The 57285-nt window shown below is 59.2% G+C and carries 52 protein-coding genes, 5 tRNA genes and 1 riboswitch (1 of these 58 running past the window's edge); of the genes, 25 read left to right on the top strand and 32 right to left on the bottom strand.

Translation table 11 applies throughout. From position 1 onward, the window contains the following. The first annotated feature begins 34 nt into the window (after positions 1 to 34). Together EA797_RS09650 and EA797_RS09655 are read left to right on the top strand one after the other, a co-directional pair. Complete coding sequence (locus EA797_RS09650) at positions 35 to 895, top strand: sulfurtransferase (RefSeq protein ID WP_122164996.1); 861 nt, start codon at positions 35 to 37, stop codon at positions 893 to 895. A 155-nt stretch (positions 896 to 1050) separates the two neighbouring features. Beyond that, the gene (locus tag EA797_RS09655; RefSeq protein WP_122164997.1) at positions 1051 to 2316 is read left to right on the top strand and encodes an OmpP1/FadL family transporter; all 1266 of its coding nucleotides are present in this window, start codon (positions 1051 to 1053) and stop codon (positions 2314 to 2316) included. A 42-nt stretch (positions 2317 to 2358) separates the two neighbouring features. Here EA797_RS09655 and EA797_RS09660 read toward each other — a convergent pair whose 3' ends face one another. Further along, positions 2359 to 2907, bottom strand: coding sequence for a glutathione peroxidase (locus EA797_RS09660; RefSeq protein WP_122164998.1), 549 nt, complete (start codon positions 2905 to 2907; stop codon positions 2359 to 2361). 151 nt (positions 2908 to 3058) lie between these two features. On the opposite strand from EA797_RS09660, the gene EA797_RS09665 reads away from it, so the two are divergent. Genes EA797_RS09665 through modC form a run of 4 tightly spaced genes read left to right on the top strand, consistent with a single transcriptional unit; the run spans position 3059 to position 6413 of the window. Next, on the top strand, positions 3059 to 3871 hold the full coding sequence (locus EA797_RS09665; protein ID WP_122164999.1) for a TOBE domain-containing protein: 813 nt from the start codon (positions 3059 to 3061) through the stop codon (positions 3869 to 3871). Between the two features lie 9 nt (positions 3872 to 3880). Then, positions 3881 to 4645, top strand: coding sequence for a molybdate ABC transporter substrate-binding protein (gene modA, locus EA797_RS09670; RefSeq protein WP_122165000.1), 765 nt, complete (start codon positions 3881 to 3883; stop codon positions 4643 to 4645). Then, entirely contained in the window at positions 4645 to 5325 is a 681-nt protein-coding gene (modB, locus tag EA797_RS09675) for a molybdate ABC transporter permease subunit (RefSeq protein WP_122165001.1), read from the top strand. Before modA ends, modB begins: the two co-directional genes overlap by 1 nt. Next, complete coding sequence (modC, locus tag EA797_RS09680) at positions 5322 to 6413, top strand: molybdenum ABC transporter ATP-binding protein (protein WP_122165002.1); 1092 nt, start codon at positions 5322 to 5324, stop codon at positions 6411 to 6413. The genes modB and modC overlap by 4 nt, the downstream gene beginning before the upstream one ends. Before the next feature lie 9 nt (positions 6414 to 6422). Here modC and EA797_RS09685 read toward each other — a convergent pair whose 3' ends face one another. From EA797_RS09685 to cobO, 10 genes are all read right to left on the bottom strand, one after another. Beyond that, positions 6423 to 7151: an adenosylcobinamide-GDP ribazoletransferase gene (locus EA797_RS09685; protein WP_122165003.1), complete on the bottom strand. Its 729-nt coding sequence runs from the start codon at positions 7149 to 7151 to the stop codon at positions 6423 to 6425. Then, the gene (gene cobC / locus EA797_RS09690; RefSeq protein ID WP_122165004.1) at positions 7136 to 7729 is read right to left on the bottom strand and encodes an alpha-ribazole phosphatase family protein; all 594 of its coding nucleotides are present in this window, start codon (positions 7727 to 7729) and stop codon (positions 7136 to 7138) included. Before cobC ends, EA797_RS09685 begins: the two co-directional genes overlap by 16 nt. Continuing rightward, positions 7726 to 8778: a nicotinate-nucleotide--dimethylbenzimidazole phosphoribosyltransferase gene (gene cobT, locus EA797_RS09695; protein ID WP_122165005.1), complete on the bottom strand. Its 1053-nt coding sequence runs from the start codon at positions 8776 to 8778 to the stop codon at positions 7726 to 7728. The genes cobC and cobT overlap by 4 nt, the downstream gene beginning before the upstream one ends. Then, on the bottom strand, positions 8775 to 9296 hold the full coding sequence (gene cobU, locus EA797_RS09700; protein WP_122165006.1) for a bifunctional adenosylcobinamide kinase/adenosylcobinamide-phosphate guanylyltransferase: 522 nt from the start codon (positions 9294 to 9296) through the stop codon (positions 8775 to 8777). The genes cobT and cobU overlap by 4 nt, the downstream gene beginning before the upstream one ends. Then, entirely contained in the window at positions 9293 to 10762 is a 1470-nt protein-coding gene (locus EA797_RS09705) for a cobyric acid synthase (protein ID WP_122165007.1), read from the bottom strand. The genes cobU and EA797_RS09705 overlap by 4 nt, the downstream gene beginning before the upstream one ends. Then, complete coding sequence (gene cobD, locus EA797_RS09710; RefSeq protein WP_122165008.1) at positions 10759 to 11751, bottom strand: threonine-phosphate decarboxylase CobD; 993 nt, start codon at positions 11749 to 11751, stop codon at positions 10759 to 10761. The genes EA797_RS09705 and cobD overlap by 4 nt, the downstream gene beginning before the upstream one ends. Further along, entirely contained in the window at positions 11744 to 12655 is a 912-nt protein-coding gene (gene cbiB, locus EA797_RS09715; protein WP_122165009.1) for an adenosylcobinamide-phosphate synthase CbiB, read from the bottom strand. Before cbiB ends, cobD begins: the two co-directional genes overlap by 8 nt. Then, complete coding sequence (gene bluB, locus EA797_RS09720) at positions 12652 to 13302, bottom strand: 5,6-dimethylbenzimidazole synthase (RefSeq protein WP_122165010.1); 651 nt, start codon at positions 13300 to 13302, stop codon at positions 12652 to 12654. The genes cbiB and bluB overlap by 4 nt, the downstream gene beginning before the upstream one ends. Beyond that, the gene (locus EA797_RS09725; protein ID WP_122165011.1) at positions 13299 to 14594 is read right to left on the bottom strand and encodes a cobyrinic acid a,c-diamide synthase CobB; all 1296 of its coding nucleotides are present in this window, start codon (positions 14592 to 14594) and stop codon (positions 13299 to 13301) included. The genes bluB and EA797_RS09725 overlap by 4 nt, the downstream gene beginning before the upstream one ends. 145 nt (positions 14595 to 14739) lie before the next feature. Next, entirely contained in the window at positions 14740 to 15351 is a 612-nt protein-coding gene (gene cobO, locus EA797_RS09730) for a cob(I)yrinic acid a,c-diamide adenosyltransferase (RefSeq protein ID WP_122165012.1), read from the bottom strand. 452 nt (positions 15352 to 15803) lie between these two features. After that, positions 15804 to 16023, bottom strand: a riboswitch (cobalamin riboswitch). A 165-nt stretch (positions 16024 to 16188) separates the two neighbouring features. Between cobO and EA797_RS09735 the strand changes: the two genes are divergently transcribed. After that, positions 16189 to 16992: a metallophosphoesterase family protein gene (locus tag EA797_RS09735; RefSeq protein WP_122165013.1), complete on the top strand. Its 804-nt coding sequence runs from the start codon at positions 16189 to 16191 to the stop codon at positions 16990 to 16992. Between the two features lie 43 nt (positions 16993 to 17035). On the opposite strand, the gene nhaD is transcribed toward EA797_RS09735, so the two are convergent. From nhaD to ttcA, 8 genes are all read right to left on the bottom strand, one after another. Next, the gene (gene nhaD, locus EA797_RS09740) at positions 17036 to 18301 is read right to left on the bottom strand and encodes a sodium:proton antiporter NhaD (protein WP_122165014.1); all 1266 of its coding nucleotides are present in this window, start codon (positions 18299 to 18301) and stop codon (positions 17036 to 17038) included. 162 nt (positions 18302 to 18463) lie between these two features. Further along, positions 18464 to 18784: a hypothetical protein gene (locus EA797_RS09745; protein ID WP_122165015.1), complete on the bottom strand. Its 321-nt coding sequence runs from the start codon at positions 18782 to 18784 to the stop codon at positions 18464 to 18466. A gap of 102 nt (positions 18785 to 18886) precedes the next feature. Next, positions 18887 to 19417, bottom strand: a complete 531-nt coding sequence (locus tag EA797_RS09750) for a C40 family peptidase (RefSeq protein WP_122165016.1) — start codon at positions 19415 to 19417, stop codon at positions 18887 to 18889. Positions 19418 to 19500: 83 nt separating this feature from the next. After that, positions 19501 to 20148 carry a C40 family peptidase gene (locus tag EA797_RS09755; RefSeq protein ID WP_122165017.1) on the bottom strand — a complete coding sequence of 216 codons (648 nt, stop codon included), beginning with the start codon at positions 20146 to 20148 and terminating at the stop codon, positions 19501 to 19503. A gap of 64 nt (positions 20149 to 20212) precedes the next feature. Then, a complete protein-coding gene (locus EA797_RS09760) occupies positions 20213 to 20980 on the bottom strand; it encodes an SIR2 family NAD-dependent protein deacylase (RefSeq protein ID WP_122165018.1) in 768 nt (255 codons plus the stop codon). Between the two features lie 64 nt (positions 20981 to 21044). After that, positions 21045 to 21716, bottom strand: a complete 672-nt coding sequence (locus EA797_RS09765; protein WP_122165019.1) for a DNA-3-methyladenine glycosylase I — start codon at positions 21714 to 21716, stop codon at positions 21045 to 21047. Between the two features lie 94 nt (positions 21717 to 21810). Continuing rightward, complete coding sequence (locus EA797_RS09770) at positions 21811 to 22887, bottom strand: 3-deoxy-7-phosphoheptulonate synthase (RefSeq protein WP_122165020.1); 1077 nt, start codon at positions 22885 to 22887, stop codon at positions 21811 to 21813. Between the two features lie 548 nt (positions 22888 to 23435). Then, complete coding sequence (gene ttcA / locus EA797_RS09780; RefSeq protein WP_122165022.1) at positions 23436 to 24260, bottom strand: tRNA 2-thiocytidine(32) synthetase TtcA; 825 nt, start codon at positions 24258 to 24260, stop codon at positions 23436 to 23438. A 112-nt stretch (positions 24261 to 24372) separates the two neighbouring features. Here ttcA and EA797_RS09785 point away from each other — a divergent pair, with 112 nt between their 5' ends. From EA797_RS09785 to EA797_RS09800, 4 genes are all read left to right on the top strand, one after another. Beyond that, positions 24373 to 25026, top strand: a complete 654-nt coding sequence (locus EA797_RS09785; protein ID WP_122165023.1) for a DNA-J related domain-containing protein — start codon at positions 24373 to 24375, stop codon at positions 25024 to 25026. Positions 25027 to 25164: 138 nt separating this feature from the next. After that, entirely contained in the window at positions 25165 to 25764 is a 600-nt protein-coding gene (locus EA797_RS09790) for a Yip1 family protein (RefSeq protein WP_122165024.1), read from the top strand. A 123-nt stretch (positions 25765 to 25887) separates the two neighbouring features. Continuing rightward, positions 25888 to 26550, top strand: a complete 663-nt coding sequence (locus EA797_RS09795) for a Yip1 family protein (protein ID WP_122165025.1) — start codon at positions 25888 to 25890, stop codon at positions 26548 to 26550. A gap of 55 nt (positions 26551 to 26605) precedes the next feature. Continuing rightward, positions 26606 to 27100: a SprT family zinc-dependent metalloprotease gene (locus EA797_RS09800; RefSeq protein ID WP_122165026.1), complete on the top strand. Its 495-nt coding sequence runs from the start codon at positions 26606 to 26608 to the stop codon at positions 27098 to 27100. Between the two features lie 17 nt (positions 27101 to 27117). Here EA797_RS09800 and EA797_RS09805 read toward each other — a convergent pair whose 3' ends face one another. Continuing rightward, positions 27118 to 28302, bottom strand: a complete 1185-nt coding sequence (locus tag EA797_RS09805; RefSeq protein ID WP_122165027.1) for an MFS transporter — start codon at positions 28300 to 28302, stop codon at positions 27118 to 27120. Positions 28303 to 28589: 287 nt separating this feature from the next. Between EA797_RS09805 and EA797_RS09810 the strand changes: the two genes are divergently transcribed. From EA797_RS09810 to EA797_RS09845, 8 genes are all read left to right on the top strand, one after another. Further along, a complete protein-coding gene (locus EA797_RS09810) occupies positions 28590 to 28760 on the top strand; it encodes a periplasmic nitrate reductase, NapE protein (RefSeq protein ID WP_244214113.1) in 171 nt (56 codons plus the stop codon). Between the two features lie 69 nt (positions 28761 to 28829). After that, positions 28830 to 29090: a chaperone NapD gene (locus EA797_RS09815; protein WP_122165029.1), complete on the top strand. Its 261-nt coding sequence runs from the start codon at positions 28830 to 28832 to the stop codon at positions 29088 to 29090. Next, a complete protein-coding gene (gene napA, locus EA797_RS09820) occupies positions 29087 to 31591 on the top strand; it encodes a nitrate reductase catalytic subunit NapA (RefSeq protein WP_122165030.1) in 2505 nt (834 codons plus the stop codon). The genes EA797_RS09815 and napA overlap by 4 nt, the downstream gene beginning before the upstream one ends. Positions 31592 to 31602: 11 nt before the next feature. After that, a complete protein-coding gene (locus EA797_RS09825) occupies positions 31603 to 32085 on the top strand; it encodes a nitrate reductase cytochrome c-type subunit (protein ID WP_122165031.1) in 483 nt (160 codons plus the stop codon). A gap of 10 nt (positions 32086 to 32095) precedes the next feature. Beyond that, on the top strand, positions 32096 to 32692 hold the full coding sequence (locus EA797_RS09830) for a cytochrome c3 family protein (RefSeq protein WP_122165032.1): 597 nt from the start codon (positions 32096 to 32098) through the stop codon (positions 32690 to 32692). Positions 32693 to 32916: 224 nt separating this feature from the next. Further along, a complete protein-coding gene (locus EA797_RS09835) occupies positions 32917 to 33702 on the top strand; it encodes a dienelactone hydrolase family protein (RefSeq protein ID WP_122165033.1) in 786 nt (261 codons plus the stop codon). Between the two features lie 256 nt (positions 33703 to 33958). Further along, complete coding sequence (locus tag EA797_RS09840) at positions 33959 to 34396, top strand: hypothetical protein (protein ID WP_122165034.1); 438 nt, start codon at positions 33959 to 33961, stop codon at positions 34394 to 34396. Next, complete coding sequence (locus EA797_RS09845; protein ID WP_122165035.1) at positions 34393 to 34794, top strand: META domain-containing protein; 402 nt, start codon at positions 34393 to 34395, stop codon at positions 34792 to 34794. Before EA797_RS09840 ends, EA797_RS09845 begins: the two co-directional genes overlap by 4 nt. Before the next feature lie 406 nt (positions 34795 to 35200). Here EA797_RS09845 and dinB read toward each other — a convergent pair whose 3' ends face one another. Continuing rightward, positions 35201 to 36241 carry a DNA polymerase IV gene (gene dinB / locus EA797_RS09850; protein ID WP_122165036.1) on the bottom strand — a complete coding sequence of 347 codons (1041 nt, stop codon included), beginning with the start codon at positions 36239 to 36241 and terminating at the stop codon, positions 35201 to 35203. 220 nt (positions 36242 to 36461) lie between these two features. On the opposite strand from dinB, the gene EA797_RS09855 reads away from it, so the two are divergent. Then, entirely contained in the window at positions 36462 to 36728 is a 267-nt protein-coding gene (locus EA797_RS09855; protein ID WP_122165037.1) for a hypothetical protein, read from the top strand. A 14-nt stretch (positions 36729 to 36742) separates the two neighbouring features. On the opposite strand, the gene EA797_RS09860 is transcribed toward EA797_RS09855, so the two are convergent. The 7 genes from EA797_RS09860 to uvrB all read right to left on the bottom strand — a co-directional run bounded on the left by EA797_RS09860 (position 36743) and on the right by uvrB (position 41759). Continuing rightward, positions 36743 to 37192 (bottom strand): acyl-CoA thioesterase, encoded by a 450-nt coding sequence (locus EA797_RS09860; protein WP_122165038.1) that lies wholly within the window; start codon positions 37190 to 37192, stop codon positions 36743 to 36745. Between the two features lie 234 nt (positions 37193 to 37426). Further along, a tRNA-Glu gene (locus EA797_RS09865) sits at positions 37427 to 37502 on the bottom strand. Positions 37503 to 37550: 48 nt separating this feature from the next. Beyond that, positions 37551 to 37626 (bottom strand) — tRNA-Ala (locus EA797_RS09870). Between the two features lie 50 nt (positions 37627 to 37676). Further along, positions 37677 to 37752: transfer RNA gene (locus tag EA797_RS09875), tRNA-Glu, on the bottom strand. 51 nt (positions 37753 to 37803) lie between these two features. Continuing rightward, positions 37804 to 37879, bottom strand: a tRNA-Ala gene (locus tag EA797_RS09880). A gap of 165 nt (positions 37880 to 38044) precedes the next feature. Next, the gene (gene gltX / locus EA797_RS09885; protein WP_122165039.1) at positions 38045 to 39526 is read right to left on the bottom strand and encodes a glutamate--tRNA ligase; all 1482 of its coding nucleotides are present in this window, start codon (positions 39524 to 39526) and stop codon (positions 38045 to 38047) included. A 217-nt stretch (positions 39527 to 39743) separates the two neighbouring features. After that, complete coding sequence (gene uvrB / locus EA797_RS09890) at positions 39744 to 41759, bottom strand: excinuclease ABC subunit UvrB (RefSeq protein WP_122165040.1); 2016 nt, start codon at positions 41757 to 41759, stop codon at positions 39744 to 39746. Between the two features lie 341 nt (positions 41760 to 42100). On the opposite strand from uvrB, the gene EA797_RS09895 reads away from it, so the two are divergent. Both EA797_RS09895 and EA797_RS09900 read left to right on the top strand, forming a co-directional pair. Continuing rightward, positions 42101 to 43297, top strand: a complete 1197-nt coding sequence (locus EA797_RS09895; protein ID WP_122165041.1) for an amino acid aminotransferase — start codon at positions 42101 to 42103, stop codon at positions 43295 to 43297. Between the two features lie 52 nt (positions 43298 to 43349). After that, a tRNA-Asn gene (locus EA797_RS09900) sits at positions 43350 to 43425 on the top strand. Between the two features lie 511 nt (positions 43426 to 43936). Here EA797_RS09900 and bamJ read toward each other — a convergent pair. Beyond that, positions 43937 to 44692 carry a BamJ family beta-barrel-assembly machinery protein gene (gene bamJ, locus EA797_RS09905; RefSeq protein ID WP_167468796.1) on the bottom strand — a complete coding sequence of 252 codons (756 nt, stop codon included), beginning with the start codon at positions 44690 to 44692 and terminating at the stop codon, positions 43937 to 43939. Between the two features lie 418 nt (positions 44693 to 45110). Between bamJ and EA797_RS09910 the strand changes: the two genes are divergently transcribed. Continuing rightward, complete coding sequence (locus EA797_RS09910; protein WP_122165042.1) at positions 45111 to 48404, top strand: hypothetical protein; 3294 nt, start codon at positions 45111 to 45113, stop codon at positions 48402 to 48404. A gap of 410 nt (positions 48405 to 48814) precedes the next feature. On the opposite strand, the gene EA797_RS09915 is transcribed toward EA797_RS09910, so the two are convergent. The 3 genes from EA797_RS09915 to EA797_RS22115 all read right to left on the bottom strand — a co-directional run bounded on the left by EA797_RS09915 (position 48815) and on the right by EA797_RS22115 (position 54455). Next, the gene (locus tag EA797_RS09915) at positions 48815 to 49729 is read right to left on the bottom strand and encodes a glycoside hydrolase 64/thaumatin family protein (RefSeq protein ID WP_122165043.1); all 915 of its coding nucleotides are present in this window, start codon (positions 49727 to 49729) and stop codon (positions 48815 to 48817) included. A 323-nt stretch (positions 49730 to 50052) separates the two neighbouring features. Further along, the gene (locus tag EA797_RS09920) at positions 50053 to 54270 is read right to left on the bottom strand and encodes a hypothetical protein (protein ID WP_122165044.1); all 4218 of its coding nucleotides are present in this window, start codon (positions 54268 to 54270) and stop codon (positions 50053 to 50055) included. 53 nt (positions 54271 to 54323) lie between these two features. Then, the gene (locus EA797_RS22115; RefSeq protein ID WP_255829746.1) at positions 54324 to 54455 is read right to left on the bottom strand and encodes a hypothetical protein; all 132 of its coding nucleotides are present in this window, start codon (positions 54453 to 54455) and stop codon (positions 54324 to 54326) included. Between the two features lie 367 nt (positions 54456 to 54822). Between EA797_RS22115 and EA797_RS09925 the strand changes: the two genes are divergently transcribed. Together EA797_RS09925 and EA797_RS09930 are read left to right on the top strand one after the other, a co-directional pair. Then, entirely contained in the window at positions 54823 to 56484 is a 1662-nt protein-coding gene (locus EA797_RS09925) for a winged helix-turn-helix domain-containing protein (RefSeq protein ID WP_167468797.1), read from the top strand. Positions 56485 to 56965: 481 nt separating this feature from the next. Further along, on the top strand, positions 56966 to 57285 hold the 5' end (the start) of the coding sequence (locus EA797_RS09930) for an ATP-binding protein (protein ID WP_167468798.1). Its footprint extends 1369 nt past the window's final position; 320 of the gene's 1689 nt are visible here — the first part of the coding sequence; it begins with the start codon at positions 56966 to 56968; its stop codon lies beyond the right edge, outside the window.

Genomic DNA, 57285 nt, shown 5'->3' on the forward strand with positions numbered 1-57285 from the left:
ACGTTCCCCCGACAATTCAGACGGAGTCCAAACCATGCCGCTTGCTCAACTGATCGACGCTACCGAACTGGCTGAGCGCCTGTCACAACCAGACTTGAGGATCCTGGACTGCCGGTTCTCGCTTGATGACGCGAGCTACGGGCAGCGCAGCTACGCGCAAGCTCATATCCCCCGCGCGATGTTTCTTGATCTGGAGAAAGACCTGTCCGGGCCGGTGACTCCTGAGCGGACTGGCAGACATCCTCTACCCGACCCGGTACGACTGGTCGAACGCCTCCGCGCGGCCGGACTGAACGACGACAGCCAGGTAGTGCTCTACGACGACGGCAACGGTGCCTTTGCCGCGAGAGCCTGGTGGCTACTGGCATGGCTGGGCAAGCGTGACAGCGTGTACTTGCTGAACGGTGGACTGAAGGCATGGCGAGACGCCAATGGCGCAATGACTGACAGCGCTACTGCGCTGGCATCCGGTGATTTCAGTGGCGAGCCGGATGACGGCCTTGTGGTTGATGCATTCCAGGTTCTGGAGCAGATGAATCGGTCCGCCCTGACCCTGTTGGACGCACGCGCACTGCCGCGCTTTCTGGGAAGGGAAGAACCTATCGATCCGGTCGCAGGCCATATCCCGGGCGCGCTTTGCTTCCCGTTCACCGAGAACATGGACGCCAGCGGGCGTTTCCTGAGCGGAGACGAGCTGCGCGAGCGCTTCCGCTCGACCCTCGCAGGACGCCCCGAGGGCACGACAGTGGCTTACTGCGGATCTGGCGTGACGGCCTGCCACAATCTGTTCGCCATGTGTCTCGCCGGATATCCGTTGGCCAAACTCTATCCGGGTTCTTGGAGCGAATGGATCACCAACCCTGTTCGTCCGATCAGCACAAGCGCAACCGATTGACCAGATGGTCTAGTTTTGTCTTCTCGGTTTTATTGCTCATTCGTGTAGGTATCGCCGCCGATCGTCGTCATTTACGAAAAATTGCACTCTTTCGTTTGCGACAGCTCTGCGAAGCTTGATAGGGTCCGAGCCGCTTTTTCCCCTGGAGTACAACAATGAAAACAACATGGTTGAAGACCGCGATTGCAGTTGCCGCAGGCGCCCTTTCTACCCAGGCCCTGGCTGCCGGTTTCGCCCTCAATGAGCAAAGCATCAGCGGCATGGGCACCTCGTTTGCCGGTCGCTCTTCTTCCGCCGACGACGCCACCACGCTGTTTGGCAACCCTGCCGGCATGTCGCGCCTCAAGCGTGAAGAAGTCAGCTTCGGCATGGCCGCCATTCATGCCAATACGGACATCAAGAACACCAGCAGCTTCCCGGCTAGCGGCAGCAATGACGGCGACATGGTGCCGTTCACAGCCGTTCCGATGGGCTACTACGTCAAGCCGCTGGATGATAAGTGGGCAGTGGGCGTAGGCCTCTATGTGCCGTTTGGCCTGATCAGCGACTATGAGAGCGGCTTTCAAGGCCGGTACTTTGGCGACTACAGTGAAGTTCGCGTCATCACAGTGCAGCCCACTGTCAGCTATCGGTTCAACGATCAATTGTCGATCGGCTTTGGTCCGACCATCAACCGCATCGATGGTGAACTTCAGAGCGCTGTTCTTAATGCGGCCACCCCAGGAGCTAATGACGGACGGATCAAAGTCACCGGCGACGATACTGCCGTGGGCTTCAACCTCGGCGTTTTATATGAGTTCACGCCACATACCCGGCTTGGTGTTACCTACCGGTCTAAGGTCGACTACAAGTTAGAAGGCAAGACACGAGTTACTGGCGTTGGCTTCGGCCCGTTCGCAGGCTCTTACGACGCTTCGCTTGATCTCGAGACACCAGAGTCGCTCGACGTCTCGATGACCCATGAGCTGGACGATCGTTGGACCCTGTACGGGGGGGCAATGCGGACCCGTTGGAGCAGGCTGGAGGAGATCCGTATTGAAAGCTCGGGCATGCCCGCTCCGATAGTTCCGCGTGTTGGGACTATTGTCGAGGAACAGGACTGGCATGACACCTGGTCCTATGCACTCGGTGCCGCTTACAAACTGAACAAGGAATGGACCCTTCGTACCGGCTTGGCTTTTGATCAAAGCCCAACCAACAACACGCACCGCTCGCCACGCATTCCTACAGGTGACCGGACCGCGGTCAGCTTCGGTTTGGCTTGGAACCCTACAGATGACGTGACAGTGGACCTTGCTTACTCCTACTTGTGGGAAGAACAGGTCAAGACGCGGCAGACAAGCGCAACACGTGGCGTTTATAACTCTACTTACGAGAACAGCGCACACGGTTTTGGCGCTGCGGTGAGCTACCGCTTCTGATGCACCGTCGCCCCGACCGTTCGGTCGGGGCACACATCCTCGTTACTTGCCCAACGCCTTCTCCACAGCAGCTATCAGACTCGGATCATCCGGCTCCACCTTGCTGGAAAAATAATCCACGACCTTTCCGTTGCGATCGACCACGTACTTGTAGAAATTCCAGCGTGGCGCCCCTCCGGCCTCCTTGGCCAATTCCTTGAATAGCGGAATCGCGTCGCTGCCTCGCACCGGTTGCGTCTGCGCCATCGGAAACGTCACGCCGTAATTTACGTAGCAAACCTCAGCCGTTTCGGCCGCATCGTCCGACTCCTGGAAAAAGTCATCGGACGGCACACCGAGCACCACGAGGCCATCGTCCTTGTACCGCTGGTAGAGCCCTTCGAGGCCTTTGAACTGGGGGGCGAAGCCACAGAAGCTGGCCGTATTGACCACCACTAGCGCCTTGCCCTGAAACTGGTCGCACAGATTGATGGTTTCCTTCGATCGAAGCTTCGGCAACTCATGCTCAAGTAATGCCGCACATTGTTCCGCAGCCACAGGGCCGGCCAGCAAGGCCAGAGCAAGCGAAGCGGCAAGCAGTTTTATTTTCATGACCAGGCTCCAGACGTAATCGACACCACGCTACTCCCGAGCAGGTCCCGAAACAACGGCCGCCTCATTCTTCGACTGCACGGGAAAGAGTTCGCTATATACAGGTCTATATAACGGTTGCCAGAATACTCACTCCTGCCAGGAGCCCCCCATGAGCGACCCCCAACAATTCGAACCGTTACGCATCGATGGTCAGCTCTGGTTCAACCGCGGCGAAAAAGGCTATCTCGGCGGAAAACGCATCGAGCTGCTGGTTCAGATCGAGGAAACCGGGTCGATCACTCGCGCGGCGAAGGCGGTCAAGCTCAGCTACAAGGCTGCCTGGGATGCCGTCGATACTATGAACAATCTTTCCGAACGGCCGCTGGTGGTGCGTGCTGCCGGCGGCGCCAAAGGTGGCGGCACGCAGCTCACCGAGTTCGGGCGAGAAATGCTGCACGTCTGGCAGCGCATGCAGCATGAATATGAAAGGTTTCTCTCGCATGTGGCGCGAGGGATCGATGGGTTCGAAGACATCGACAGGCTACTCAGGGCAATCGCCATGAAAACCAGTGCTCGCAATCAGTTTCGCGGCCGCATCACGTACCTTGAGAAAGGCGCGGTGAACGGCAGCGTCAGCCTCGATATCGGACATGGTCAGACGATCAGTGCCACCCTGACGAATGACAGCATCGACGAGCTTCAATTGGCACCCGGAAAGATGGCAATGGCGCTGATAAAGGCCAGTTTCGTTCTGTTGTCGCCTGATCCGGAGGTCAAGATCAGTGCGCGCAACCGTCTAACAGGCACGATCAGCGGGCTGACGGCTGGCACCGTCAGCTGCGAAGTCAGGCTCAAGCTTGAGGGTGATCGCACGCTGGGTGCCGTGATAACCAATGAAAGTGCCGAAACGCTTGGCCTGGCCATCGGCCAACCCTGCACCGCCCTGATCAAGGCATCCCACGTAATCATAGCCATCGATTGAGGAGCCCTTATGCGCCCCCTTCGCCTGCTGATCATCTCTTTGTTGATCAGCCTGCCCATCGCCAGCCATGCCGAGACCCTGCGAGTCGCGGTAGCAGCCAACTTCGCCGCACCGATGCAAGAAATCGCCTCGCGCTTCGAGCAGAACAGCGGCCATCGCCTGCTGCTCTCTCTGGGCTCGACCGGCAAGCTATATGCCCAGATCCGCAACGGCGCGCCCTTCGATGTACTGCTCGCTGCCGACGACAAGGTTCCGGCGATGCTGGAACAGGACGGCGAAGGTGTCCGGGATACGCGTTTTACCTACGCGATCGGGACGCTGGTGCTCTGGTCGGCGCGAGAAGGCTATGTTGATGATCAGGGCGCCGTGCTTGGTCAGCAATCGTTCAAGCACCTCGCGCTGGCGAATCCAAAGACGGCACCTTACGGAGCTGCTGCACAGGCCACACTGAAGCGACTCGGCCTGGAAGAGACCCTGCGTGAAAAGCTGGTGCAGGGAGAAAACATCGCGCAGACACACCAGTTCGTCGCAAGCGGTAACGCGGAGCTGGGCTTCGTCGCGCTGTCTCAAGTGGTTGATGGTGAAGGGAAGATCGGCGGGGGCTCGGCCTGGGTGGTGCCCGCCGAACTACATTCACCCATCCGCCAGGATGCCGTGCTGCTTTCGCACGCAGAGGACAGCGAGGCCGCACGCGACTTGCTGGCCTATCTCAAGAGCGAAGACGCGCTTTCGATCATCGCAGCGTACGGCTACAACCGGAGCCAAGCCCGCTAATGCTGCTGGACGATGTGGCGATCTCCGCAATCTGGCTCACGCTGAAACTGGCAAGCGTGACCACCCTGATTCTGCTGGTGATCGGGACGCCCATAGCCTGGTGGCTGGCGCGCACCCGCTCACGCTTGAGGGGGCCTATTGGCGCAGTCGTGGCCCTCCCGTTGGTGCTTCCGCCTAGCGTGCTCGGCTTTTACCTGCTGGTAGCCATGGGCCCCAACGGCCCGGTTGGGCAGCTGACTCAGTCGGTTGGCCTGGGTGTTCTGCCCTTCACCTTCGCCGGTCTGGTAGTGGGCTCGGTGTTCTACTCGCTGCCTTTCGTCGTGCAACCTCTGCAAAATGCGTTCGAAGCCATCGGCGAACGCCCCCTTGAAGCGGCGGCCACGCTGCGCGCCGGCCCTCTGGATACATTCTTTACCGTCGTGCTACCCCTAGCCCGCCCCGGGTTCGTCACTGCGACCATCCTGGGCTTTGCACACACCGTGGGTGAGTTCGGCGTGGTGCTGATGATCGGCGGCAACATCCCGGACAAGACCCGGGTACTTTCCGTACAGATATACGACCATGTCGAAGCCATGGAGTATGCCCAGGCGCACTGGCTCGCCGGGGGAATGCTGCTGTTTTCCTTTCTGGTACTGCTGGTGCTGTATGGCAGCCGGCTGCGACAGGGGTGGCGCGGATGAGCAACAGCCTAAGCGGTATACGAGCCAAGCTTCACCTCGACCATCCCGGCTTTGCCCTGGACGTGAATCTGGAAATGCCAGGTCGAGGTATCACTGCACTCTTCGGCCCATCCGGCTCGGGAAAAACCAGTTGTCTGCGTTGCGTCGCCGGTTTGGAGCGCACCGCTACAGGTCAGTTACAGATCAATGGCGAGTGCTGGCAGGATTCTGAACTCGGCCTATTCGTGCCTCCCCACAAGCGCACGATCGGCTACGTCTTTCAGGACGCCAATCTGTTCGCGCACCTGTCAGTGCGAGGCAACCTCGAATTCGGAATGAAGCGCATCAGCCCGCAGCAAAGACGAGTTGCCTGGGACAAGGCTGTCGAGCTGCTGGGCGTCGGGCCGTTACTTGAGCGCATGCCGGAACGGCTCTCAGGCGGAGAAAGACAGAGGGTCGGCATAGCCCGCGCTCTGCTAACGAGCCCTCGATTGCTGCTGATGGACGAGCCACTCGCCGCGCTCGATATGAAGCGCAAGCAGGAGATCCTGCCATATCTGGAGCGGCTGCATGACGAGCTGGACATCCCCGTGCTGTATGTCAGCCACGCACCGGACGAAGTCGCCCGACTCGCCGACTACCTTGTCCTTCTGGACGAAGGCCGGGTGGTTGCTCAGGGTCCACTGCACGAAACCCTGACCCGCCTCGATCTGCCCACCGCGTTCAGTGAGGATGCAGGTGTGGTCATCGAATCCGTAATAGCTGGGCACGACCCGGCTTATCACCTCACTCGCTTGAGCTTCAGCGGCGGTGAGGTGCTGGTCTCATTACGGCACGAGGCACCGGGGCATCGGTTGCGCTTTCGCGTCCACGCTCGGGACGTCAGCCTCACACTGGACCGGGCAGAAGGCACCAGCATCAGCAATCTGCTACCGGTGCGCGTTGAAGAACTCGTGACCGCCGATACGCCCGCCCATGTCCTGGTTCGCCTTAGCGCACAGGAGACTCCGCTATTGGCGCGCATCACTCGCCGTTCGGCCGACCAGCTTGGCGTCGTGGTCGGCAAGCAGCTTTGGGCGCAGATAAAAACGGTGGCACTGCTCGGTTAGGCCAACTGATCAACCCAGTGCCAGCCCCACCAACACTGCACACTCCACCAGTTCCAGCAGCGCACCCGCGGTATCGCCTGTGGTACCGCCCAATCGGTGATTCATGCTCCGGCGGGCCAGCCAGGCGGTGCCGATCGTGAGCAAGAGCGCAACGAAGCCCATTTCGCCTGTCATCAAGCAGCCCACTACGACTGCCATCAGTACAAAGCGGACGCTCGATCGAGGCATATGCGCCGAAAGCGCATCCCCCAGCCCGCCCGGACGCACATAAGCGGTGGTCAGGAACAGCCCCAACAGTGCGCCGCGTCCCAATAGCGGTGCGATCAGCAAGGCCAGCAGGTCTCCATTCTGGAGGAGCGCCAGCAGTGCCACGAACTTCAGCAGCAGAACAAGCATCAGCACCGTAACGGCAATCGGACCGCTGCGAGGGTCTTTCATGATCGCCAAGGTTCGCTCGCGATCCCCGAATCCGCCAAGCCAGGCGTCGGCACTGTCCGCCAGGCCGTCCAGATGCAGGGCACCGGTCAGCCCGACCCATAGGGTCAGGACCAATGCAGCTTGCAGCGGCGGCGCCGCATCTGCAGTCAACAACGCGAGCAGCCAGAGCACGCCGCCAATCAGCAATCCAATCAGCGGGTAATGAAGGAGAGATCTGCCCACTTCCTGAGGCTCCGGCATGCCGCGCAAGCGAACCGGAATACAGGTGAGAAACTGAAGCGCGATCAGAAAGGGCTGCATCGTTCTTCCAGCCAAAGCGTTGCATCGTTGAAGCCGGTCCTCAGCCCGAACAGATCGCCATGACCAACCTCGACCTGCAGCAGCTGCTCGCGCGGCAACCCCCTCGCGTGAGCAAGCAGCAGCCGCATGACACCGCCGTGGGTGATCAGGAGTACACGCTCGTCCGGGCAACTGTCGGTCAACCGCTCAAGTCCCTGAAGTACGCGAGCTTCGAACGCGAGAAGTGGCTCGCCACCCGGCGGCGTGAAGCCGTACGGATCACTCCAGAACCGGCCAAGGGCTTCGCTCTGGTCGACCATCAGGTCGGCAGCACTACACCCTTCCCAATCGCCGAAATCAAGTTCGCGCAGGTCAGGTTCGAGCCGCATGGGCAGTTGCTGCTGGCCCGCTAGCTCTGTTGCAAATGCCGCGCAGCGACGCAACGGCGAGCTGACGACTCTGTCCCATGGACCGCGATCAACGATTGCCGCCCTCATCTGCTGCCAGCCAATCGCGGTCAGCTCATCATCCAGGCGGCCGCGAAAGCCGCCACCGAATTCGGTCTCGCCATGGCGCAGCAGGTCCAGATGCACGCTCATGACTGTTTAGCCGCGACGGCGGCTTCCTCAAAGGTCGCCATCTTGTCGTGCAGCACACAGGCGAGTCGTAGCAGCGGAACCGCCAGCGCAGCGCCGCTGCCCTCACCCAACCGCAAGCCGAGATCGAGCAAGGGCTGCGCGTTCATTTCCGCCAGCACAGCGGCATGTCCGGGTTCGGCGGAACGGTGCGCGAACAGCAACCAGTCTCGCGTGCCGGGGTTCAGCCGTACTGCGCACAGCGCGGCGACGCTGCAGATGAAACCGTCGACCAGCGCTACGATGCCCTGCTGCGCGCAAGCGATATAGGCACCCGTTAGCGCGGCCAGCTCGAAGCCACCCAATCGCTGCATCCATTCAACGGTATCGTGCGAGCCTGCGTGAAACGTTAGTGCTCGCTCAATGACGAGACACTTGTGCGCGACGCCGGCAGCGTCCAGTCCGGTTCCCGGGCCCGCCAGAGCCTGGGGCGCGCAACTCATTAGAGCGCACGCCAGGGCCGCTGCTGTGGTGGTGTTACCGATACCCATCTCACCACCGATGAAGAGCTCGGTCCGCAGCTGCCCTGCCCGCACCACGCTGTCACGTCCAGCCTGCATCGCACGAGCGCAGGTATCGGCGCTCATCGCCGATGCCTGAGTGAAATTACGTGTACCCGGACCCAGCGCAAGGTGCCGCACCTGGGGCATCGGCGGCAGCGGAACCGCGGTTCCGAGGTCGATCACCTCAAGCTCTGCACCGAGCTGGCTTGCAAGCACACTGATGGCTGCACCGCCGTTGACGAAATTGCCAAGCATCTGCCCGGTGACAGACTGCGGATAGGCCGAGATGCCTTCCTCGGCCACACCATGATCCCCTGCGAAAATGGCTATCCATAACTCGTCCAGACGTGGGTGTTCACGGTGCTGCAAGGCTGCCAGCTGCGGAACCAGCGCATCGATGCGGCCCAGCGCACCCGCAGGCTTGGTCAACTGCGCATCCCGCAGACGGGCTGCCTGCCGCGCAGATTCATCCAGCGCCTGACACGCCTCCTGCCACCATTGCTTGCTCAAAGGGTGTCTCCTTTCAGGATCATCGGCAAACCCGCCACGGTGAAGACAACTCGGTCCGCGCGTTCGGCCAGCGCCTGGTGCAGCCAGCCTGCCTCATCGACATAGCGTCGGGTCAGCTCGCCCATCGGCACCACGCCCAACCCGGTTTCGTTGCTCACCAGCAACAGGCGCCCCGGCAATTCCGCGATGCATTCAAGCAGCGCTTTACGTTCTTCATCCAGGCGCATGGGGTCGTCGAGCATCAGCAGATTGGTAAGCCAAAGCGTCAGGCAATCCACCAGAATGCAACGCTCTGCACTTGCGTGTTCACGTAACACTGTCGGCAGATGAATCGGCTCCTCTACCAGGGCCCAGTGGTCCGGGCGACGAGCACGATGATGAGCGATACGCTCACTCATTTCGCCATCCAGCGGCTGGCTCGTCGCGATGTAGGTGACAGCCAGGCCACTGTCCTGGGCGATTTGCTCAGCCAGGCGGCTCTTGCCGGACCGTGCCCCACCGAGAATAAGTTCGATCATTTGCCTGTCTCCGGGGTTAGCCCGCAGAGCGCGCGCAATTGCACCGTGTCCAGATGCGCCTCGACCAGATCGGCCAGGCGCTCGATATCACGTTCACGTAATGCTCGGTAATCGACCTGCTGCGCATTCTCCAATCCTGCCCAGCGCAACAGCTCCATGCTCGCACAAGGGGTTTCGAACAGCCCGTGCAGATAGGTGCCGAGCACCTGGCCGTCCTGGCTGATGACGCCATCGCGGCGTCCATCATCGAGCATCACCGCAGCGCGTTCTAGCGCGGGGCCAGTGCTTACCCCGGCATGGATTTCGTAGCCATTGATCTCAACCTCACCCAGAGCCAAGCGGCCTCTGACATTGCGCAGCTGTTTACTGGCCGCAAGCGTGGTGGAGAACGCCAGCAAGCCAAACCCGTCGCACTCGCCTTGGGGCCCTTCCAGAGCGAGCGGATCGGCGATGCGTTTACCAAGCATCTGCAGCCCGCCGCAGATCCCCAGTAACTTGCCGCCGTAGCGTAAATGCCGCGTGATCGCTTGCTCCCAGCCGTTGGCGCGCAACCATGCGAGATCGGCACGAACGCTTTTCGAACCCGGCAGGATGATCAGGTCGGCAGGCGGAACGGGCTGCCCGGCGCCGACGAAGTGCAAATCGACCTGCGGGTGCAGGCGCAGCGGATCGAAGTCTGTGTGGTTACTGATGCGCGGCAGGACCGGAACTACCACCTTCAGCGTTTCTTTGACCTTGGACGACTGACGCACGTCAACGGCATCCTCCGCCTCGAGATGGAAATCCATGAGGTATGGCAATACGCCGAGTACGGGCTTGCCCGTGCGCTGCTCGAGCCAATCCAACCCGGGTTGCAACAGGGCGATATCGCCACGAAAACGATTGATCACAAAGCCTTTGACGCGAGCCTGTTCGCTTGGGCTGAGCAGTTCCAGGGTGCCGACCAGATGGGCGAAAACGCCGCCTTTATCGATATCGGCGATGAGGATCACCGGGCAATCGACTGCCTCGGCAAACCCCATATTGGCAATGTCATTGGCGCGCAGATTGATTTCCGCCGGCGACCCGGCACCTTCGACCACCACTACCTCATACGCTTCGCCGAGGCGGCCATGTGACTGAAGAACCGCCTCCATCGCCACGCGCTTGAAGTCGTGATACGCCACCGCATCCATGTTCGTCACGGCACGCCCGTGAATGATGACCTGCGCGCCGGTATCACTGTTTGGCTTGAGCAGGATAGGGTTCATATCGGTGTGCGGAGCCAGCCCCGCCGCCTGCGCCTGCACGGCCTGTGCACGGCCGATTTCACCCCCGTCCGCAGTCACCGCACTGTTAAGAGCCATGTTCTGCGGCTTGAACGGCACGACCGATACCCCTTGGCGTGTCAGCCAGCGACACAGTGCCGTCACCAGCGTGCTCTTGCCGGCATCGGACGTGGTGCCCTGCACCATCAGTGTATTCATGCGTCAGTCTCTCGATACGCTGACAGCACGTCAGCCAGCCTCTGCCAATCATGCTCGTTCGCTGGCAACCCGAAGCGCAGGCTCTGCGGATAGCGGTAGCGGCGGGTCAGAATTCCACGGCGCGCCATGAACTCGTAGAGCCGGTCCGACTGTTCGGTGGCAACCCATTGGAACAATCCGCAGCCACCGGTTGGAGGTAGATCGTGCTCCGTCAGAAGCGCACTCAAACGGTGACTGTCAGCAAGCAACCGCTCGCGCTGTTGGTGTTGAGCGTCACGGTCAGCGAGCAACACGCTGCCGATGAAGCGGGACGGGCCAGCGACCGCCCAGGGGCCCAACGCTGCATCGAGCTGGTCAAGCAACTCGGATTGCGCCAGAACGAAGCCAAGCCGTGCGCCGGCCATGGCAAAGAATTTCCCGAACGAACGCAGCACGATCAGGCCGGGAAGATGACTGTGCGGCGCCAGACTCTGCTCAGGGGTCGGGTCCATGAAGGCTTCATCGACGACCAGCCAGCCACCGCGCGAAGCCAAGCGTTCATGCCATTCCAGCAGGCGAGCAAGCGGTACCAACCGTCCCGTTGGATTGTTCGGGTTGACCACCACCAGTACGTCCAGCTGGTCGATGGCACGGGGCACGCTGCCTTCACTGAACTCGAACAGGCGATGACCCTCCCGGCGCCAGGCCTCGGCGTGCTCGCCATAACAGGGCGAGACGACCCCGATCTGGAGGTTGCGACGCAACCGCGGCAGCATCTGGATTGCTGCCTGCGAGCCTGCCACTGGCAACACCGCAGCAGCGTCGTAGTAGTCGCGCGCCGTGCCTGCAAGGTCGTCTTCGGTCTCAGGCAGGCGGGTCCAGGCATCCGCCGGGATGATCGGCACCGCAAAGCCATAGGGCGCAATGCCCGTGGACAGATCCAGCCAGTCCGACAGGGCAATCCCGTATTCACCCGCCGCTGCACGCAAGCGCCCGCCGTGCTCAAGCATGTACCCAGCCTCCCACTAACAGCGCCAGCAACCAGAGGCCCACTCCCCCCCAGACCAGATCCAGCGCGCGCTCGATGTCCTGCGGCGTCGACACCGCACCAATGCCCAACGAAGGACGAGCATGTACTTCACCGTGGTAGATCGCCGGCCCACCAAGCGTGACGCCCAAGGCGCCAGCCCCCGCAGCCATCACCGGCCCCGCATTGGGGCTGTCCCACAGTGGCGCCTGGCGCCGCCAGCAGCGAAGTGAATCCCGTGTCCGTCCCAGCAGGGCGTACGTGAGGGCGACCAGACGGGCCGGAACGTAATTCAGCAGATCATCGATCCGCGCCGCAGCCCAGCCGAAACGCTCGAAGCGCGCATTGCGATAGCCCCACATGGCATCCAGGGTATTGCTTAAACGGTATAGGACGACGCCTGGTGCGCCAGCGACGGCAAACCAGAACAGCGCGGCAAAGACAGCGTCGCTGCCGTTCTCCAGCGCCGATTCTGTCGCCGCACGAGCGACGCCCTGCTCATCCAGATCGCGTGTGTCGCGACTGACGATGAACCCGACGCGCTTGCGGGCTGCCGCAAGATCACCGTTACGCAAGGCATTCGCCACCGGTATCAGGTGCTCCCCAAGGCTGCGAAGCCCAAGCGCGAGATACAACAGCACGACCTCTACCCACCAGCCGACACCGGGCAGGAGGCTGAGCAACCAGGCGATGGCCGTCAGCGGCAGCACCGCCATGCACCAGGCCGTGACGCCATGACTGCGCCAACCGCGTCCGTCAGGCCCATTGAAGTGCTGCTCCAAACGGTCTGCCAGTCGCCCGAAGATCACCAGCGGGTGATTTCGACGAGGCTCACCTAGCAGCATGTCCAGGGCAACGGCTGCCAGACAACCAAGCGCCACACTCACTGGTGCGTCTCCCAGCCGTTTTGGTACAGCAGCTCATCCAGCGGCCGCGGTTGGGTCCAGCCTTCCATTGCCAGCATCGGTTCCGGGTAGAACTCGGCCACCGGCCCCAGGCAAATGATCGCGAGCGGCCGGGCACCAGCCGGCATCTTTAGCAGAGCGGCCAAGGACAGCGGGTCGAACAGCGATACCCAGCCCATCCCCAATCCTTCTGCACGAGCAGCAAGCCATAGGTTCTGGATGGCGCAGGCAGCCGAGGCAAGGTCCATTTCCGGCATGGTTCGACGGCCGAACACATGAGCTTCGCGGCCGTCCATCAGCGCAACCACAAGCAGTTCTGCGCAGTCGCGGATGCCCTCGACTTTCAGCTGCATGAAGGCGCTGCCCCGCTCACCCAGCGCCTGTGCCGTGAGCAGTCGCTCCGCCTCAACCTGCTCGGCGATGGCGTCGCGCAGTTCGCGCTGGGTTATGCGCATGAAACGCCATGGCTGCATCAGGCCGACGCTTGGTGCCTGATGGGCAGCCTCCAGAAGTTTTGCCAGTAATTCTGGCGGCACCTCACCACCGATGAAATGGCGCATATCGCGACGTTCGGCGATCGCCCGGTAGACACCGGCCCGCTGTGCATTGGTAAAAGCATGCCTGGTCATGGTTTGAACATCGCAGCAGCCGCCTCTGGAGCGGACGGCAGGTAGAAATGGATGTAGGACGCCGTCAATCTGCCGTCCCGGTAGACGGCCTCCGCAGTGCGCTTGTAATTGGGGCACACGCCGCGAGCAAGTGGCTGCAACGGCGAATCCAGCGAAGAATGATGATAGGTGTGGCCACGCAGTTTGCCTTCCGGCAGTTCCACTTCCTGCAGCGCTAATGCGGTCAGCCGTTTCTGCATGTGCGCTTCACCGGGCAACAGACCAAGCATGCGTTCACGAACGCCGCTCTGGTCGGTCAGGCCGTCGAGCAAGTAAAGCATGCCGCCACACTCGGCCACTATCGGCTTACCAGCAGCGTGATGCGCACGTATGGCCTCTGCCATCTGCTGGTTGCGGCTCAATGCCGGCATGTGCAGCTCCGGATAGCCGCCGGGCAGATATAGGCTATCTACCGCCGGCAGCCGGTTGAAGCGAAGAGGCGAGAAAAATAGCAGCTCCGCACCCATGGCCCGCAGCAGATCCAGATTGGCCTGATAGACGAAGGCAAACGCTGCGTCGCGGGCGACTCCAATGCGCACGCCTTCCAGCAATTGCGGAAACGCTCGCAGTTCGGGCGGTGGAAAGCTGATCGGCGCAGGCAAATCGTGCTCGGCGCTCGCCTCCAGCGCGTCGGCAGCGGCCTCGAGTCGCGTATCCAGATCCGCCAGCTCCTGGGCCTGCACCAGCCCGAGATGACGGCTCGGCAACTCGACCGCCACAGTACGGGGCAGCGCTCCGAACCAGCCGATCTGCGGCGGCAGGCAATCACGAAGAATGTCGCCATGGCGACTGCTGCCAACCCGATTGGCCAGCACGCCGGCAAATGGAAGATCAGGCTGATAGCTGGACAAACCATGTGCCAGCGCGCCGAAGGTTTGCGCCATGGCCGACCCGTCGATGACTGCCAGAACCGGTATGCCGAATTGTTTCGCAAGGTCCGCAGCCGAGGGGTTGCCGTCGAACAGGCCCATGACTCCTTCGATCAGGATCAGATCAGCGTCAGCCGCCGCCTCCCATAACAGCCGTCGGCTTTCCGCCTTTCCGACCATCGCCAGGTCGAGCTGATAGACGGGATTACCACTGGCGCGGGCCAACACCATCGGATCAAGAAAATCCGGGCCGCACTTGAAGACCCGAACGCGCTTGCCTCGACGGGAGTGCAAGCGCGCCAGTCCGGCAGTAACGGTGGTTTTCCCCTGGCCAGAAGCCGGTGCGGCAATCAGCAGGGCCGGACAATGGTGTGGAGTGCTCATCCTGCAACTCCACTGCCGGTTTCACTTTCAGCTTGTCTGCCGCCCGCAGCGTTGTGCCCACGTGGCCAACCAAGCAAAAACGCCGTAGTCGATATAACGCGCTTCCTATCAAGGCGTCGCATGCCCCTCTTGCTGATTGCTGGCATCAGTACTCCACCCCTTTCTGCGCCTTCACCCCAGCCTTGAACGCATGCTTGATCACATTCATTTCAGTGACGGTATCAGCAGCCTCGATCAGCCCCGGCGGCGCGCCTCTGCCCGTCACCACGACATGCTGCAACAGCGGCCGCGACTCGATATCGGCGAGCACCGGCGCCAGGTCGAGGTAGCCATATTTCAATGCGATATTCAGTTCGTCGAGCACTACCAACCCAATTTCAGGATCGGTCAGTAGCTCCGTGGCCACGCTCCAGGCTTGGCGGGCCTTGGCGATGTCCCGCTGGCGATCCTGAGTCTCCCAGGTAAAACCTTCGCCCATCACGTGATACCGCACCTCATCAGGGAAGCGACGGAAGAAGTTCTCCTCGCCAGTGCTTGCTGCCCCCTTGATGAACTGCACCACGCCAACCTTGATGCCATGCCCCATCGCGCGGGCCACCATGCCGAAGGCCGAGCTGCTCTTGCCCTTGCCGTTACCGCTGTGCACCAGCAGCAGGCCGTACTCGTCCTGGGCCTCGGCGATCTTCTCATCGATCAAGGCTTTCTTGCGCTGCATCCTGGCCTTGTGGCGTTCATCGCGCTCGTTGGATTCACTCATGTTCGTGCTCCTTTATGCTCGGCATGCCTGGCCCGCAACCGAGAGAACATCGTCGCCGCGACGCCGCCATAGTGCGTCATGCTGGTCAACGATGGGGGGATGTAAGTGCCGACGCGCTCAATCGAATGCGCGAGGCTCGATTTCGGGTGGCGACAGAGAAAGACAACAAGCCGCCACCGTAAAACAGGTGACAGACGGATGCGCTGGCTGCGGCGCAACGTTTGAACGTTGCCACGCCACTGACGCTGAGCCGCTCAGGTAACAAGCCCACAGGCCTTTATGAAGAGAGAACAGTGGCCCGCAGCGCAAAGGCTGGAGACCGGAAGACAGGGCTTACTAGTCAAGATGGATCTCCGCCGTGCCCACCGCACGACATGGGTCGATAAAGGCAGTTGAGATCGCAAAAGGAGTGCAGGTGCAGGCAGCCGCACCCCGTTCAGCGCCCGCCGCACTGCCGTGGAATGCGACAGGCCGGTCTCCGGGCTTGCGAGCGGATGCGTTGCAGCATCCCGGAACCCGCGCCTTCCCATGCCGTGAGCACAGTGGCTGTTGCGGTGTCCTGTCTCGCCTACCGTTGCGGGGGCAGCGCCGGAATCTTCGTGGAATGAACCGGCTTCCCTGTTTCACCCATCTGGCGTAAGGCCAGGGGGTACCTGAAGCAGCGCGGAGGGTAGTCCAAGGCCATGCACAGCGCAACCTCGTGCGCCCGAGCCAGGGAATCGGCAACGATCAGACGCATCTCGAAGGCAATCTCCCGGAACCGCCGAGGCTTCAGGCCTTCGAATGCAACAATGCCACTTCGCCTCGCGCCCATTACCTACGAGAAGACACCTGCCCATGACGACCATCGTGCAGATATCAGACACCCACTTCGGCACCGAGCAACCCGCCGTTGTGCAAGCCATGGAAGACCACGTGCGTGAGCACGGTGCCGATCTGCTGATCTTTTCCGGGGATATCACGCAAAGGGCCAAGGCAGAGCAATTTGCCGCTGCACACGCCTTCGTCCAGCGCCTTCTCGAACACGGCGTTGCCCAGACGCTCGTAATCCCGGGCAATCACGACATTCCGCTGTATAACCTGTTCGCGCGGTTCCTCATGCCATATCGGAACTACAGTCGGCACTTCGGTGACGATCTGGAGCCCACGTTCGAGAACGACGAAGCGCTGATCATCGGCCTCAACACAACGCACCCACGCCGGCACAAGGACGGCGTGGTGACCAAGGCCCAAGTTCAGGAGGTAACCCAGCGACTGCGGGAGACTGACCCTAACAAGCTGCGTGTCGTCGTTGCCCATCAACCATTCGGCGCAATGGTGCTGAGCGATCTGAGCAACCTGCAGCACAACGCCGATGATGCGCTGCATCGCTGGGCCGACGAAGGCCTGGATCTCGTGATGGGCGGGCACATCCACCTGCCCTACGTGCTGCCGTTATCCAAGCAGTACCCAGGTCTGTCTCGAGAAATCTGGATGGTTCAGGCCGGCACCACGCTGTCGTCGAGACTGCGCGGCACCTCCCCCAACTCGTTTAACCGCCTGAAGTTGCACGCAGGAACCGAGAAGACCGCCTGTGTCGAGCGCTGGGATTTTCTCGACGACAGCTTCGTGCTGGGGTCGCATTTCAATCTCCACTGGTGATCATCACGGCCGGCATTGCAGACCGGCCGCGACGACCGCTGTCTCAGCCGGCTGCGCCAGCCACCGCGAGACCGGTGATATATACGCCCGCAAATCCCAGATTGAAGGCCATGAACAGATACAAGCTGTATCTGAGGTAGCTGCCAAAGGTGAGCCCAGGCACCTTGCTCATGGCAACGATGCCCGCGGCCGAGCCTATCACCAGCAGCGAGCCACCTACCCCGACCGAGTAAGTCAGCACCATCCACTCTGCGACGCCCATTGTCAGGCCGGACTTTAGCAACGCCGCGGTGAGCGGCACGTTGTCGATCGCCGCAGACAGCACGCCCATCAGGTAATTGGCCATGACCGCCGGAATCTGGTCGTAGATGTGCACCAGCCCGTCGAGCACCTGGATTTCCTTGAGCATGCCGACCAGCAGGAGGATGCCAAGGAAGAACAACAGCGTCTCAAACTCGACCTGGCGCACGTATTCAAGAATCGGATCGGTTTCCATGTCGTCGCTAAAGAACCGCGCCACCAGAAACATGATCGACAACCCGGTGAGGAAGGTCAGCACTGGGGGGATCTGAAAAAAGAAGTTGCCGGCGATGGTGCAGAGGATCGTGCCAAGAAAAATCAGTGCAATTGCAATATCGACCCGACGTACGTCCGTTCTGTGGCTGGTTACCTGCACCTGCCCCGTCATGCCCACTGAGAGCATCGCCGCGAGCAGCATGACCGCGATGAAAGCAGGGATGGCCAGGAGCAGCAATTGCAGGATCTGAACCTTGCCAGCCAGGAAGATCATCAAGGTGGTCACGTCGCCCGTGATCAGCGCAACGCCGCCGGAGTTGACTGAGAACACCACCAGCGCTGCGTACTTGATGGTTTTCTCAGCGCTCAGTTTGAGCGACATGATCAGCGTGATGGATACCAGGGTCGCCGTGATGTTGTCCGCCAGCGACGAGAACACGAAGCAGAACGTCGCGGTCAGGAACAACAGCTGTCGCTCGCTGATCCGCTGCGGGAGCACCAGATAGATGAGATTCTCGATCATGCCCTTTTTGTTCAGATAGGCCACGAAGGTCATTGCCGCCACTAGGAATATCCATAGCCCTGCGATTTCGGCAATGTTCTCGTTGAGGCTTTCGAGCACCCGCTCGCGGCCAGCCCCTTCAGGCGTGAATATGAACAACAACATCCACGCCAGGGTGCCGAAGAACAGCGTCACCTTGGCTTTGTTTACATGGGTTATTTCTTCCAGAACGACGCCGAGCAGAGCGGCCACGGCAAGGCCGATCAGCACGTACTGAAGTACATCAGGCATAGGGCACCTAGGGACAAAGGGAACGGTTTGTGCGCAGGACGCGCACCCGAGAAGTTGGGGCGTCGATCATAGCCAAAGTGCGACAATTCGACACCTGACAAATGTCAAACCACCGTTTATTTCAAGATATTCCGACGTGACGACCCAGTTGCTCGCATACGCTCAATGACGCGGTACGAAGCCGCCTGGTTTGGTGGACAGCCAATCGACGAAAGTGCTCAGGCGCTCATCGGCCAACAGGGCATCACGGCTGTTGAAATCGAGCGCCAGTTCCTTCTCGCTGAACAGGCGGTGGATCTGGTTATGGCAAGGCCTGCAAACCCATAGGGTGGCCGTGATCCGTTCTTCCCTCCCGAAGCGCTTGCGCACATAGGTCTTACCGTGGAGAGATTTGGGAATCAGATGGTGGCGTGTCAGTGGCGTCTGACGCCTGCAAAGCTCGCAGGCTTCGGGCTGGTCTGGGAGCCGCAGAATCGGAGCCATCTAGCGAGCCCGCCGCCATCTCATGGAAGCTAGTGGGTGTTGCGGAAGAAGGTTACGGCCAGTTGCGCCTGTCACATTGGACTCCAGCCAGGCGCAAGCGCGTCAGGGGTTGCGAGCGAGCTGCTCATTGTCGAGGACACGCTTGGCACTGAGGTAGGTTTTCTGCCAGTAGCTGTTGGAGAGGCTATCCAGTCGGACCGTTCCGCCGGTTGAGGGCGCATGAACGAAACGCCCTTCACCGACATAGATTCCAGCGTGGCTGACACGGCGGCCACCACTTGTGGCAAAGAACAGCAGATCTCCGGCTGCAAGCGCCTCACGCTTGACTGTTGTACCGCGCATTGCATTCATCTCGCGCGTGCTTCGTGGCAGTGCGACACCTGCCGCTCCCCGGTAGACGTAGTTGATGAGACCACTGCAATCGAAGCCGCCATCTGGCGTATTACCGCCGTAGCGATACGGGGTACCAACCAGCCCAAGGGCGGTGAACAACACTTCTTCAGCGGTTCCGGGATACTGCTGGGGGATCGGTTGGGGCTTGACCACAATTGGCTCGACGGGCGCTTGGCTTGAGCAGGCAGCAAGCAGTGAAGTGACCAGCACAACAGTCAGGGATCGGGCCAAAGGAGGCATGGCAGAGCAGTCCAGGCAAATGAGCCATCACTCTGCCGGCACGCGCTGGCTGATGCAAGCCCGGCGCACCGGTCTCTCAGCGATCAGTGATGGGTGGCAATGCCGGTCGAATTGTGAGCCAGGGCCAATATACGTTTGGCCTGCATGAAGCTGGGACCCCAGTAGCTGTCGTCAAGGCTGTCGACTCGGACGCCGCCACTGCGGCTGCTTGACGAATGAATGAACTGGTCGCCGCCGATGTAGATCCCGGCATGGCTGACACGACCGCGCCCACGGTTATTGAAGAAGACCACGTCGCCTGGCTTCAATTCGCTGCGTTTGATCTTCGGTGCATCCAGATTGATCATCTCGCGAGTGGAGCGAGGCAGCTCGATGCCCGCCTCCTTGCGAAAAACAAAACCGACGAAGCCGCTGCAGTCGAAGCCGGTCTTGGTCGAGCTGCCACCGTAACGGTATGGCGTGCCGACCAATGTAAAGCCGCGTTCGAGGACGCTGTCTGCCAGCGCGGGGAGCTTGTAGCGCTTACCGCCGGCGAGCTCACGAAGCTGCTGTTCAGTGGGCTCGTCAGAGGACACTTGGGCGTCGCTATCCTGCTCGGAAAGGTCGGCTGGGAAGTCGAACTGGAAGCCCTGCAAGGTCAGCGGGCTTTCGGCCTGCTCCGGCTGAACGGCACAAGCCGTCAGAAGCGAAACCAGAGCGAAGGGCAAGAGGGGTGCAAGGCATTTGCGCATGGCACGAGCTTGTCTGAAGTCGAAAGTGGCGAAACTATGCCTGCTCGATGCCCGATGAGCAAATTCAATCAGGAAATATGTGACGTACTAGCTGCGGCAAAACGTCTGACGCGGCCGCTGCGATATGCTCATCGACCATCCGCGCCAGCTCTCCGCCGGATGGGTCTATCAACGCCGTAAATCCGCCATTTTGACGAGTTCGCAAGATCGGCTCGAGGATATAGGCAAAGCTCGCTGAGGTTCCTACGGCGAGGACAACATCGAAACCCTGGGTCTGTTGAGCCCGCAGCGAGTTAAGCCCAGCCTCCGGTAGCAATTCATCAAACAGCACCACGGGCGGCCGCAGAACACCACCGCAATGATCGCACCGGGGTGGCAATGGTCGTGAGAGATGCCCCGTCAGATCGTCACTTGACCGTCCGCAGCCCGTGCAGAAAAGAGGCCACAACGTACCGTGGATTTCGATGAGTCTTTGCGGCGGGCTGCCGGCTGCAAGATGAAAACCATCGATGTTCTGCGTCAATAGCCAGCAACCCGGCTTGCGCTGTTGCAACTCGGCTATCGCTTTGTGCCCGGCATTGGGAGCCGCCGCGACGCAGGCGCGACCGATCTCGGCAAGGTATTTCCAACACAGCGCAGGATTGAGCTGAAGCATAGGCCCAGACAATGCGGCCTCGATCGGCAGCCCATCTTCGGTGTGCCCGTTATAGAGTCCGCCTACACCCCGGTAGGTTGGCAGCCCGGAGTCAGCAGAAATGCCGGCACCGGTGATGACCAACACCCGTTCAGCCTCCCGTAGCTGGTCAATGACTCGCCCCATCGAATCGTTCATCCACCCTCTCCAGCGCAACCGGGAATTCGGTCGGTCATTCCGAACAGGCCTGGCGATACACCAATCAATGATTGACCGTAAATGCGAGCATCGCTGACAACTGACACATTGGCCGACCGCTTTCGCTGTGCCACTGATTGAAGATCGATTGCACTGCAGCCTGATCTCGTTGGCTGCTGGGCACCTTATCCACGACTTTCTGGGCCTTGAGCGCAGCGACAACATCATTGCTCGGGATAAAGGTGTCTTTTCCGGCCATGCGTAACAAGCGCGGCGCCGACAAGCCGCCGAGCTGGGTCCCATGCTTGGCGAGATAGCGCCACAAGCCGACGACGTCTGTTATCGGCCAGTCGGCAATCAGGTTGCCGAAACTGCCCTTTTCCCTGGCGACATCCAGGATGAACTGCGCGTTGCGCGGCACACTCTTTAGCTTGCCCAGGTGACGAATGATGCGCGCGTCCTGCATCAGGCGCTCGATATGCTCCCCGCCCATCAGCACCAGCTTTTCCGGATCGAAGCGAAAGAACACCTCTTCAAAGGCAGGCCACTTGGCGTCCACCAGGCTGTGTTTGAGACCCGCGCGGAAAATTCGCAGGCTGATCAGAGAGAGGTAGCGATCATCCGAAACTGCGCGCAAATCGTCAGGCTCGCGCGGACGCGGCAACCGACTCTCCAAGGCAGCCGCGGACCTAAAGCGATTGAGGCAATACTCGTGCAGCCATTTATAGTCGTGCATGCAGGCCAGGGACCGTCCATCGAAACGAGCCGCCTAGGGTGCCTCCGCCGTTTCGAGGCCGCAAGCCCGGCCGTCGCGGCCGGGCTCGCACACGTCAAGCGCGCAGCCGCCGCGCAGCCTGACGCAACACTGCTTCGGTGGCATCCCAGCCCAGACAGCCGTCAGTGATGGAAACACCATAACGAAGCTCCGCGGCCAGCGGCTGGCAACCATCGAACAGATGACTCTCCAACATTACGCCACGCAAGCTGGACTCGCCGGCGATACGCTGATCTATCACCGACTCCAGCACCTGCGGCTGGCGTAAGGGGTTCTTGCCGCTGTTGGCATGGCTGCAGTCGACCATGATCCGCGGAGCGATCCCTTGACACTCAAGCGTCGCCCGAGCAGCAGTGACACTTGCCGCATCGTAATTGGGGCCGGCGTGCCCACCTCGCAACACAAGATGAGTGTCGGCGTTTCCGCGCGTCTGTAGCAGAGCCGGATGGCCCAGATCGTCGATACCAAAATGCTGGTGTGGATGCTCCGCCGAACGCATGGCGTCGCAGGCAATGCTCAGGCTTCCGTCAGTGCCATTCTTGAAGCCCACTGGCAGATCCAGACCGCTGACCATCTCGCGATGAATCTGCGATTCGCTGGTGCGAGCACCGATTGCGGCCCAGCCAAGAAGATCGTCGAAGTACCCGGCAGCCAGCGGCTGCAGCAGTTCGGTGGCAATCGGCAGGCCGGTCTCGAGAATTTCCAGCATCAGGCGGCGCGACAGGTGCAGCCCCTCGGCCATGTTGCCGCTGCCGTCCAGATGCGGGTCGTAGACCAGGCCTTTCCAGCCGACGGTGGTGCGCGGCTTTTCCACATAGGCGCGCATCACCATCAGCAGCTGATCGCTGACCTCGGACGCAAGCGCGGCCAGACGCTCGGCGTACTCGAGCGCGGCGATAGGATCGTGCAGGGAACAGGGCCCGACGACCACCAGCAGGCGCGTATCGCGGCCGTCAAGCACGGCGCGGATGGCGTTGCGATCGTTATGGATGCGTGCAGCAAGGGCTTCGCTCAAGGGCAAACGCTGGCGCAATACGACGGGACTGGGCAGCGGCTGCGTGCTGCGGCGAGCAACGGAGGCTTCAACGGTGGTGACGGGTTGTTTGGCAAATACGGTGGCGGAGGCATTCATGATCTGGCGGTTCCTTCTGCCGGCGCGGGTGGTCCGCGGCGGCGCTAGTCGGGTGTTCGTTCGCGTGCTTTGTGTTCGGCGTCGAAACTGCTAAATCGCCAGTCGTAGCGGTAATAACGGTCGGTACGGTAAGTCGTCATGGTGTATTCCTCGGTGCGTTGAGCCATCGAGTGGCCGAAAAAACAAAACCCCCGGTCGGGTGGCCGACCGGGGGTTCGAAAACTGCTCTGGTGGCGACCCTGCTTGCTAGGGCGCCTGTGGGTATCAGGCGCGCCTGTAGCTAAACCAATACCCAAAGTAATAACCAGCAGCCGCGACAATCTGGCCACGCGACAGCGAGGCGCACGTGGCACCTGCGTTGGCAATGGTCAGGATAAGTGAGCTGAGGGACATGCTGATCTCCAGAAGATGACCGAACCATACCCTGCCATACCTTCGGCTTTCAACCTGCATGGCGAAAAAGCTCGTAGGGTGGGCTTTCAGCCCACCGAGGCAAGAAAGAGACGGAGAGCCGACCCACACCCTACAAAACTGGCAAGCGCAGCGATCTACAGGCTCATTACATCGAGGAAGCGTGGAGTGGCATCGTTGTCGATGCGCAGGCTGGTGAAATCGAAAAGATTACGGTCGGCAAGCTGTGACGGCACGACGTTCTGCAATGCCCGGAACATGATCTCGACACGCCCTGGCGATTTGCGCTCCCAGTCCTGCAGCATCTCCTTTACCACCTGACGCTGAAGGTTCTCCTGCGACCCGCAAAGGTTGCACGGAATGATCGGAAATTCCTTCATCTGTGAGTAGGCTTCGATATCCGCTTCGCTGCAATACGCCAACGGGCGGATCACGACATTGCGGCCATCGTCTGACAGCAGCTTGGGCGGCATGGCCTTGAGCGTGCCGCCGTAGAACATATTAAGGAAGAAGGTTTCCAGGATATCGTCGCGGTGATGCCCAAGCGCCATCTTGGTCGCGCCGATTTCGTCGGCAAAGGTGTAAAGCGTGCCGCGACGTAGCCGTGAACATAGCGAGCATGTCGTTTTGCCCTCGGGGATCTTCTCTTTCACTACCGAGTAGGTATCTTTTTCTACGATGTGATAAGGGACGCCGATGGACTTCAGGTATTCCGGCAGCACGTGCTCAGGAAAACCAGGCTGTTTTTGGTCCATGTTCACCGCGACGATCTCGAACTTGATCGGGGCGACCTTCTGCAGATACAGCAGCACGTCGAGCATGGTGTAGCTGTCTTTGCCGCCGGACAGGCAGACCATGACCTTGTCGCCATCCTCGATCATGTTGAAATCGGTGACAGCCTCGCCGGCAAGGCGGCGCAGACGTTTCTGCAATTTGTTCTGGTTGACCGAAAGGTTGCCCATGTCAGAATCCGGTGAGATGCGAAAGGCGCGCATTTTACGCGCAAAAAGTCCCGTCGCCCCACCCCACCGATCCAGCGGATGACAATGCTGGCGCTATGCTAGGCTTTTCGCCATGAACGATGACCTCGATCCCGAAATGGACCTGGCCGAACAGATTCTGGTATTGCTGCGCGAACAGCCGGAAGGTTGCAGCGAGTACCAGCTGATACAGCAGCTGAAGGCCCGCCACAGCACACATATCCCCAACCTGCCGCTGCTCGACAAGCTCGTGCTGTTTCGCACTCACTTTCTGGTCTTCAACGCGCTTTACAGCCTGAGAGACCAGCTCAGAGGCGACAACCGCAATGATATTCAGATCTCGCCTTTATGCGTGCAGCTGCTTCCCTACGCTGCGGCCGTAAGTGCAGTAGCCGAGAGCGATCCAAGTGCAGTAGCCGAGAGCGATCCGTTGCGGGATTACTATCTGGACATGGCCAACCTGCGTGACACGGATGAAGAGGAAGTGGAGCGCCTGCTGGCCAGCTTCTGGTCACGGATGCGCGGTGATCAGCTCGGTGCGCACAACGGCAGCTGGGACCCTGAACAGAAGCGCGCCGCCTTGGAACTATTCGAGCTGGACCAAGAGGTAAAAAGCCTCAACCTTTTGACGATCAAGCGCCGCTACCGCCAGTTGGTCAGCATCCACCATCCTGATCGGGGCGGCAGTACCAGTCGCATTCAGTCGATCAACCTGGCGATGGAAATACTTGAACGCTATTACCGCTAAGGCCATAGCTTCCAATTGCTCTAATCCACCCCGGTGCGCCGTACCGTCAAGTTCCTATACTGCGACTTAAGGTCGCACGCCCGTCCAACTGACGGCACGCCAGGCGAAGCGACCCTCCAAAACCGAGGAGACGCTGGCATGATCAATCACGTTTGGGGACTGTTTGCACATCCGAGCCAGGAATGGCAGGAAATCACTGGGGAAGAACGCGAAGTCGGGCATCTGCATCTGGGGGAAGTACTGGTGCTCGCTGCGATACCGGCCATATCGGCCTTCATCGGAACAACGCAAATTGGCTGGAGCATCGGCGGCGGCGAAGCGGTGAAACTCACAGAGGGCAGCGCGCTGCAGCTCACCTTGCTGTCCTACCTGGCAATGCTGGGTGGGGTAGCTGTCATGGGCGGCTTCATTCACTGGATGTCGCGCACCTACGACGCTAATCCGACGCTGGTCCAGTGCGTAGTCTTCGCTGCATACACCGCCACTCCCCTGTTCGTTGGAGGTTTGGCGGCACTCTATCCACATATCTGGCTGGGCATGCTCGTGGGTACTGCAGCCATCTGCTACACGACGTATTTGCTCTACGTCGGCCTACCTACATTCATGAACATACCCGCCGACGAAGGCTTCCTTTTTTCCAGCTCAGTTCTGGCGGTAGGGCTCGTGGTGCTGGTAGCCATCATCGCGTTGTCCGTCATCATGTGGGGCATGGGCGTCGGCCCGATCTACGTTCGCTAGACTCGGCGGCAAGCCCTGGAGCCGGAGTTTCGAGGAACCACTCACCCCATCGGCCGTTCTATACCGTTAATAGCTGCGCCAACTCTGGCGCAGCTCGCTTTTCACGGCCGCTGGAGATTCCGGATGATTCCGCACTTTTTCACCTTATTGACCCGCCCGGACAAAGCGTGGGCCGAAATACGACGAGACGAAGAAAAGAACAGCTCCAACTACATGGTGCATCTGTTCCTGCTGGCGCTGCTGCCCGCAATCTGCATGTTCATAGGGACGCACTACACGGGTTGGAGCCTGGTTGAGGACGAGCGCATCTGGCTCGACACCCGAAGCGCGCTTCAATTGAGCGGGCTTATCTACGCCACCATCATTCTCGGCACCTTCATCATGGGTTTTTTCCTGCGGTGGATGTCGCGCACCTTTGAAGCCCGACCAACCTACAATCAATGCGTCGGTTTCATTGCCTACATCATCACCCCGTTCATGATCGCCGGCCTCGGCGCGCTCTATCCGACTCGCTGGGTAGCTATCACCGTGATAGTGCTGGCTGGTGTTTACGCCACTTACCTGCTGTTCGTGGGATTGCCGACCTTCATGCGCATCGATAACCGCCAGACCTTCCTGTATGCAGCTTGCACTTGGGGGGTGGGGCTGCTGGTACTGGTCAACCTCAAAGTACCGATGATCCTTCTGTGGGTCCTGGCTCTCGACCCAACATACGAGCGCAATACGGTAGAGAATCAGGGGTACTCCAATGAACAACGCGCTCAAGAGGAACCCGGTGGTCTCTGAGCGGTTGTCAGTCTGCCCCTTTGCGGCATAATTCCGGTCTCTTTCGGAGACCCTTATGCCCGAACAGCTTCATGCACGCGTCGAGGCCTGCTACCAGCAGGCCGAGACATTCTTCAAACGTGGGTTCGAACGTCCCAGAATCAGCTTCAAGCTACGCGGCCAAAAAGCTGGTGTAGCCCATCTCACCGAAAACCTGCTGCGTTTCAACCCACAGCTCTATAAAGAAAACCACGACCACTTTCTAAAGCAGACCGTGGCGCACGAAGTCGCACACCTGATCGCCCATCAAATGTTTGGTGGGGCCATACGCCCTCACGGCGAAGAATGGCAATTAATCATGCGTGGGGTATATGAGCTGACTCCGGATCGCTGTCACACCTATGCAATCACCCGCACTAGGCGCAGTCGATTCGTTTATCGCTGCGCCTGCCCAGAGCGTGACTTTCCTTTCAGCGCGCAGCGCCACGCCCTGGTACGAAAGGGTCGGCGTTATTTTTGTCGCAGTTGCCGCGTCACCCTGGTGTTCAGTGGCGAGCAACGGCTCGAATAGGTCACACACACTCTCTCCTAAAGCCGCTTTGTCGTCCCGATGGCGATCAGGAACAATGCAGCCAGCGCGGCCATCAGCGGCAACCAGCCAGCATTTTCCCATACATATCCGGCCGCATAGCCCACAATACTCGAGCCGAGATAATAGGCACACAGATACAGAGCCGAAGCCTGGGCCTTTGCCTCCCTCGCATGCACTCCAACCTGCCCGCTTGCGACAGCATGCGCGGCAAAGAAGCCCAGCGTGAACAGCGCCAGTCCCATCACGATGGCCGCCAGCCAGGGCGTGGAACACAGCCCCACGCCAAGCAACATCAGAAGAACGCCGCCCTTGAGTACAGTCCTGGCGCCGAGCCGCGGGACCAAGCGCCCTGCCCAGCCAGCGCTGACGATACCTGCCAGATACACAGTGAATAGCAAACCGATAACAGTCGAAGACAGACCAAACGGGGCCGCTGCCAAACGAAAGCCTATGTAATTGAACAGGGCCACGAAGCCGCCCATCAGCAGAAACGCCTGGAGGAATAACGTACGCAGGACGGGATTGCGCAGATGCAAAGCGAAATTGGCCAGCAGCCCCTGGAGCGATAGCGGTTGGGCCCTGAAGTGACGTGATGGTGGCAACAGCCAGACGAACAGCACCAGAGCCATCAACCCCATCGCGGCGATACCGCCGAGCGCCGTCTGCCAGCCGCCGATATCACTCAACAGACCGGACAGCAGCCTACCCAGCAAGCCGCCGAGCGCCGTACCACCGATATAAAGGCCCATCGCTGCTGGCAAGGATTCGGGATCGAACTCTTCACCCACGTAGGCCATCGCAAGTGCTGGCAAACCGCTGAGCGCGAGACCGAGCAATGCACGTAGCACGAGTAATACGCTCCACGATTCCACCATCACGCAGGCCAAGCCAAGCGTACCCGCCAGCATTAGGGCCAACGCCATGACCCGCTTTCGCCCCCAGCTTTCTGCCAAGCCTCCAGAGACCAACAGACAGACCGCAAGCGACAAGGTCGTCAGCGACAGGGCCAGGCTGCTCGTAGCCGCAGACACGGAGAAATGCGCAGCCAACAGCGGCAGCAACGGCTGGACGCAATACAGCATGGCGAAGGTGGCAAAGCCGGCACAGAAGAGCGCCAAGGTGGCACGGCGATAGGCATTAGTACCGCGCTTGAGATGGGTATCGTGCGATGCAGGAGGCATATTGATTAACCGTGCACTCTTAGGAGGCGAGCAAAAGCGGCGCAGCCTAACACGCAGGTAAGGGGTGGAAAGCGCAGCGTGGAAAGCTAAGTTGTGACGTCAGCGACCACGCGACATTTACAATCTCCAAAGATGAAATTTACTTCAATAGTGGCTGTAAGTTGAGCCAGATCAACTAAAGTGAAATTAACCCTTATAACTGCAAGTTAAGGGGCCAAATGACTTTGATTAAGCCTCAAACACTTTCTAGACTCCCAGTACAACACTCGGATTTGAAGGTGAACGCAGTGCCGCACCATACCGATCCCGCCCCTGTCGGCAAGTCGGAAGAAACCCGGCTATTCGTCTTTCTTCTGGTTTTGTTCTTTCCGCTCTTGAGCATCGTTACCGTTTCCGGTTACGGCTTCATCGTCTGGATCAGCCAGATGATATTCGGGCCACCCGGCCCGCCGAGCTGATCGCAGAGCCAATTAATACTGCCCTTAAGCCTGCCTTGTTTTCTAGCGTAGGCGGAGCTCCACAATCCAATGAATAACGCCCTGCATATTGCGAGTTTGCTCGTGCATTGCCGCCCCGACCTGCTCGAAGCCGTGAAAAGAAACCTGGTGCTGTTGCCTGGCACGGAACTGCATCAGGAGAGCGCGGCCGGCAAAGTTGTGGTCGTTCTCGAGGCCGAACATGAAAGCCGCATTCTCGAAACCATCAGCCATATTCAACAAATGCCCGGCGTTTTAAACGCTGCCCTGATTTACCACGAACTCCTCACCCCCGAAGGAGAGCCTGAATGAGCCTCACACGACGTCAATTTGCCAAGGCCAACGCCGCGGCCATCGCAGCCAGCGTGGCCGGCATTCCGATTGCCACCAGTGCCAGCAATCTGATCACCGATCCTGAGGCGACAAACCTCAAGTGGCACAAGGCGCCCTGTCGCTTCTGCGGCACTGGCTGCGGCGTGATGGTCGCCACGGCCGGGGATCGCGTGGTGGCAACCCATGGCGATGTGAAGGCCGAGGTGAACCGCGGCATCAACTGCGTCAAGGGCTATTTTCTCTCGAAGATCATGTATGGCACCGACCGCCTGACACAGCCTTTGCTGCGGATGAAGGACGGGAAGTTCGACAAGCAGGGTGAGTTCCAGTCGGTTAGCTGGGAACAGGCCTTCGACGTCATGGAAGAAAAGTACAAGAAAGCCCTGAAAGACCACGGCCCGAGCGCCGTCGGCATGTTCGGCTCCGGTCAGTGGACCGTCTGGGAAGGCTACGCGGCGAACAAGCTCATGAAAGCCGGGTTCCGGTCCAACAACCTGGATCCGAATGCACGCCACTGCATGGCATCCGCCGCGGTAGGCTTCATGCGCACGTTCGGCATGGACGAGCCCATGGGTTGCTATGACGACATCGAAGTCGCCGATGCATTCGTGCTCTGGGGCTCGAACATGGCGGAAATGCACCCGGTTCTCTGGACACGTGTCACCGATCGTCGCCTGAGCGCGCCGCACGTGAAAGTTGCAGTGATGTCGACGTACGAACACCGCAGCTTCGACCTTGCCGACATCCCGATGGTCTTCAATCCGCAGACCGATCTGGTAATCCTCAATTACATCGCCAACCACATCATCCAGAGCGGTGCAGTCAACGAAGACTTCGTCAAGAATCACACCAAGTTCGCCCGTGGCGCGACCAACATTGGCTATGGCCTACGCCCAACTGACCCCCGGGAGCTGAAGGCGGAAAACGCTGCGGTTGCTGGCAGCTGGACGGACATGAGCTTCGAGGACTACGCCGAGTTCCTCAAGCCTTACACCCTCGAGCATGCTGCTCACGAGTCTGGCGTATCCGCCGAGCGCCTGAAAGCACTGGCCGAGCTTTACGCCGACCCGAAAATCAAGGTGATGTCGTTCTGGACCATGGGCTTCAACCAGCACACTCGAGGTGTCTGGGCTAACAACATGATCTATAACATCCACCTGCTGACCGGCAAGATCAGCGAACCGGGCAACAGCCCGTTCTCGCTCACCGGTCAGCCGTCTGCCTGTGGTACAGCCCGCGAAGTCGGCACTTTCTCCCATCGCCTGCCTGCGGACATGGTCGTCACCAACCCCAAGCATCGCGCCATCACCGAGAAGATCTGGAAACTGCCGGAAGGCACCATCCAGGAAAAACCAGGCTTCCACGCCGTTCAGCAGAGCCGCGAGCTGAAGGATGGCGGCCTCAAGGTCTACTGGACCCAGGCCACCAACAACATGCAGGCTGGCCCCAACGTCATGCAGGAAATTTTGCCTGGCTGGCGCAACCCGGAAACCTTCATCATCGTCTCCGACGTATACCCCACCGTATCGGCCCAGGCAGCAGACCTGATCCTCCCGGCCGCCATGTGGGTGGAAAAAGAAGGCGCCTACGGTAATGCCGAACGTCGCACCCACTTCTGGCATCAGCTGGTCAATGCACCAGGAGAGGCCCGCTCGGATCTGTGGCAGCTGATGGAGTTCTCCAAGCGCTTTACCACGGACGAGGTATGGCCGGCCGATCTGCTCGCCAAGAAGCCGGACCTCAAAGGCAAGACGCTGTTCGAGGTGTTGTTCAAGAACGGTCAGGTCGACCGCTTCCCGACATCGGATATCGAAGAGGGTTATCGCAATCAGGAATCCGAGGACTACGGGTTCTATGTGCAGAAAGGACTGTTCGAGGAGTACGCCGAATTTGGCCGTGGTCACGCCCACGACCTCGCAGACTTCGACGTCTATCACAAGGAGCGCGGCCTACGCTGGCCTGTAGTGGATGGCAAGGAAACCCTGTGGCGCTACCGCGAAGGCTACGACCCGTACGTCGAGAAAGGAACTGGCGTCCAGTTCTATGGGTATCCGGACAAGAAGGCGATCATCTTCGCGCTGCCTTACGAGGTTCCAGCAGAGGTGCCCGATCAGGACTATCCATTCTGGCTCAGTACTGGCCGAGTGCTGGAGCACTGGCATACCGGCAGCATGACCCAACGCGTCGACGAATTGCACCAAGCCGTTCCGGATGCCCTGGTGTACATGCATCCAGACGATGCTCGAGCCCTCAAAGCGCGGCGTGGAAGCGTGGTGAAGGTCATCAGCCGCCGCGGTGAAATGCAGGCACGGATCGAAACCCGAGGCCGCAACAAGCCGCCGAAGGGGCTGATCTTCGTGCCCTTCTTCGACGCAAACAAACTGATCAACAAGGTCACCCTCGACGCAACCGACCCGATCTCCAAGCAAACCGACTACAAGAAATGCGCCGTGAAGATCGAAGTGGTCAGCATCGCCTGAGGAGAGTCGCCATGAAATTCCGTTTACTGCCTTTGACGCTCCTCGCGGTGTTCGGCCTGGCCGTTGCTGCCGGACCGGATTACCCGCTCGATGCTCCTGCCCCAGACGGCCGCCGTCCGGGCGGCACCATCACACAGGAGTTCACCCCACCTCCGCTCAAGGACGAGGAAAACAAGGACCTCAAACGAGAACGCAACTACCCGGAGCAGCCTCCGACCATTCCGCACACCATTCGCGGTTATCAGGTCGACACCAACGGAAACAAGTGCCTGGCCTGCCACAGCCGGGCCAACAGCGCCCGCACTCAGGCACCCATGATCAGCATCACGCACTTCACTGATCGCGATAGCCAGACGCTGGGCGCAGTCGCGCCACGTCGGTATTTCTGCACCCAGTGCCACGTGGTGCAGCATGACGTGAAACCGTTGGTGCAGAACGACTTCGAGAATATCGACGACCTGCTGTATCACGAAAACAAACAGAACGAACAGTGAGGACGCCTGGATGAAGTCGATACTGTCGTTTCTCAAGCGATACTGGACGGTGCTGCGCCGCCCCAGTGTGCATTACAGCCTGGGCGTTCTAACCCTCGGTGGCTTTCTGGCCGGGATCATCTTCTGGGGCGGCTTCAACACCGCGCTGGAAGCGACCAACACCGAAACGTTCTGCATCTCCTGTCACGAAATGGAAGACAACGTGTTCATGGAGATCAAGGACACCATTCACTACACCAACCGTTCCGGTGTGCGCGCGACCTGCCCGGACTGCCATGTGCCCCACGAGTGGACGGACAAGATTGCGCGCAAGATGCAGGCGTCCAAGGAAGTCTGGGGCAAGATCTTCGGCACCATCAACACACGTGAAAAATTCCTCGGCATGCGCCGGGAGATGGCTGAGCGTGAGTGGCGTCGCTTGAAAGCCAATGATTCGCTGGAGTGCCGTAACTGCCACAACTATGAATTCATGGACTTCACCCGCCAGAGCAAACGTGCCGCAGAGTTCCACTCCAAGTCACTCGGCACGGGCGAAGCAACCTGCATCGACTGCCACAAGGGCATCGCCCACCGTCTGCCGGATATGCACGGGGTACCCGGCTGGTAACACAGCTGGAACATCTGCCGCTCCGCTGGGTCGAGCAGAACCGCCTGAACAGATCCAAGCCTGCAATCCGGGCTTGGATTTTGTTCGTCGGCAGCACCATCGCTGTATGACGGTTCGCTCATCAACTACCGCACCACCCCTCACCCAACACTCCTGTTGCACCTGAGTCGAACTCGGGCTATTTATCGGGTCAATTCGACAACGATGAGAACAAGGAGACCACCATGCGCTATCGCCTGCTCGGCGCCCTTATGGCTGCCAGCGCTCTCGCTCAAGCCGAAATCCAGACCCAGGAAATTCCATATACCGCTGCCGATGGAACAAAACTGGTCGGTTATTACGCCTACGACGACGCTATCGAAGGCAAGCGTCCGGGGGTCGTAGTTGTCCATGAGTGGTGGGGGCTCAACGACTACGCCAAAAGTCGCGCCCGTGATCTTGCCGGCTTGGGCTACAGCGCGTTGGCGATCGACATGTACGGTGAGGGCAAGAATACCGAGCACCCCAAAGACGCCATGAGCTTCATGCAAGCAGCCATGGCCGACGCCGATGCAGCCAAAGCCCGCTTCAACGCTGGGGTCGATCTGCTCAAGCAGCAAGAGCAAACCGAGGCGGCCAAGCTTGCAGCTATCGGCTATTGCATGGGTGGCAAGGTGGTGCTGGACATGGCACGTCAAGGCGTACCGCTCGAGGGCGTCGTCAGCTTCCATGGCGCCCTGGCAACGCAAACTCGAGCCGCCCCGGGCAGCGTCAAGGCACGGGTGTTGGTCGAGCACGGCAGCGCAGATAGCATGGTCAGTGCCGACGACGTGGCTGAGTTGAATGCCGAGATGGTCAGAGCCGGAGCCGACTATCAGTTCGTCAACCTTCCTGGCGCCAAACACGGATTCACCAACCCAGGTGCCGACAGGTTTCAAGAAAAAGGCGTCGACGTGGCCTACAACAAAGAAGCAGACGAGCGCTCCTGGAAGGACATGCAGCGCTTTCTCGACGAAGCCTTTGCCCAGTAACCAGGCCTAGCCATTACGGTGAACGAGCCGCTCTTCGCGCCAGATTGCTCCCTCCGCGCGAAGAGAGCTCAGCTGATTCCCCCATGGCTGACGCGGCGGCTGCTTTCGGATTCCGCAGTTCACCTCATGACGTCGGCGGGTCAAGCCACATCCTCTCCATAGAAGGATGCGCCCTCCCCTCGGAGCCCCGCCCACGGCTCCCGTGCTAGCATGACGACCATTGCAAGTCCCTTCTCATTTCAGTCGATCGCGAGTCATGGCCGAACACGATTTCCGTTACAACCTTCTTAACCCCGGACACACCCTTACCGAATGCCGCGCACTTGCGCCGGGCCGCTATCAGGTCACCGGAAATGGCGGGAACGTACGTTCGGGCGACGTGCTGATCGTCACGCTCAAAGGCAGCCGTGATCTCTATCAGCGTTTGACCATCGACAAGGTCCGCCACCTGATCAACCCACCCGGGCAGTGGATGGCGGTCGCGAGCGGACCGGTGTTTCGCGAACTCGCTATTCACAACTGGCAGGTCGACTGCGACGGATGCGGCAAGCAGCTCGATTTTGAATTTGCCGTCGACGCCTCCAAAGGAGAAAGCGCTCGCGCCGTAGCGGCCGAAGCTCGGATCGTTGAACTGGGATGGAAGAACGATGCTGGCAAACATCTTTGCCCCGCATGCAAGAGGGTGAGCGCATGAAGAATCTCACGCTGGCTGCACTGGCCGCATGTTCACTTGCCGGCTGTTCGGTAGAGCCACTGAAGCTGCAGAACGACGTTACCTATATTGCCGAGTGGATCGGCGAGGACGCTGTGGTGGGCCGCAATCCCGTCTCGCTGACCTTCAGCGAAGACCGCGCCTATGGTAATGCGGGCTGCAACCACTGGTTCGCCAGCTATCAGCTTGAAGGACAGAAGCTGCGTTTCAGCCAGATCGGCAGTACTCGCAAGATGTGCGCAGAGCACATCATGAAGCAGGAGCAGCACTTCCTAGAGCTGCTGTCGCGAATCGAACGCTGGGATGTTTCGAATATCGATCAACTGCGTTTCTGGCCTGCCGAGGGCGCTCCAATCCGAGTCTGGCCAGAACAGAACTGATCTGAACCAAGACAGAGCACACGGCTCGGAAAACGCACCGCCTCCATGCGAAAAATCAGTGCTGCATGGGCGGATGAATGCTCCTGCTGAACCCCGCCTCTGCGCTTGCTCTGACCTCCCCGACGGCGAATGAGCGCTGCGAGCCTTGCAGACTACGCATACCGGAACGCTCAAAGACGCGCATAAACGATTCCACCCACTCGCAGTAAACGTCCAGGGGCCATCCATCAAAACTGGCACGACCCATGCAAAAGCATTGGTAACCAGTTTCGGGGACCCTGGTACAGGCAGGCCAGGGATTCCCCTCTTTTACACCATACGAAAAGGGCCGCTCAGTGAGCGGCTTTTTTTGTGGCCGCATCATGCGCTGGTCATTCCATAGCGAAAGCTAGTCGCAGCGACAGGCTTAGAACAAACGCAGCTGCTCGAAGCCGCTGCGCAAGTCAATTAGACGAACTCCGACACCGATCAGCCGCACTGGACGCTTGCCACGGGCAAAGGCGCCCGCTATCAGGTCTTCGTAATCCTCAAGCCCCAACCCGGCCCCGGACTGCTCAAGGGTTGTCTGAGTAAAGTCATGAAACTTGAGTTTGACGAAAGGCTTGCCGGGGCGGTAGCCGCTATCCAGTCTCGCCATCCGCCCGCTCAGTTGCTCAAGCAGTTCCGGCAAACGTTCGAGGCAAGCAGCCAGATCTGGCAGGTCGCGATCATAGGTGTTTTCGACACTGACCGATTGGCGGCGGCTCTCTACCTGAACCACGCGGTCATCGACGCCATGCGCCAACCCCCAAAGCCGCTCGCCAAACGAGCCGAAATCGCGCACAAGATCCATTCGCTTCCATGTACGCAAGTCCGCACAGGTCTGGATACCCATCCTTTTCAGCTTTTCGGCCGTAACCCGCCCCACTCCATGCAGCTTGGTGACCGGCAAAGCCATTACGAAATCATCGACCTGATCCGGTGTGATGACGAAGAGCCCGTCGGGCTTGTTCCAATCGCTGGCAATCTTGGCCAGAAACTTATTAGGGGCGACACCCGCGGACACCGTGATTCTCAGCTGCTGCCATACCCGCCGACGAATGTCCTGAGCGATGCGGGTCGCACTGCCCGCGAAATGCTCGCAGCCGCTAACGTCCAGAAAAGCTTCGTCAAGTGAAAGCGGCTCGATGAGATCAGTATAGGTCCGAAAAATACCGTGAATTTCACGCGATGCTTCTTTGTAGGCATCCATCCGCGGGCGCAGGATCAGCAGATCAGGGCACAGCTTGAGCGCGTGCCCGGATGCCATGGCAGAGCGAACACCGTATGCACGCGCCTCATAGTTGCAGGTCGCAATGACCCCGCGGCGATCGGCCAGCCCACCGACAGCAATCGGTCGGTTCGCCAGACTGGGGTCGTCACGCATTTCGATGGCGGCATAGAAGCAGTCGCAATCGACATGGATGATTTTTCGGGTCGGATTAACGGCGAGTAACTCGTGGGAGTGTCAGTAAACGCTGACCCGCGCAATGTAGCCAGGCGCGAGTGGTAGCGGCCAAGGGTAATTATCGCCGATCCCTGGTCCTTCGAGGACCCCATTCAGCCAGCCAGCTGAGGCGAACAATTTTCTGGCAGCTGAGTCGGAACTAGAGAGGCACAAAAACAAATCAAATCCTGGAGGCACTCATATGAAGACTACCCCCCTCATCGCAGCCCTTTTTTCAAGCGCTCTGGCCACATCAGCTATAGCTCAGGACGACAAGCACGAAACTCATGGTGCAGCCGCCGACACGCATGGCAGTGCAATGAGCGAGAACCATCAGCGCGCCAACAGCGCGGCCGGGAGCGACGGCCAAACTGCGAAAGAAAAGATGAAAACCGAAGTGCAGGACGACTGGCGTGAGGACGCTGAAGAGCGCCGCGAGGCCGACGCCAGCAAACCGGAACAACGCTGAGCAAGAGGCTCAGTTCAGAGTTCGAGGGGGTAAGGCTGCATTAGCGCCTTGCCGTACCCCTCGATGAACTCTTCAGGCATGCGCTTGGGCTTACCCGACGACAACTGAATACATACGAACGTCGTCTGTGCTCGCAGGAGCGTTGTGCCGTCAGCCGGTCTGACCAGCTGAAAGTTGCGCTTCATCTTTAGTCGTTGATCGGAGTCTACGATCCAGGTCGCAAGTTGCAACGTGTCGCCCTTATAGGCGGCCGCTAGATAGTCGATTTCATGCCTGAGCACCGCCATGGCCCTGTCCAGACGCCGATAATCTTCCAGGCCCAGCCCCAGACTCTGTGAATGCCTCCATGCACAAGTCTCCAGCCAGGTGACATAGACAGCATTGTTGGCGTGTCCGAGCTCGTCGATGTGTTCGGCCTGTACATCGAAATCAATGACGAACGCGTCGGCTTGGTCCCAGATCATGCATACCTCCGCTGTGAATGCGTCGCTGGCGCGACCGCGTCTGTGCTATTGGAAGCCACGCAAGGGGCGCTTGTCACGCATGCGAGAACTTTCTATGACGCACCATTCAGCATGCTTGAGCTTTCAGGATGATGACGGCAGCCCTCGCTCCTCCGAACACTCAAATCATGCGCAAAACAAAAAGGGCCATTTCGTTAGAAATGACCCTTTGATGCCCAAAACGGGCAAAAAAAATGGCGTCCCCTAGGGGACTCGAACCCCTGTTACCGCCGTGAAAGGGCGGTGTCCTAGGCCACTAGACGAAGGGGACGAAACCTTCGATTAACAAGCCGCCCAACTAATGCGACCTGTCGTGGATTGGTGGAGCTAGACGGGATCGAACCGTCGACCTCTTGCATGCCATGCAAGCGCTCTCCCAGCTGAGCTATAGCCCCGGATTTAACGTCTCCCGACTCGCAGCGCTTACGCACGGCGTTCTGAATAATGGCGTCCCCTAGGGGACTCGAACCCCTGTTACCGCCGTGAAAGGGCGGTGTCCTAGGCCACTAGACGAAGGGGACGCAAGCCCTTCAAAGGCAACCGATCCAACAGACCGGTGTGGCAATCGAGATTGGTGGAGCTAGACGGGATCGAACCGTCGACCTCTTGCATGCCATGCAAGCGCTCTCCCAGCTGAGCTATAGCCCCATCTCGAGGACGGGGCGCATATTAGGTGCGGGCCTGCAGAGTGTCAACGATATTTTTCCCGCAGCCTGAACATTTTTCGGCATCAGAACAATTACTTACCGCCGACGAGCGGCGGCAAGCGATGTATCGGGCCGGACAGTCAGTGCTCGCTGATCCGCACGCAGGTCATGCCATGGCAGCGAAGAGCTTCTCCCATTCCTTAACTTCCTTCTTCGACGCGCCACCGACCAGCTCCAACGCTTGGCGCAGACGGAAGCGGGTCAGGTCAGGCCCGATGATTTCCATCGCATCGAGCACCGAGACGGAACTGGCCTGACCGGTCATAGAGGCAAACATCAATGGCATGACGTCACGCAGTTTCAATTCGAGATGTGCGGCGACGCCCTGGATGGAATCGGTTATGCGCTCCTTGTCCCACTGGCGTAGCGCTTCCAGCTTCCATAGAGTCAGCTGCAACACCTGGCGAACCTGGGTAGGATCGAGCTTCTTGTGTTCGAACAGCGCAGGGTCGAGATTCAAGGCGCCCGAAAAGAAGAACCCGGCCAGAGGCGCGATCTGACTGAAGGTCTCTACTCGCTGCTGCACATGCGGTGCGATCTTCATCATGTACTCAGGGTTCAGCGCCCACTGCTGAACTTGTGTAGCGAACTCCTCGACCGAAAGCTCGCGCAGCCACTGACCGTTGAGCCAGGAAAGCTTTTCGACATCGAAGATTGGCCCGCCAAGCGATACACGGGTGATGTCGAAATGCTCGATCATCTCCGCCAGAGTGAATTTCTCGCGCTCATCCGGCATTGACCAACCCATGCGACCCAGATAGTTGAGCATCGCTTCCGGCATGAAGCCCATGCGCTCGTAGAAGGTCACCGAAGTCGGGTTCTTGCGCTTGGAAAGCTTGCTTTTATCAGGGTTGCGCAGCAATGGCATATAGCACAGCTGTGGCTGCTCCCAGCCAAAGTACTCGTATAGCTTGATCAGTTTAGGTGCTGAAGGTAGCCACTCCTCACCGCGGAGAACGTGCGTAATGCCCATCAAGTGGTCATCGACGACGTTGGCCAGGAAGTAAGTGGGCAGACCGTCAGCCTTTATCAGTACCTGCATGTCCATACGGTCCCAGCCGATCTCGACTGTGCCACGCAGCATGTCCTGCACCTGGCACACACCCTCGGTTGGCACCTTCATGCGGATCACATGTGATTCGCCCGCTGCGATGCGCTGTTGCGCCGTTTCGGCGGGGATATGCATGCAATGGCCGTCGTAGCGCGGCGTTTCCTTGTTGGCCATCTGTTCTGCGCGCACCTGATCCAGGCGCTCGGCACTGCAGAAGCACGGGAACGCATGGCCCTTTGAGACCAGCTCGTCAGAGTACTTCTTGTAAATCTCGCCACGCTCGCTCTGCCGATACGGGCCATGCGGGCCGCCCACGTCCGGGCCCTCATCCCACTCGATGCCAAGCCAGCGCAACGCGTCGTATATCTGCTGCTCGGACTCGCGGGTCGAGCGCAGCTGATCGGTATCTTCGATGCGCAGGATGAACTGACCGCCGTGCTGGCGCGCGAAGCAGAGGTTGAACAGCGCAATGTAGGCCGTGCCTACGTGAGGATCGCCGGTGGGAGATGGCGCGATGCGGGTACGAACGGTGGTCATGATGTTCTCGAATCGGAGGCGCGGAGAAAACACTGCAGCTGCCGACAGCGGTGTCCGTCAGTCAGTGCATGTAAAGGCGCGATGTTAGCAGGCACTTCGCTAGTGACTCTACTTGGCCGCATGACTCAGCGATGCGTTCGCCACTAACGCCGGACAAGCGTCCGACGCCGTCCTGAATATCGCTGCGCCTGCCCGGAAGGCGCGAGCCGCGCCTGGCTCAGACTTGCAACAAGCGCTCACGCAGTTTGTGGATCTCGTCGCGAGTCTGCGCGGCGGCTTCGAACTCCAGGTCACGAGCATAGGCGAGCATTTTTTCTTCCAGTTGCCGAATGCGCTTGGTGATTTCGCTGGGCGAGCGCAGCTCGTTCTCGTAGCGTGCAGCCTCCTCCGCGGCCTTCGCCTCGCCCCTGCGCTTCTTGCTACGTGAACCTGGCACCGTGGCGCCTTCGAGAATGTCCTGAACGTCCTTGAACACACCCTTTGGAACGATGCCATTGGCCTCGTTGAATGCGATCTGCTTGTTGCGCCGGCGCTCGGTCTCGCCGATGGCCCGCTCCATTGAGCCGGTCATGTTGTCGGCGTAGAGAATCGCCCGGCCGTTGAGGTTTCGGGCGGCACGGCCGATGGTCTGGATCAGCGAACGCTCCGAGCGTAGGAACCCTTCCTTGTCGGCATCGAGGATCGCCACTAGCGACACCTCGGGCATGTCCAGCCCCTCACGCAGCAGGTTGATACCGACCAGCACGTCGAACACGCCAAGGCGCAGGTCACGAATGATCTCGACCCGCTCGACCGTGTCGATATCCGAGTGCAGGTAGCGGACCCGCACGCCATGGTCGCCGAGATAGTCTGTCAGGTCCTCTGCCATTCGCTTGGTCAGCGTGGTCACCAGCACACGCTCCTCCTTGGCCACACACTTGGTGATCTCGGAGAGCAGGTCGTCGACCTGAGTCAGGGCCGGGCGCACCTCAATCTGCGGATCGACCAGACCAGTTGGGCGCACGACCTGCTCGATTACGCGACCGGCGTGCTCCGCCTCGTATGGACCAGGCGTCGCCGAAACGAAAATAGTCTGCGGGCTGATGGCTTCCCACTCGTCAAAACGCATGGGCCGGTTATCCAGCGCCGAAGGCAGGCGGAAGCCGTACTCGACCAGAGTTTCCTTGCGCGAGCGGTCGCCTTTGTACATGGCGCCGACCTGCGGCACGCTGACGTGGGACTCGTCGATCACCAGCAGCGCATCGGCTGGCAGATAGTCATATAGCGTAGGTGGCGCCTCACCCGATGCCCGCCCAGACAGATAGCGCGAGTAGTTCTCGATGCCATTGCAATAGCCCAGTTCCATGATCATTTCCAGATCAAAGCGGGTGCGCTGTTCGAGCCGCTGCGCCTCGACCAGTTTGTTATTGGAACGCAAATAGTCGAGACGATCCTTGAGCTCCGCCTTGATGTTCTCGATGGCGTCCAACAAGGTCTCGCGGGGCGTTACATAGTGGCTCTTGGGATAAAAAGTGAAGCGCGGCAGTTTGCGAATCACCTCGCCGGTCAGCGGATCGAAGGCGGAAAGGCTTTCGACTTCATCATCGAACAACTCGATTCGCACCGCTTCGAGGTCCGACTCGGCCGGATATACATCGATCACATCGCCGCGAACGCGAAAGGTCGCGCGGGCAAAGTCCATCTCGTTGCGCGTGTATTGCAGCCCTGTGAGGCGGCGCAATAATTCACGCTGATCCAAGCGATCGCCTCGATCTACATGAAGCACCATCTTCAGATAGGTCTCAGGGCTACCCAGACCATAGATACAGGAAACCGTGGTGACGATGATCGCGTCGGACCGCTCCAGCAAGGCCTTGGTTGCCGAGAGGCGCATCTGCTCGATGTGATCGTTGATCGAGGCATCCTTCTCGATGAAGGTGTCCGAGGACGGAACATAGGCTTCAGGCTGGTAGTAGTCGTAGTAGGAAACGAAATACTCCACCGCGTTGTTCGGGAAGAACGCTTTGAATTCGCCATACAGCTGCGCGGCCAGCGTCTTGTTGGGCGCCAGCACCAGCGTCGGACGCTGAACATGGGCGATGACGTTGGCGATGCTGAACGTCTTTCCGGAGCCTGTCACACCCAGCAGCGTCTGGTGCGACAAGCCCGCCTCGATGCCCTCGATCATCTGCCGAATGGCTTCGGGCTGGTCTCCGGCGGGCTTGAAACGGGTGACCAATTCGAACTGCGACATATCGACCTCTTCAGATGGCGGGACGACCCTAAAGCCGAACGGTTGGAGCCTTCCTGGCGGCGTGTTTCTGATGTTCCGGCCACTGCTACTGGCGGTTCCGAAAAGGCATCCACAGGCCCATTCAATGAGGGTAGCTTCGGCATTATCAAGTGCGGGGAAGAGCTGGCAGCCCGAGCAAGGAAAATCCTGGCCTCAAACGGGCACAATCCGATAGAAAAACCGCCTTAGCATATCGCGACTGATGGCCGGGGCCGCTATACTCTGGCCCCGTTTGCGCACCGCCCTCAGCGCGAAGCGAGGGTGCTGCATCAGTCACTCCCTTCTCTTCGAGCCTCCCCATCATGAGTTTGTTCTCCGCTGTCGAAATGGCGCCGCGCGATCCGATCCTCGGCCTCAATGAAGCCTTCAATGCCGACTCGCGGCTGGACAAGGTCAACCTGGGAGTGGGCGTCTACTACAACGAAGAGGGGCGAATTCCTCTACTGCGCGCCGTGGCGGCTGCAGAGATGGCTCGCCTGGAGCTGAACGCTCCACGCGGATACCTGCCGATCGACGGTATCGCCAGCTATGACATGGCCGTACAAGGTCTGCTGTTCGGTGCCGACTCGGCGTTGGTGGCTGACGGCCGCGTGGTGACCACTCAGGCGTTGGGTGGCACTGGCGCACTGAAGATCGGTGCGGATTTCCTCAAGCGCATGCTGCCCGATTCAGTCGTTGCAATCACCAACCCCAGCTGGGAAAACCACCGCGCCCTGTTCGAGTCTGCCGGCTTCCCCGTACAGAACTATAGCTACTACGACGCCGCCACCCACGGTATCGACCGCGATGGCATGCTTGAAGACCTGAAAAGCCTGCCGCCCCGCTCCATCGTCGTTCTGCATGCTTGCTGCCACAACCCAACCGGTGTCGACCTGCAGCCGGAAGACTGGAAGCAGATCCTGGACGTACTGCGCGCCAACGACCACGTGCCCTTTATCGATATCGCCTATCAGGGATTCGGTGACAGCATCGAAGAAGATGCGGCCGCAGTGCGGCTGTTTGCCGAGTCGGGCATGAGCTTCTTCGTGTCCAGCTCATTCTCCAAGTCATTTTCGTTGTACGGCGAGCGCGTCGGCGCACTGTCGATGGTCACTCAGAGCCGCGATGAGTCCGCACGCGTGCTTTCGCAGATCAAGCGAGTGATTCGCACCAACTACTCCAACCCGCCGACTCATGGTGCCACTGTAGTATCGGCCGTGCTCAACAGCCCGGAATTGCGCGCCATGTGGGAGACCGAGCTCGGCGAAATGCGTACCCGCATCCAGGACATGCGCATGACCATGGTTCGCCGGTTGGCAGAGAAAGGCGCCAAACAGAACTTCGACTTCGTCGCTAAACAGCGTGGAATGTTCTCCTATTCCGGCCTTACCGCAGCTCAAGTCGAGCGTCTGCGTGTGGAGTTCGGCGTATATGCGATAGGCACTGGACGCATCTGTGCCGCAGCACTGAACCATAACAATCTGGAGCATGTAACCGACGCCATCGTGCAGGTTCTCTGACCGGTCCAGGGGTTGACTTCCCTTTAGTTAACAGTAGGATACGCACCGCTGTTCCGCGATAGCTCAGTCGGTAGAGCAAATGACTGTTAATCATTGGGTCCCTGGTTCGAGTCCAGGTCGCGGAGCCAAATTCGAGCCTCAGGTGAAAACCTGGGGCTTTTTTGTGGCCGCCGGACTCTCACCAGCGACGCTGTCCCAGGTTATTCGCTTCGCTCACCCCTTCGGGGCCGCGCTGAAGCGCGTTCTGCTTCGCAGTCGAGTCCAGGTCGCGGAGCCAAATTCGAGCCTCAGGTGAAAACCTGGGGCTTTTTTGTGGCCGCCGGACTCTCACCAGCGACGCTGTCCCAGGTTATTCGCTTCGCTCACCCCTTCGGGGCCGCGCTGAAGCGCGTTCTGCTTCGCAGTCGAGTCCAGGTCGCGGAGCCAAATTCGAGCCTCAGGTGAAAACCTGGGGCTTTTTTGTACCGGCTGAACAATTGGTAGGCAGAAGAGCGCTAGCTGGCAATGCGCTCTGGCTCGCCGCGGCCTTTATCCAGCCTGCGGTCAGAGCTAGCCCGCTACTAGCGCACTGCCAGGCTGGGCTATGGCCTTAAACGAAAACGCCCCGCATAAGCGGGGCGTTTAGGTAATGCGGGTTGCTTACTGCTCAGTCGCTTCTTCAGCAGCTTCAGGCTCGACTTCCGCAGCTGGCGCCGCTTCAGCTTCGTCACCCTTGATGCCAAGCAGCTCCAGATCGAATACCAGAACGGAGTTCGCAGGAATCAGCGGGCTTGGGCTTTGCTCGCCGTACGCCAGTTCGCTCGGGATATACAGCTTGTATTTTTCGCCGACATGCATCAGTTGCAGACCTTCGACCCAACCCGGGATCACGCCGCCGACAGGCAGGTCGATCGGGCTGCCACGCTTGATGGAGCTGTCGAAGACGGTGCCATCGGTCAGGCTGCCTTCATAGTGTACGGTCACCACGTCGTTGGCGGTCGGTTGAGGACCTTCCGAGGACTTGACCACCTCGTACTGCAGGCCGGATTCGGTCGTTTTCACGCCGTCACGCTTGGCGTTTTCTTCGAGGAACTTCTTCCCAGCTTCAACCGCTTCCTTGTTCATCTCGACCATGCGCTCTTCGGCACGCGTCTGCAGATAAGCGAAGGCTTCCATCAGTTCTTCGTCGGTCAGCTTCTGATCTTTCTTGCCGATGGCATCATCGATACCTTGAGCCACGGCGTTCGAATCTAGGTCGGCCATGCCTTCCTGAGCGAGGCTCTTGCCCATATTCAGGCCGATACCATAAGAGGCTTTCTGCGCCGGGGTTTCCAGCTTGGCGCTGGTGTCCGAATCACAGCCGGCCAGTACCAGGCCAACCAGGGCTATCGCAGACGCCAAACGTTGATGTCTCATTCTTTATCCTTATTACGCTTTGAAGGGGTGAAGCTAAACAGTTGCCGGAGCTTAACAGCCGCCCTCGTCAGTAGCTACCGAACCCACCCGGGGAGTAGGTAAAGACAGTGCAAAGTATGGAAGTGCCGCACGAAACCTAAATCAATCTTCAGCGGCTTAACTTTATTTCCGATGTTAAACAGATCGTCCCGCGCCAAATCACGCGATCAACTATCCCAGTATCTAAAGATGGCCGCTATTGCAGCTCTTCGCGAGGAGCCAGCCGGAAAGGCCGGTGTCATCGTCTTGTCACCGGTAAGCGATTTGATAGGTGGACTAACAGCGTTTACCTAGCTCATCCAGTAGAGAGCTTGCACCTAGCCCATGTGAGCTCAAAGTAGTCACTGCCCTTTCCGGTGCTTCACGAAAAGGCATAGCAATGTCCGTCAAGTCGATAATTCACGCCGATGGCAGTTCGAAAACGGAATCAGGCTCGGCAAAAGCGTGGGAACAGGCGGAGAAGCTGGCAAAGGACGTCGGCATACGTTGGCAAAGACCCAGCGGCGACGACCGCTCGGCGCAGGAGATCATTGACGGCAGTCCGCTGCTCAAGAATCTGGGTAACCAGAGCGGCGTCAAGGACATGCTCAAAGATCGCGTCGGCGATTTCGAAACCGATGCCGATGCCGCTTACCGAGCGATGCAGGTCCTGGAGCACGTCGAGAAGCATGACAGCAAAGGCAATCGGCTGGTGGGCGACGATGTCGGTAACGGCCGCATCAACGGCTTCACCAAAAGTGGTCAGGCCAAACCCCACACCGAAGCAGGACGTCTGCAGGACTTCGGTAAGTATGGGTTCGCCCATCTCAAGGGTGAGCTCGAGCACATGTCCACCGCCGGGGACAACACCGAAGCGCGTCAGCAAGCTGAGCAGCTAGGGTTCAAATGGGAACGCCCCGAAGGCGACGACCGCTCGGCGCAAGAGATCATCGACGACAATCCCCTGCTGAAAAACCTGGGTAACCAGAGTGGCGTCCGCGACATGCTCAAGGAGCGGGTCGGCGATTTCGACAATGATGCAGACGCCGCCTATCGCGCGGCCCAAGTGCTCGAGCACATAGAGACTCTGGACGGCTCAGGCGACGTAATTGCCGGAAAGGATGTCGCCAACGGGCGGGTCGACGGCTTCACCAAAAGCGGCGAGGCAAGAAATGGCACCGAGGCGGGTCGCCTTCAGGACTTCGGCAAATACGGGTTTGCTCACCTCAAAGGCGAACTCAAAGACACCATGTCGGCGGGTGATGACCAAGCAGCCCGCGAGCAGGCAGAAAGCCTCGGCATCGTATGGGTGCGCCCTAAGAACGACGATCGCTCGGCGCAAGACATTATCGACGGCGACCCATTGCTCAGGAATCTGGGTAATCAGAGCGGTATCAAGGACAGGTTGAAAGAACAGGTTGGCGACTTCGAAACGGACGCTGACGCCGCCTATCGTGCCTCTCAAGTGCTAGAGCACATAGAGAAACACGACGGCGACGGCAAGATCTTGTCTGGCCAGGACGTGGGTAACGGCAGCATCAATGGGTTCACCAAAAGCGGTGAGGCGAAGAACGGCACCGAAGCGGGCCGCCTCCAGGATTTCGGCAAGTACGGGTTTGTCAGCCTCAAGGGGCCGGAACCTACCGAAAGCAGTAAGCTGGATTTCGCCCGAGAAAGCGCCGGTCTGCCGCTGAATGCCGAGACCGATGTGGGCAACATGGAAACCACCACCGTTGATTCGAAAGACAAGAATCGCAAGCTCACTGTCAACGAACTCACCTGGCAGACCCTGATCAGCGAATGGAAGGCTGGTATCGACAACGGCAGCATCGCCAAAGATGACGACAGGGCAAAACTGTATAACGCCTTGCGTGCCCAGGCCGCCAGCGAAGAGGGGTTGGCCATGGTCACGCTGGACATGTCGATGGGTCAGAGCACCACGAACGTCAACGGCGAAGATCTGGCCACTATCATCGACCGAGCCAAAGTCGATGACCAGATAGCCGAGCTATTCATCAGCTCAAGCGTTCAGCAAGACTTCCAAACCCAGCAAGACAAAGCCCTCGATGCGCTGCCGGATAAGGACGGCGTACGTGAAAAGCTGGAGAGCATGGCGTTCTCGGAGGCGTACTCAAGCTACATCGCTGAGCTCAAGGAAGCGGGCAAGGGCGAGTTAGCCGAAGCTGACATCGGCAAGACCTATGCGTCGCTGGCAGCGTTCGATCCGGACAAAGCTGCTCAGTTTTCGCAGCACATGATGATCGACGCGATGACCATGGACCTCGATGCGCTGCTGGCGAACCCGTCTGGCATCAACGACGAGAACACCGTGCTTGCGACCCAGGACACCATCAAGACGCTCCTGGCTGCGCTGAAAAAGGGCGGCATCGACATCACGCGGCGTACCGTGGAAACAGAGCGCTTCGTGCAAGAGTTTCTGGGTGACAAGCAAACCGCCAAGGCGTTTGGCGAAGCCCTGAAAGAGCTTGGCGCGACGTTCAACAAGAACGGAACCGTGACCGAAGCCGACATCAATAAAGTCATGGGCAAGGACATTTACAAAACCTTGGGCGAAGGTGCTCGCGGCAGCATGCTGCGGACCATTACCGAACTCAACGGCAATGGTGCGCTGGGTTCCGCTGGCGGCCTGATTTCATTGGCATCGGGTATCTACCAGATAGCCGGCAAGGGCGGCACGCTGGCTGACACGCCGGAGGAGCGGTTGGCCATCGCCAAGGACTTCGTCAGCGTGTTGGGCGCCGGGCAGCATTTCGTCAACCTGGGCAGCAACATCGTCGACAGCGTCCGCGGCACGCAGGTCAACCAGATGCTTGGCCTCGATAAGTCTCTGCCTCAAATATTCGGCAGGGATGTGGCAGAGGGCTCCGGCAGAAACCTCAGCCTGGTTGAAGGCGATCTGAAGAAGATCTTCGAGGACTTCAACAAGGCTATCGACGCCGCCCCGGTTCCCGACAAGGAGAAACTGGCGCAAAAGCTGGACCTTACGCCCGAGCAGTGGACAACGCTCAACACTGGGTTCCGAGACGGCTTTGCCAGAAATCCCGGCCTGAACGGAAGCACGCCTACCAGCCGGGGCATCTCGTCATTCCTGCGTGTCATGGATGCCGGTGCAAACTCCTTTGCCGGCGTTGCTGACCTGGTACTGGGCGGTCTGAAAATCAAATCCGGCCTCAACAGCAATGACAAGGTCGCTGTGGCACAAGGGGCGATCACCGTGGCGTCGGGGGCGTTCAACTTTGCTGGCGGCGGTGCGCAGATCGCGGCGCTCATGGGCTCCAATGCAGCCCGCGCCATCGCGGCGCCTCTGTTGTGGGTGGGCGCTGCGCTCACCGTGGCATTGACGCCCTTCCTGATCGTCGAGGACATCAAGCACAACAATCGCATGGATGCGCACCGAGACGACCTCAATCAGCTGTTCAACGACCTCAACGACCAGGGATTGCTGACCGACGATGGACTGCAGCGTTACGAGTACCTCGACGAATACATGTACACCTATGGCCAGCGCGACGCGCCTGACGACCAGAGCATCTTCGAGTACCGCAAAGACGAGTACGCGTTCTTTGCCGAAGACGACAATCAGAGCGTTGATTACATTGCTCACGCCGACTACAAAGGCGATGGAGATAACCTGCAGACCCGATTGGATAAGGGGAGCACAGTGGGGAGCTAGGTGTAGTTCATGCAGTCGTTTGGCAGACTCGATCGTCTGCCAAACGCTGGCGAGGCTGAGGGCGCCAGCGTCTGGCATCTGGCGTGAAGGATCAAACGTCGCTGGCGCTCACTAGCAGCGGCTCCAGCTAGTTAGCTAGTTGGTGTTCAATCAGCTCAGCAACCAGATTACGTCGATGCCGGGCACTGCACTCAAGCCTGCTGGCGACGACATACAAGCACAGTCCTCGCTGTGTCCAATGCCAGAGCACGGCGCTGCACTCTGCTACGGACCAGCCGTTGCGACTGATCCGCCGAGATGGGCGCGAATATCATCATTGCAATAGCCGCTTGAACAGGCCGCATACGCAAAGGTTTGAATACCGCGTGCCCGCTGCGTCCGCTGATAAGAGCGGGCATCACACCGCAGGCTCAGGCGATACGTACAGTCAGGCTGTCTGAATCGGTGCCCAGCGTGCTGACGTCATCTTTTGGAACCACGTACCCCTCCCCCGCTTCCACGGCCGAGCGGTAATACTCGACTACCGCGTCGTCGAATACTTCCGATGTGGTGGTCTTCTTGATGCCATAGAGATTGCCATCCTGATCCCGCGCTTTGATGCTTTCCGGCGCAGCGCTGACGATATCGTCCAGCGTTCCGGACACGGGACCGCCCTCACTCGGAGTGATGGTCATGCGGGCATTGTTGCCCTCGATATAGCTAACGTCGTAGAAGGTCTGATCGCCATTCACGCCACCGTTGAATGCCACCTCACCCAAGGTGACATGAGCACCGTCGCCAGCCGTGCTACGGAAGTTGCCGGACCACCTTTCAGGGAAGGTCTGCACCATCGTTTCTCCTGGCTGCAACGTCATCGACGGAATATCGGCTTCACCGGCATTCGCGGTGAACTCGATGACCAGCGGCTTTTCACTTTCATTCACGAACGTCAGGCTGTTGCCTTCCGGTGCCACGTGCTCACTGGCGGGCAAAGCTGGTGTGTTCGGCACCACGTAATCCTTCGATAACGGATCTTGCTTGGTGGGCGCGCCTGCCACCGTTGCCGAATGCTGCAGGAGAGGTAGCGGCACCTGCGGGAGATCCGCAACTTTTGGCGGCACAGCCTCGGGCACAGCGCCCGGCATCATCAGCCGCAGTACATCGAGTTCATTCTGAAAATGCTGAGCCAAGGCGTGGTTGCCCGAAGCGCTCGCCTGATCTCGGGCCTGCTCTCGTTGCGTCCACTCGCTCTGCCAAGCACCCGTGACGGCTGCATCGAATACGGCCCCCGGATCGCTCGGTCCCGGGCTGACAGTATTTGGTTGTCCCACATTATCGACAGCCATGGCTCGCAACTCCGATCGCAGTATTGATCAAATGACGTTACCCCCAAGTAACCGGTTTGCCTCGTTAAAAGTTGTTTAAAAGGAGGCTGCTTCCGCCCTGGCCAAGCATCGCAGTGATCCGGCACTGTCGGACTACCTTCGATCTTCTCTAGCGACCTGTAGCAACAGACAAAAACGCCGCGGCAGATATTGACTGAAGATTCTCAATCGATCCTGCTCGCGGCGTTGTTACCTAATGTCGTTGCGGCGTTATCGGCCTGCTGATCAAGGTGTTGCCGGGCAGCAGCCTGTAGGCTTTGTGCTGCCTGGCTCTAACGGACTGATTAGCCCAGCATTGTCCGCCAGGCGGGCTCCGTGCTTGGTTTGTACATATCGCCTTCGGGTTCTTCCTCACCGTGACCGTTAAGAAGGTCCTCAGAATCCCCACTGACGAAGCTCCACCAGTTCTTGGTGGTTTCACCGTTTCTCTCGGTGAAGGCTTCGTACTGTTCGGGCTGTGCTTCCCAGACCGGCATATCGTCGGGGAAGTAGTACTCATACCATTCGTCCGTGACCTCCGGCTCTTTGCTTTCGACGTAGTTGTATTGCACGTTGGCGAGGTAATTGAACTTGTCGCCCCAGTCCTCTTCCATCACGCCCATTTTGTCCAATGCGGTGAAGTAGTCGCGTACCTCGTCGGCAACCTTCTCCTGCTTCTCGTACTGAATTGCCGAAGCGATGCCCAGGCCAATCACGGACAGCACAATGCCGATCGCGCCTAGCGCTGTGCCTACGGTGCCGGCCGCAGCACCCGCGCCGGCCCAGGAAGCAAATCCCGCACCCGCGGCCCCCGTCCAGGCCAATCCTGCTGTCAGACTCAGGGCTGCCTGGGTTTTCTCGATGTCGGTGCTGTCCTTCGTCAGGTTGGATATCGCGTCTGCCCCCATGTACACGCCCAACAATGCACCGCCCAGGTAGGACGTATTGGCGATCAGTTTGAGGCCAGGACCGAACAGCTTGAGTTTCTCCGCCTGGCTGAGATTGGTGTATGCGGCGCCCGCCGACTTGGCCATCTTGTCGACGCTTCTCATGATCGCGTTCTGTTCGCTTTTTGGCATCTTATCGAAGGCGTCGACAATTTGAGTGCCTGCGGGCGTGCGGCTATTAGCGTTCATATCGGCAAAGAGCTTTGAGGCGTTGGCAGGGTTCTTGACGCTCGGGTCGGGGGCATCGAGGTAAGGCCCCAAGCGACCTTTCAACGCATCGGCCATATTTTTGTCGAGACCCAGGACCTGGGTTACGCCGTTCTTGCCAAGCAGTTTGGCCAGCGGATCGCCAATGGCACTGACCGCAGTGGGCGACGAAGACACTGCAAACAGCAGATAGAACGCGGCAGTCATGCGCTCGGCCGGTGTGGCTTCAGCGTTGCCGCCTGCATTGGTCAGCGTCAGCGTAGCTGCGACGATTGAGATCAACGCCCCTGCCGTACCGAAAGCACCGTTAGCGGACAGGGTTTTCAACACTCCGCCAACTCTGCCTTTCGAGGCTTCTGGAACCTTGCCCTTGTCCAATGCTTCGTTGATCTTCTTGTCCAGATCGCTGCTGAGGAAGTCATCGATCGCTTTCAACCAGCTGCGGTCGGTAGGAGACACTTCAACCCTGATGTTGGTCTTCAGCGCATCTTTCATCATTGACGCCATGGCATCACGCGCGGATTTGGCGTCCTTGAGCATGGTCTGTTCTTGGGCGGTCAGCACCTTGCCGCCATCCTTGCGGATGTCCTTGAGTTCCTTGCCCGCCATATAGTCGTCGTACGCGGCAGACAAGCCACCGGCGGCTTCGCCGCCATAGGAGCCCAGCACGGCGGCCTTGATCGTAGTGGTGACCACATCGCCTATAGCGGTATCCAGGGTTTCATCATCAATGCCCTCGGGACCGGCTTCGATGAACTTGTTCAGCTCCTCCACCGTCGAGGTCATCGCCAGCTGCTGCTTCACCTCCTGTGCTTTTTCCGGGTTGAGCATGGACAGGGAGTTAAGATCGCTGCTGTAGCGGATCAATGCGCCGTCCTCGGCCGCCTCATCAGCGTTCTTCAGTTCATCCTTGTAGGTGGGCGAAGTCATGGTCGCGACAATGCGATCTTCCAGGCCTTGCTTATCCTTGATTTCGCCAACCGCGGCCTGCAGCGCCTCCTGCGTATCCGCAGCGATCTCGGGATTCTGCGCGAGCTTTTCTATTTCGGCCTTGAGTTTGTCTTCGTCGACAAGGCCGCGGAAATGGTCCCCGTCCATGATCGCCGACTCGTCGGCATAGATAGTCAGATCTTTGGTTTGTTCGTAGTAATACGGGAGAAAACCGAAACCGCCCGACAAGGAGTTCTGCGCTTGTAGCAGCATAAGGAACTTGGCTTTGTCCGACCCCTCGGGTGCGTTCTCGTACTTCTTCTCGAGATTCTCCATGTACTTCTGATTGACCGTCTTACCGTCGGCCGTTTCGGCATTCATGATGTCCGTGGACGAAGGCGCAAGCAGATTCTTCTTCTCCTCGTCGCTCAAGCCATCCTTCTTCAGAGGCTTGCCTGCCTCTACATAAGCGGCATAGGCCGTTTCGGCCGCTCGCAGGGCGTCCTTGGTGCCGGAGTGCTTGTCCTCATCCCAGTAGTTCTTAACCATGGTGATCTTTTCGTCCTTGATCGCATCGCCATCAAGGGCGTGGTCAAGACGGTCGATCACATCCTTTTTGACCTCGGCGATGGCATCGTCCAGCTCCATCCCTTCCTTGCCTTGGAGCTTGTCGGTGATCAGGTTCTGATAAAGCTTGCTGAGCGTAGGGTCACTCAGGCCCGAGAGTGTGCGGGTTTCGTCGATAGTGCCGTTACCAAGACCAAGCGCCAGGGCATTGAGGTTGTCTTCGTAACTGGGGTTGTCTGTAACGGTGTTTTCGATCAGAAACTTCGCATAGGCCTCACGCGCCACAGCACTGGCATTGGACTTGCCGCTGCGGTTGGATTTGTCCCAGTAGTTGTTGAGCAACTCCATCTTCTGATCAGCTTTCGGATCATCACGCAGGGCATTGGGCAGCCGTTCGTAGAGGTCGCTCTTGACCTCGTCATAGGCAGCATCGAGGTTGACTGATTCGCCACGCTCTTTCTGCTGCTGAAGCTTGTGATAGATCAGGCTGGCATAATCGTCGCGAATACTCTTGTCGGTAAACGGCGTTACGCTGCGGTGCTCGGTATTGGCGCCGTCGGCCATGTCAGAGGCCACGGAGTTGAGGGTGTCGTCGTAATTGATGTCGGTATTGATCTCGGAAACCTGTGACTTCGGCGTCGGCGTGCTCTCCTTGAGCTCTTTAGCCGCCTCACGGGCCAGACCATCAGCGTCGTGCTTGCCGGCATGTCTGTCCCAGTAGCCTTTGATCACATCGACGACATCGCCGGCATCCGCGCCAACGTTCGAGGCGGCGCTACCGAGCCGGTCGAACAGCTCTTTCTCGACTTCTTTGACGGCGTCTTCGAGGTTGGTGGGCGAGCCCTGTTCCTTGAGTTTCGCGGTGATCAGATTCTTGTACAGCTCGGCCAATGGCCCTTTCGTGCCAATCGCGAGCGCCAGAGTGCGGTTGTCTGTGTTGACACCTCCCACCAAGGCAGCCGCCAGCGCATTCAAGTTGTCTTCGTAGTTGCTGTTGCCGGTATCGGGCAGATGAGCCGAGAAGTGGTCCCTATAGGCACTACCGGCGAGCTCGAAAGTGTTATCCCTGCCAGAATGCCTGTCCCAATGGCCTTTGATCACATCGACGATATCGCCGGAATCTGCATCCGATTTCGAGGCTGCGCTCTCCAGCCGGTCGAACAGCTCTTTCTCGACTTCCTTGATGGCCTCTTCAAGATTTGTGGCCGAGCCTTGCTCCTTGAGCTTGGCGGTGACCAGGTTTTTATACACCTCGGCCAAGGGCCCTTTTGTACCGATCGCGACGGCCAGGGTGCGATTCTCCGTGTTGACACCTCCAACCAAGGCAGCTGCCAGCGCGTTCAAGTTGTCTTCGTAATTACTGTTTCCTGTATCGGGAAGATGCTCGGCGAAGTACTCCTGAAAGGCGCGAACTGCCAGATCGGAAGCGTTTTCTTTGCCGGCCTGCCTGTCCCAGTAGCCGTCCAGCACGTTCAACTTATGCTTGCCTTCTTTGCCACCGCCAACGGCATTTTCATAGCGGCCACGCAGGTCCTTGGTTGCCTCCTCCATGGCGGCATCGACACTTAATTGCTCACCGTCTTTGGCTTGCTCCTTGAGCTTGTACTGGACAAGCGCCTTGAACAGCTCCCTGTGCCGCTCGCTGCCATTTATTCCAACGAGGGAGCGGCCATTGACGCTCTCACCCATACTCACGGCCAATTCATTAAGCGCGTTTTCATAGGCCTGCGGGTCAAGTGTTTCTTTCTTTTTAGGCTCGTCCTTGGATTTGACGACAGTCTTCCTAGCTATACCCAGCAAACCTTCAAAATCTTTATCCGATACTGTTGAAGGGTTCGTTACGTCTGCTGGATTAACGCTCGAGGTGCTCATGGAGTGCTCCTGGCTGCTAGGCCGGTGATAGCTGAACGGCCCGCCGCACTCGATCACCAGCCAATGGCGATCAGGCAAAGCTGACCAATGAAACGCCCTAAATACACCTCCGGTTGATCACCCAACTGCACCTGGTACAACCGTGCGACATCTGGGGCCATCCACCACCGCGTGATGAAACTCACAACATCACTTGCATCGTGTCGCTCAAATCCACCAGAGGTTGCTGGCGGATTACTCAACTGCTAAGGATGGGGGCCCTCTCCGGGCTCGCTCACCCGTCACCCCAGGCTCAGCCTGCCATCGAGGCAGGCGAGCGCTGGTGGGTCTGCCGTATAGCGCGGGAGGTCGTAAAGTATTCAAACAGCCGATACAGAGTTGTAACAATCGCCAGGGATGATGTTTCGCAACTTTTCACCGGTGAAAGCGGCCGAACGAAAGGTTGCGGCAACCCCTGCGAAAAAAGGCTCTGGGCGAGGACTTAACGCGCGTTCTGACGTCGCTGACGTTTGGACGTTTCTGTACGCCAGTGATTAGCCAAGAGGTATGCCTGTGAGCACCCCAAGAACCGGCCGCGACAGCTCAGACAAGATACCCCGCACCTCGCAAGAAGCACCCATCCGCTTCGGCCCCTTTACCCTCTACACCCAGCAACATGTGCTGATGTGCAATGGCGTCCCCTTGACGATTGGTAGCCGTGCGCTGGACCTGCTGATATGCATGGCCAAGCGCCCTGGAGAGTTGCTGGAAAAGTACGAACTGATTGCCATGGCCTGGCCGCGCACCGTTGTTGCCGAATGCAACCTGCGTGCGCAGATCGTCGCGGTGCGGCGGGTCCTGAAAGATAAAGATCCTCATCACGAGTACATCACCAATATCCCTGGGCGTGGCTATCGGTTCACCGCCCACGCTGCGCAGCAACCCGTTCACTCACGCACCCAGACCTCCACCATCGTGCGCAAGCCATTACCGCCACGAAACCCGGCTATTGTCGGGCGTGAAGACTTGATAGCGCGATTGACTGAGCAACTACGAAACTCGCGTTTCGTTACCCTCACCGGTGCCGGCGGCGTCGGTAAGACCACTGTCGCCATCGAGGTAGCCCACCGTTTAGAGGATGAATTCCCGGATGGGGTGCTGGTGTTCGAGCTGTTCGACTATCTGCGCCTGGAAGGGATTCTCGCCACTCTGATCGAATCTCTCGGCCTTCGCGCTGATGCTCAATCGAGTCTGGATGAGCTATTCGGGCAATTGGGTGGGTGCCGCCTGCTGTTGGTGATCGACAACTGTGAACAGGCCGTCGGGGCGGTGGCGAAATTGGCCGAAACCATACTCAGATGGGCACCGAACTGCGCAATTCTTGCCACCAGCCGTGAAGCCCTTCGGGCCGATGGAGAAATGATCGAGCGTATCGAGCCGCTAGCACTGTCGCCGCTGGACCGACACGACGCGCAGGCTCTGGCGAAGCAGTCACCGGCTATCCGGTTGTTCATCCAGCACTCACAAATTCACAACCCAAACATCAAGTTCAAGGGCGCCGACCTCGAAACCGTGTCGGACATCTGCGCCAAGCTTGACGGCATGCCGTTGGATATTGAGATCGCCGCAGAACGCGCCGCGTCGCTGCCGCTGGAGATGCTCAATCAATTGCTCGATATGGAATTCCGGCTGCAAATGCACAGCGAGCGCGACTGCGAGCGACAGCGCTCCTTGCGCGCGTCGCTGGACTGGTCATACGACGCCCTGCCCGCGTACGAGCAGCAGCTGATCAGCATGCTCTCCGTAACCAGGGGCTCTTTCACGCTCAACGCCGTATTGGCGCTGGTGGAGGACGATTCGAACCAGAGCCCCGAACATGTGCTGACAGCCCTCGACAGTCTGGTGGAAAAATCCTTGCTGACCGTCAATAAGGGCAGCGAAGCACGCAGCTACCAGATGCTTGAAACCACGCGCTTGTATGGGATGGAAAAACTGCACCAGTCGGGCCAGTTCCAGCGAGTCTCGGCGCAACACGCGGCGTATGCCGTAAGTGTGCTGCAGGGGTTTGCCGAGCGCCTGGAAGCTAGCGCGCCAGAAGCATGGGAGCATCTCTACGGGGCAGAAAGTGAAACGGTTAAAGCCGCGCTATCGTGGGCCGTATCCGATAAAGGCAACCAACTGCTTGGTCTTGACCTGACACTTGCTGCGTTGGGTTTGGCTCGGGGAGACAGCTGACCTCCGAGCCTGGGTCAGCCTGCCCCGCGAAGTCTCTGCACGCACTCGGTGCGCTCATCCTCGGACTGCTGCAGATACTATCTTGAGGTCCTTCCAATACGTTTTTTCCGTGTCATATCAGTGACCGTCAACTGCCACACAAAATGCGACTTCAGCCTCCGTAAGATCTTGCTATACCACCACTTTTCTCACAAAGCTAAGGTCACTTTCACTTGTGTCCGAGGCTTCTCCACGCCCTGTAAAAACGCTGCAACACAGGCCAGTGAACATGCTGGTTGGGCCCATCAGTCATTGATATCGGAGGACTCCTCTGCATAGCCGGACGCGTTCAACCGGGTCACCCGTTGAGCCTGTCGACAGTTTTCCTGCACAGCGTTGCGCTGTGCCGAGCAATGGGATCAGGCGTTTTAGTCGAGGCCGACAAGACCTACGCACGTTGCGCTTCCCCTCAACACAAAGGGCTGTACGCATGAGCACGAGTATGACCAACGCTTTGGCCACTCACCCGTATGTCACCGTTGCGCCGTCGGAGATCGCAGCCCCTGAAATCGAACACGACGTGCTGACCTTCGGCTCGTTCACCCTCCATCCCAGACGTCATCAGTTGTTCAAGAACGGGGAGCAAGTCGCGCTCGGCAGCCGAGCCCTGGACTTATTGATCGCCCTTGCCACGCGTGCCGGCGAGCTGGTGGAAAAAGACGAGTTGATCGCGTTCGCCTGGCCACGAGTCATAGTCGAAGAGTGCAACTTGCGAGCGCAGATAGTCGCGCTGCGCCGCCTGCTCAACGAAGACGGAAACGA

This window comes from Stutzerimonas zhaodongensis (assembly GCF_003696365.1).
Classification (GTDB): domain Bacteria; phylum Pseudomonadota; class Gammaproteobacteria; order Pseudomonadales; family Pseudomonadaceae; genus Stutzerimonas; species Stutzerimonas zhaodongensis.

Coding starts and splice junctions, on each gene's coding strand:
- modC (WP_122165002.1), top strand. CDS start 5,322: ATGAGCAACAGCCTAAGCGGTATACGAGCCAAGCTTCACCTCGACCAT.
- EA797_RS09825 (WP_122165031.1), top strand. CDS start 31,603: ATGAAATTCCGTTTACTGCCTTTGACGCTCCTCGCGGTGTTCGGCCTG.
- cobD (WP_122165008.1), bottom strand. CDS start 11,751: ATGCTTGAGCACGGCGGGCGCTTGCGTGCAGCGGCGGGTGAATACGGG.
- EA797_RS09795 (WP_122165025.1), top strand. CDS start 25,888: ATGATTCCGCACTTTTTCACCTTATTGACCCGCCCGGACAAAGCGTGG.
- EA797_RS09790 (WP_122165024.1), top strand. CDS start 25,165: ATGATCAATCACGTTTGGGGACTGTTTGCACATCCGAGCCAGGAATGG.
- EA797_RS09660 (WP_122164998.1), bottom strand. CDS start 2,907: ATGAAAATAAAACTGCTTGCCGCTTCGCTTGCTCTGGCCTTGCTGGCC.
- EA797_RS09735 (WP_122165013.1), top strand. CDS start 16,189: ATGACGACCATCGTGCAGATATCAGACACCCACTTCGGCACCGAGCAA.
- bluB (WP_122165010.1), bottom strand. CDS start 13,302: ATGACCAGGCATGCTTTTACCAATGCACAGCGGGCCGGTGTCTACCGG.
- cobC (WP_122165004.1), bottom strand. CDS start 7,729: ATGAGCGTGCATCTGGACCTGCTGCGCCATGGCGAGACCGAATTCGGT.
- EA797_RS09845 (WP_122165035.1), top strand. CDS start 34,393: ATGAAGAATCTCACGCTGGCTGCACTGGCCGCATGTTCACTTGCCGGC.
- modA (WP_122165000.1), top strand. CDS start 3,881: ATGCGCCCCCTTCGCCTGCTGATCATCTCTTTGTTGATCAGCCTGCCC.
- modB (WP_122165001.1), top strand. CDS start 4,645: ATGCTGCTGGACGATGTGGCGATCTCCGCAATCTGGCTCACGCTGAAA.
- EA797_RS09705 (WP_122165007.1), bottom strand. CDS start 10,762: ATGAATACACTGATGGTGCAGGGCACCACGTCCGATGCCGGCAAGAGC.
- EA797_RS09650 (WP_122164996.1), top strand. CDS start 35: ATGCCGCTTGCTCAACTGATCGACGCTACCGAACTGGCTGAGCGCCTG.
- EA797_RS09745 (WP_122165015.1), bottom strand. CDS start 18,784: ATGGCTCCGATTCTGCGGCTCCCAGACCAGCCCGAAGCCTGCGAGCTT.
- EA797_RS09665 (WP_122164999.1), top strand. CDS start 3,059: ATGAGCGACCCCCAACAATTCGAACCGTTACGCATCGATGGTCAGCTC.
- EA797_RS09840 (WP_122165034.1), top strand. CDS start 33,959: ATGGCCGAACACGATTTCCGTTACAACCTTCTTAACCCCGGACACACC.
- EA797_RS09855 (WP_122165037.1), top strand. CDS start 36,462: ATGAAGACTACCCCCCTCATCGCAGCCCTTTTTTCAAGCGCTCTGGCC.
- uvrB (WP_122165040.1), bottom strand. CDS start 41,759: ATGTCGCAGTTCGAATTGGTCACCCGTTTCAAGCCCGCCGGAGACCAG.
- EA797_RS09725 (WP_122165011.1), bottom strand. CDS start 14,594: ATGAGCACTCCACACCATTGTCCGGCCCTGCTGATTGCCGCACCGGCT.
- EA797_RS09920 (WP_122165044.1), bottom strand. CDS start 54,270: ATGAGCACCTCGAGCGTTAATCCAGCAGACGTAACGAACCCTTCAACA.
- EA797_RS09785 (WP_122165023.1), top strand. CDS start 24,373: ATGAACGATGACCTCGATCCCGAAATGGACCTGGCCGAACAGATTCTG.
- EA797_RS09815 (WP_122165029.1), top strand. CDS start 28,830: ATGAATAACGCCCTGCATATTGCGAGTTTGCTCGTGCATTGCCGCCCC.
- EA797_RS09830 (WP_122165032.1), top strand. CDS start 32,096: ATGAAGTCGATACTGTCGTTTCTCAAGCGATACTGGACGGTGCTGCGC.
- EA797_RS09765 (WP_122165019.1), bottom strand. CDS start 21,716: ATGCACGACTATAAATGGCTGCACGAGTATTGCCTCAATCGCTTTAGG.
- cobU (WP_122165006.1), bottom strand. CDS start 9,296: ATGATCGAACTTATTCTCGGTGGGGCACGGTCCGGCAAGAGCCGCCTG.
- EA797_RS09835 (WP_122165033.1), top strand. CDS start 32,917: ATGCGCTATCGCCTGCTCGGCGCCCTTATGGCTGCCAGCGCTCTCGCT.
- EA797_RS09770 (WP_122165020.1), bottom strand. CDS start 22,887: ATGAATGCCTCCGCCACCGTATTTGCCAAACAACCCGTCACCACCGTT.
- EA797_RS09860 (WP_122165038.1), bottom strand. CDS start 37,192: ATGATCTGGGACCAAGCCGACGCGTTCGTCATTGATTTCGATGTACAG.
- napA (WP_122165030.1), top strand. CDS start 29,087: ATGAGCCTCACACGACGTCAATTTGCCAAGGCCAACGCCGCGGCCATC.
- EA797_RS09655 (WP_122164997.1), top strand. CDS start 1,051: ATGAAAACAACATGGTTGAAGACCGCGATTGCAGTTGCCGCAGGCGCC.
- EA797_RS09910 (WP_122165042.1), top strand. CDS start 45,111: ATGTCCGTCAAGTCGATAATTCACGCCGATGGCAGTTCGAAAACGGAA.
- EA797_RS09800 (WP_122165026.1), top strand. CDS start 26,606: ATGCCCGAACAGCTTCATGCACGCGTCGAGGCCTGCTACCAGCAGGCC.
- EA797_RS09915 (WP_122165043.1), bottom strand. CDS start 49,729: ATGGCTGTCGATAATGTGGGACAACCAAATACTGTCAGCCCGGGACCG.
- EA797_RS09750 (WP_122165016.1), bottom strand. CDS start 19,417: ATGCCTCCTTTGGCCCGATCCCTGACTGTTGTGCTGGTCACTTCACTG.
- gltX (WP_122165039.1), bottom strand. CDS start 39,526: ATGACCACCGTTCGTACCCGCATCGCGCCATCTCCCACCGGCGATCCT.
- bamJ (WP_167468796.1), bottom strand. CDS start 44,692: ATGAGACATCAACGTTTGGCGTCTGCGATAGCCCTGGTTGGCCTGGTA.
- EA797_RS09755 (WP_122165017.1), bottom strand. CDS start 20,148: ATGCGCAAATGCCTTGCACCCCTCTTGCCCTTCGCTCTGGTTTCGCTT.
- EA797_RS09760 (WP_122165018.1), bottom strand. CDS start 20,980: ATGAACGATTCGATGGGGCGAGTCATTGACCAGCTACGGGAGGCTGAA.
- EA797_RS09895 (WP_122165041.1), top strand. CDS start 42,101: ATGAGTTTGTTCTCCGCTGTCGAAATGGCGCCGCGCGATCCGATCCTC.
- EA797_RS09805 (WP_122165027.1), bottom strand. CDS start 28,302: ATGCCTCCTGCATCGCACGATACCCATCTCAAGCGCGGTACTAATGCC.
- EA797_RS09685 (WP_122165003.1), bottom strand. CDS start 7,151: ATGCAGCCCTTTCTGATCGCGCTTCAGTTTCTCACCTGTATTCCGGTT.
- nhaD (WP_122165014.1), bottom strand. CDS start 18,301: ATGCCTGATGTACTTCAGTACGTGCTGATCGGCCTTGCCGTGGCCGCT.
- ttcA (WP_122165022.1), bottom strand. CDS start 24,260: ATGGGCAACCTTTCGGTCAACCAGAACAAATTGCAGAAACGTCTGCGC.
- cobO (WP_122165012.1), bottom strand. CDS start 15,351: ATGAGTGAATCCAACGAGCGCGATGAACGCCACAAGGCCAGGATGCAG.